The 57,168-nt window shown below is 62.9% G+C and carries 52 protein-coding genes (1 of these 52 only partly in view); 30 read left to right on the forward strand and 22 right to left on the reverse strand.

Features of this window, described 5'->3' with window-relative positions:
- Both ACSVIE_RS00770 and ACSVIE_RS00775 read right to left on the reverse strand, forming a co-directional pair.
- Window positions 1-199 carry the 5' end (the start) of a M50 family metallopeptidase gene (locus tag ACSVIE_RS00770; RefSeq protein ID WP_426002530.1) on the reverse strand. It extends 575 nt beyond the left edge of the window, so 199 of the gene's 774 nt are visible here — the first part of the coding sequence; its start codon is at window positions 197-199; its stop codon lies off the left edge, out of view.
- Window positions 200-228: 29 nt separating this feature from the next.
- Window positions 229-846, reverse strand: a complete 618-nt coding sequence (locus ACSVIE_RS00775) for a TetR/AcrR family transcriptional regulator C-terminal domain-containing protein (protein ID WP_426002529.1) — start codon at window positions 844-846, stop codon at window positions 229-231.
- A gap of 150 nt (window positions 847-996) precedes the next feature.
- Here ACSVIE_RS00775 and ACSVIE_RS00780 point away from each other — a divergent pair, with 150 nt between their 5' ends.
- Window positions 997-2,454 carry an APC family permease gene (locus ACSVIE_RS00780; RefSeq protein ID WP_442422716.1) on the forward strand — a complete coding sequence of 486 codons (1,458 nt, stop codon included), beginning with the start codon at window positions 997-999 and terminating at the stop codon, window positions 2,452-2,454.
- A complete protein-coding gene (locus ACSVIE_RS00785; RefSeq protein WP_442422717.1) occupies window positions 2,444-4,063 on the forward strand; it encodes an amidohydrolase in 1,620 nt (539 codons plus the stop codon). The genes ACSVIE_RS00780 and ACSVIE_RS00785 overlap by 11 nt, the downstream gene beginning before the upstream one ends.
- 4 nt (window positions 4,064-4,067) lie before the next feature.
- On the opposite strand, the gene hrpB is transcribed toward ACSVIE_RS00785, so the two are convergent.
- The 4 genes from hrpB to ACSVIE_RS00805 all read right to left on the reverse strand — a co-directional run bounded on the left by hrpB (window position 4,068) and on the right by ACSVIE_RS00805 (window position 9,602).
- Window positions 4,068-6,698: an ATP-dependent helicase HrpB gene (hrpB, locus tag ACSVIE_RS00790; protein WP_442422718.1), complete on the reverse strand. Its 2,631-nt coding sequence runs from the start codon at window positions 6,696-6,698 to the stop codon at window positions 4,068-4,070.
- A 35-nt stretch (window positions 6,699-6,733) separates the two neighbouring features.
- On the reverse strand, window positions 6,734-7,777 hold the full coding sequence (locus tag ACSVIE_RS00795; RefSeq protein ID WP_442422719.1) for an NAD(P)-dependent alcohol dehydrogenase: 1,044 nt from the start codon (window positions 7,775-7,777) through the stop codon (window positions 6,734-6,736).
- 191 nt (window positions 7,778-7,968) lie between these two features.
- Window positions 7,969-8,514 carry a Clp protease N-terminal domain-containing protein gene (locus ACSVIE_RS00800; RefSeq protein WP_426002522.1) on the reverse strand — a complete coding sequence of 182 codons (546 nt, stop codon included), beginning with the start codon at window positions 8,512-8,514 and terminating at the stop codon, window positions 7,969-7,971.
- A 152-nt stretch (window positions 8,515-8,666) separates the two neighbouring features.
- Window positions 8,667-9,602: a 5'-3' exonuclease gene (locus ACSVIE_RS00805; RefSeq protein ID WP_442422720.1), complete on the reverse strand. Its 936-nt coding sequence runs from the start codon at window positions 9,600-9,602 to the stop codon at window positions 8,667-8,669.
- 182 nt (window positions 9,603-9,784) lie between these two features.
- Here ACSVIE_RS00805 and ACSVIE_RS00810 point away from each other — a divergent pair, with 182 nt between their 5' ends.
- From ACSVIE_RS00810 to ACSVIE_RS00820, 3 genes are all read left to right on the forward strand, one after another.
- Window positions 9,785-11,713 (forward strand): FAD-binding monooxygenase, encoded by a 1,929-nt coding sequence (locus ACSVIE_RS00810; protein ID WP_442422721.1) that lies wholly within the window; start codon window positions 9,785-9,787, stop codon window positions 11,711-11,713.
- A gap of 99 nt (window positions 11,714-11,812) precedes the next feature.
- Entirely contained in the window at window positions 11,813-13,036 is a 1,224-nt protein-coding gene (locus tag ACSVIE_RS00815) for a glycoside hydrolase family 26 protein (RefSeq protein ID WP_442422722.1), read from the forward strand.
- A gap of 124 nt (window positions 13,037-13,160) precedes the next feature.
- On the forward strand, window positions 13,161-14,432 hold the full coding sequence (locus tag ACSVIE_RS00820; RefSeq protein WP_442422899.1) for an MFS transporter: 1,272 nt from the start codon (window positions 13,161-13,163) through the stop codon (window positions 14,430-14,432).
- Between the two features lie 10 nt (window positions 14,433-14,442).
- On the opposite strand, the gene ACSVIE_RS00825 is transcribed toward ACSVIE_RS00820, so the two are convergent.
- The 5 genes from ACSVIE_RS00825 to ACSVIE_RS00845 all read right to left on the reverse strand — a co-directional run bounded on the left by ACSVIE_RS00825 (window position 14,443) and on the right by ACSVIE_RS00845 (window position 17,918).
- A complete protein-coding gene (locus ACSVIE_RS00825) occupies window positions 14,443-14,796 on the reverse strand; it encodes a TraR/DksA family transcriptional regulator (RefSeq protein ID WP_442422723.1) in 354 nt (117 codons plus the stop codon).
- A gap of 50 nt (window positions 14,797-14,846) precedes the next feature.
- Entirely contained in the window at window positions 14,847-15,473 is a 627-nt protein-coding gene (locus ACSVIE_RS00830) for a dihydrofolate reductase family protein (protein WP_442422724.1), read from the reverse strand.
- Window positions 15,474-15,510: 37 nt separating this feature from the next.
- The gene (locus ACSVIE_RS00835) at window positions 15,511-15,960 is read right to left on the reverse strand and encodes a nuclear transport factor 2 family protein (protein ID WP_426002515.1); all 450 of its coding nucleotides are present in this window, start codon (window positions 15,958-15,960) and stop codon (window positions 15,511-15,513) included.
- A 99-nt stretch (window positions 15,961-16,059) separates the two neighbouring features.
- Window positions 16,060-17,529 carry an MFS transporter gene (locus ACSVIE_RS00840; RefSeq protein WP_442422725.1) on the reverse strand — a complete coding sequence of 490 codons (1,470 nt, stop codon included), beginning with the start codon at window positions 17,527-17,529 and terminating at the stop codon, window positions 16,060-16,062.
- A 53-nt stretch (window positions 17,530-17,582) separates the two neighbouring features.
- Entirely contained in the window at window positions 17,583-17,918 is a 336-nt protein-coding gene (locus ACSVIE_RS00845; protein ID WP_426002512.1) for a hypothetical protein, read from the reverse strand.
- A gap of 149 nt (window positions 17,919-18,067) precedes the next feature.
- Here ACSVIE_RS00845 and ACSVIE_RS00850 point away from each other — a divergent pair, with 149 nt between their 5' ends.
- Both ACSVIE_RS00850 and ACSVIE_RS00855 read left to right on the forward strand, forming a co-directional pair.
- A complete protein-coding gene (locus tag ACSVIE_RS00850) occupies window positions 18,068-18,844 on the forward strand; it encodes a histidine phosphatase family protein (protein ID WP_442422726.1) in 777 nt (258 codons plus the stop codon).
- Window positions 18,822-19,751, forward strand: coding sequence for an NAD(P)H-hydrate dehydratase (locus tag ACSVIE_RS00855; RefSeq protein WP_442422727.1), 930 nt, complete (start codon window positions 18,822-18,824; stop codon window positions 19,749-19,751). Before ACSVIE_RS00850 ends, ACSVIE_RS00855 begins: the two co-directional genes overlap by 23 nt.
- A gap of 27 nt (window positions 19,752-19,778) precedes the next feature.
- Here the strand turns inward: ACSVIE_RS00855 and ACSVIE_RS00860 are convergent, their stop codons facing one another.
- Window positions 19,779-20,921, reverse strand: a complete 1,143-nt coding sequence (locus ACSVIE_RS00860) for an App1 family protein (protein ID WP_426002507.1) — start codon at window positions 20,919-20,921, stop codon at window positions 19,779-19,781.
- 106 nt (window positions 20,922-21,027) lie between these two features.
- Here ACSVIE_RS00860 and ligD point away from each other — a divergent pair, with 106 nt between their 5' ends.
- The 3 genes from ligD (at window position 21,028) to ACSVIE_RS00875 (ending at window position 23,841) form a co-directional block, all read left to right on the forward strand.
- Window positions 21,028-22,263 carry a non-homologous end-joining DNA ligase gene (ligD, locus tag ACSVIE_RS00865; RefSeq protein WP_442422728.1) on the forward strand — a complete coding sequence of 412 codons (1,236 nt, stop codon included), beginning with the start codon at window positions 21,028-21,030 and terminating at the stop codon, window positions 22,261-22,263.
- 97 nt (window positions 22,264-22,360) lie between these two features.
- Window positions 22,361-22,828, forward strand: a complete 468-nt coding sequence (locus tag ACSVIE_RS00870; RefSeq protein ID WP_442422729.1) for a transporter substrate-binding domain-containing protein — start codon at window positions 22,361-22,363, stop codon at window positions 22,826-22,828.
- Entirely contained in the window at window positions 22,825-23,841 is a 1,017-nt protein-coding gene (locus ACSVIE_RS00875; RefSeq protein ID WP_442422730.1) for a cation transporter, read from the forward strand. Before ACSVIE_RS00870 ends, ACSVIE_RS00875 begins: the two co-directional genes overlap by 4 nt.
- Window positions 23,842-23,873: 32 nt before the next feature.
- Here ACSVIE_RS00875 and ACSVIE_RS00880 read toward each other — a convergent pair whose 3' ends face one another.
- Together ACSVIE_RS00880 and ACSVIE_RS00885 are read right to left on the reverse strand one after the other, a co-directional pair.
- Window positions 23,874-25,070 (reverse strand): NAD(P)/FAD-dependent oxidoreductase, encoded by a 1,197-nt coding sequence (locus ACSVIE_RS00880; protein WP_426002501.1) that lies wholly within the window; start codon window positions 25,068-25,070, stop codon window positions 23,874-23,876.
- Window positions 25,071-25,073: 3 nt separating this feature from the next.
- Entirely contained in the window at window positions 25,074-25,280 is a 207-nt protein-coding gene (locus ACSVIE_RS00885; RefSeq protein ID WP_442422731.1) for a DUF2945 domain-containing protein, read from the reverse strand.
- 133 nt (window positions 25,281-25,413) lie between these two features.
- Here ACSVIE_RS00885 and ACSVIE_RS00890 point away from each other — a divergent pair, with 133 nt between their 5' ends.
- The 8 genes from ACSVIE_RS00890 to ACSVIE_RS00925 all read left to right on the forward strand — a co-directional run bounded on the left by ACSVIE_RS00890 (window position 25,414) and on the right by ACSVIE_RS00925 (window position 33,415).
- Window positions 25,414-26,067, forward strand: coding sequence for a DedA family protein (locus ACSVIE_RS00890; RefSeq protein WP_426002497.1), 654 nt, complete (start codon window positions 25,414-25,416; stop codon window positions 26,065-26,067).
- Window positions 26,068-26,271: 204 nt separating this feature from the next.
- Window positions 26,272-27,756, forward strand: coding sequence for an NAD-dependent succinate-semialdehyde dehydrogenase (locus tag ACSVIE_RS00895; RefSeq protein ID WP_426002496.1), 1,485 nt, complete (start codon window positions 26,272-26,274; stop codon window positions 27,754-27,756).
- Window positions 27,757-28,023: 267 nt separating this feature from the next.
- A complete protein-coding gene (locus ACSVIE_RS00900; protein WP_442422732.1) occupies window positions 28,024-28,710 on the forward strand; it encodes a haloacid dehalogenase type II in 687 nt (228 codons plus the stop codon).
- 43 nt (window positions 28,711-28,753) lie between these two features.
- Window positions 28,754-29,242, forward strand: a complete 489-nt coding sequence (locus tag ACSVIE_RS00905; RefSeq protein ID WP_442422733.1) for a RidA family protein — start codon at window positions 28,754-28,756, stop codon at window positions 29,240-29,242.
- 110 nt (window positions 29,243-29,352) lie between these two features.
- Entirely contained in the window at window positions 29,353-30,456 is a 1,104-nt protein-coding gene (locus ACSVIE_RS00910; protein WP_426002492.1) for an alanine racemase, read from the forward strand.
- A gap of 61 nt (window positions 30,457-30,517) precedes the next feature.
- Window positions 30,518-31,252 (forward strand): SDR family NAD(P)-dependent oxidoreductase, encoded by a 735-nt coding sequence (locus tag ACSVIE_RS00915; RefSeq protein WP_426002490.1) that lies wholly within the window; start codon window positions 30,518-30,520, stop codon window positions 31,250-31,252.
- A gap of 29 nt (window positions 31,253-31,281) precedes the next feature.
- Complete coding sequence (locus tag ACSVIE_RS00920; RefSeq protein WP_442422734.1) at window positions 31,282-32,688, forward strand: NAD(P)/FAD-dependent oxidoreductase; 1,407 nt, start codon at window positions 31,282-31,284, stop codon at window positions 32,686-32,688.
- Window positions 32,689-32,749: 61 nt separating this feature from the next.
- Complete coding sequence (locus tag ACSVIE_RS00925) at window positions 32,750-33,415, forward strand: GntR family transcriptional regulator (protein ID WP_442422735.1); 666 nt, start codon at window positions 32,750-32,752, stop codon at window positions 33,413-33,415.
- A gap of 295 nt (window positions 33,416-33,710) precedes the next feature.
- Here ACSVIE_RS00925 and ACSVIE_RS00930 read toward each other — a convergent pair whose 3' ends face one another.
- Genes ACSVIE_RS00930 through ACSVIE_RS00955 form a run of 6 tightly spaced genes read right to left on the reverse strand, consistent with a single transcriptional unit; the run spans window position 33,711 to window position 40,926 of the window.
- A complete protein-coding gene (locus tag ACSVIE_RS00930; protein ID WP_442422736.1) occupies window positions 33,711-35,219 on the reverse strand; it encodes a CoA-acylating methylmalonate-semialdehyde dehydrogenase in 1,509 nt (502 codons plus the stop codon).
- 34 nt (window positions 35,220-35,253) lie between these two features.
- Window positions 35,254-36,234: a D-2-hydroxyacid dehydrogenase gene (locus ACSVIE_RS00935; RefSeq protein ID WP_426007457.1), complete on the reverse strand. Its 981-nt coding sequence runs from the start codon at window positions 36,232-36,234 to the stop codon at window positions 35,254-35,256.
- Entirely contained in the window at window positions 36,231-37,355 is a 1,125-nt protein-coding gene (locus ACSVIE_RS00940) for a tartrate dehydrogenase (protein ID WP_442422737.1), read from the reverse strand. Before ACSVIE_RS00940 ends, ACSVIE_RS00935 begins: the two co-directional genes overlap by 4 nt.
- A complete protein-coding gene (locus tag ACSVIE_RS00945) occupies window positions 37,352-38,899 on the reverse strand; it encodes an aldehyde dehydrogenase family protein (protein ID WP_426007455.1) in 1,548 nt (515 codons plus the stop codon). Before ACSVIE_RS00945 ends, ACSVIE_RS00940 begins: the two co-directional genes overlap by 4 nt.
- A 44-nt stretch (window positions 38,900-38,943) precedes the next feature.
- Window positions 38,944-40,221 carry an NAD(P)/FAD-dependent oxidoreductase gene (locus ACSVIE_RS00950; protein WP_442422738.1) on the reverse strand — a complete coding sequence of 426 codons (1,278 nt, stop codon included), beginning with the start codon at window positions 40,219-40,221 and terminating at the stop codon, window positions 38,944-38,946.
- Window positions 40,222-40,251: 30 nt separating this feature from the next.
- A complete protein-coding gene (locus ACSVIE_RS00955; RefSeq protein ID WP_426007453.1) occupies window positions 40,252-40,926 on the reverse strand; it encodes a haloacid dehalogenase type II in 675 nt (224 codons plus the stop codon).
- Between the two features lie 363 nt (window positions 40,927-41,289).
- Here ACSVIE_RS00955 and ACSVIE_RS00960 point away from each other — a divergent pair, with 363 nt between their 5' ends.
- From ACSVIE_RS00960 to ACSVIE_RS01000, 9 genes are all read left to right on the forward strand, one after another.
- Window positions 41,290-42,210, forward strand: a complete 921-nt coding sequence (locus tag ACSVIE_RS00960) for an ABC transporter substrate-binding protein (RefSeq protein ID WP_426007452.1) — start codon at window positions 41,290-41,292, stop codon at window positions 42,208-42,210.
- A 55-nt stretch (window positions 42,211-42,265) separates the two neighbouring features.
- Window positions 42,266-43,153 carry an amino acid ABC transporter permease gene (locus ACSVIE_RS00965; protein WP_426007451.1) on the forward strand — a complete coding sequence of 296 codons (888 nt, stop codon included), beginning with the start codon at window positions 42,266-42,268 and terminating at the stop codon, window positions 43,151-43,153.
- On the forward strand, window positions 43,150-43,917 hold the full coding sequence (locus ACSVIE_RS00970; protein WP_426007450.1) for an amino acid ABC transporter ATP-binding protein: 768 nt from the start codon (window positions 43,150-43,152) through the stop codon (window positions 43,915-43,917). The genes ACSVIE_RS00965 and ACSVIE_RS00970 overlap by 4 nt, the downstream gene beginning before the upstream one ends.
- Window positions 43,918-43,919: 2 nt before the next feature.
- Entirely contained in the window at window positions 43,920-45,056 is a 1,137-nt protein-coding gene (gene solA / locus ACSVIE_RS00975; RefSeq protein ID WP_426007449.1) for an N-methyl-L-tryptophan oxidase, read from the forward strand.
- A 79-nt stretch (window positions 45,057-45,135) separates the two neighbouring features.
- Window positions 45,136-46,389, forward strand: coding sequence for an aspartate aminotransferase family protein (locus ACSVIE_RS00980; protein ID WP_442422739.1), 1,254 nt, complete (start codon window positions 45,136-45,138; stop codon window positions 46,387-46,389).
- A 25-nt stretch (window positions 46,390-46,414) separates the two neighbouring features.
- Window positions 46,415-47,869 carry an NAD-dependent succinate-semialdehyde dehydrogenase gene (locus tag ACSVIE_RS00985; protein ID WP_442422740.1) on the forward strand — a complete coding sequence of 485 codons (1,455 nt, stop codon included), beginning with the start codon at window positions 46,415-46,417 and terminating at the stop codon, window positions 47,867-47,869.
- Window positions 47,870-47,907: 38 nt separating this feature from the next.
- The gene (locus ACSVIE_RS00990; RefSeq protein ID WP_442422741.1) at window positions 47,908-48,600 is read left to right on the forward strand and encodes a GntR family transcriptional regulator; all 693 of its coding nucleotides are present in this window, start codon (window positions 47,908-47,910) and stop codon (window positions 48,598-48,600) included.
- A gap of 332 nt (window positions 48,601-48,932) precedes the next feature.
- Window positions 48,933-49,859, forward strand: a complete 927-nt coding sequence (locus ACSVIE_RS00995) for an ABC transporter substrate-binding protein (RefSeq protein ID WP_426007444.1) — start codon at window positions 48,933-48,935, stop codon at window positions 49,857-49,859.
- 62 nt (window positions 49,860-49,921) lie between these two features.
- Window positions 49,922-50,596: a GntR family transcriptional regulator gene (locus ACSVIE_RS01000; RefSeq protein ID WP_426007443.1), complete on the forward strand. Its 675-nt coding sequence runs from the start codon at window positions 49,922-49,924 to the stop codon at window positions 50,594-50,596.
- 80 nt (window positions 50,597-50,676) lie between these two features.
- Here ACSVIE_RS01000 and ACSVIE_RS01005 read toward each other — a convergent pair whose 3' ends face one another.
- Window positions 50,677-51,351: a haloacid dehalogenase type II gene (locus ACSVIE_RS01005; protein ID WP_442422742.1), complete on the reverse strand. Its 675-nt coding sequence runs from the start codon at window positions 51,349-51,351 to the stop codon at window positions 50,677-50,679.
- Between the two features lie 245 nt (window positions 51,352-51,596).
- On the opposite strand from ACSVIE_RS01005, the gene ACSVIE_RS01010 reads away from it, so the two are divergent.
- A complete protein-coding gene (locus ACSVIE_RS01010; RefSeq protein WP_442422743.1) occupies window positions 51,597-52,655 on the forward strand; it encodes a phosphotransferase in 1,059 nt (352 codons plus the stop codon).
- Between the two features lie 32 nt (window positions 52,656-52,687).
- Entirely contained in the window at window positions 52,688-54,049 is a 1,362-nt protein-coding gene (locus ACSVIE_RS01015; protein ID WP_442422744.1) for an aspartate aminotransferase family protein, read from the forward strand.
- A gap of 97 nt (window positions 54,050-54,146) precedes the next feature.
- On the opposite strand, the gene ACSVIE_RS01020 is transcribed toward ACSVIE_RS01015, so the two are convergent.
- Window positions 54,147-54,500: a cupin domain-containing protein gene (locus ACSVIE_RS01020; RefSeq protein WP_426007439.1), complete on the reverse strand. Its 354-nt coding sequence runs from the start codon at window positions 54,498-54,500 to the stop codon at window positions 54,147-54,149.
- Between the two features lie 446 nt (window positions 54,501-54,946).
- Between ACSVIE_RS01020 and ACSVIE_RS01025 the strand changes: the two genes are divergently transcribed.
- Window positions 54,947-57,121 (forward strand): amylo-alpha-1,6-glucosidase, encoded by a 2,175-nt coding sequence (locus ACSVIE_RS01025; protein ID WP_442422745.1) that lies wholly within the window; start codon window positions 54,947-54,949, stop codon window positions 57,119-57,121.
- Window positions 57,122-57,168: the final 47 nt, after the last annotated feature.

Here is a 57,168-nt window from a genome sequence, read left to right on the forward strand (position 1 = left end):
AGGTCACATACAGCCCGAACCACCGCCAGGTGGCGCGTGGAACGCTGAGGGCAACGGCGCAGCCGATGATGCCAAGGAGGGCTGTAGCCGGCACCGCGGTGGTGTGCGTTTCGGTAAAGCTTCGGATGACCGCCTCCCACCAGGCTGCCGGGAGGCCGGTGGGATCGGTCAGGGTGCCGGGTGTTGCGGTGACTGTCACCGTGGCATCCTACGGAACAAGTCTGGGAGTCAGGAGACAGCGGAGCGCGGCCGGGCACGAAGCCCTGCCACCAGGATCTCGAGGCCGAAGTCGAAGGCGGCTTCCCCACGCGCATCCGGCGGGCCGGCATGGTTCAGGGCCGTGGTGAGGCTTGGGTAGCCCTGGGCAGGCGGCGCCCAAACGACATCCGGGGCGGCAAGATCCAGGGCGAAGCCCAGTGCGAAGCTGTCGATGGTGGAAATGGCCGAGACGACGTCCTGCCCTTGGAACCCCGCCCTTTCCAGGGCGACAGCGAGGTTCTCGTAGAGCGCCAGCACCTGGGGATCCTGGACTGTTTGGAGCACGAGCAGCGGCGCCAGCCGCGGGTGCCGGGCGAACGCGTCGCGATAGCTGCGGACGATGGCACGCAGCGCACTTTCCCAGTCGGGTGCCACGGAAAGGTCATAGGGGGTTTCGGAGATGATGCGGCCCCGCATCAGTTCGAGGATCTCTTCCCTGCCGCTGACGTGGTTGTAGATGGACGACTGGCTGACGCCGATCCGCTTGGCAAGCTTCGGCAGGCTGAAATCGCCGGCCTCGTCCACCAGTTCCAGCGCCGCAGTGACCAGGGCGTCGATGGAAATGAGCGGCACAGGGGGGCGGGGCATGGGTTCTCCAATCAGGGTGTTGTTACGACTCTAGCCATTTCTTCCGGCGGGGGTATTGTGCCCGGCATCACAAACCCCTACGATAAAACGAAAGGCTTTCGCTAAACGCTGCGGAACTTCACACATCTCCCCCCATCCCTTGAGGACATCATGTCTGACACTGAAACCCGTCCCCCGGCAGCCGACGCCGGCAACGGCTTGAAAAGAAATGCCATCGGCACAGGAGGCATCGCCTTCCTGGTGATCTCCGCCGCGGCCCCCCTGACCGTCATGGCCGGTGTGGCACCGGTAGCCATCGGCATCGGGGGCATTGGCGCCCCCATGGGCTACCTCACCGCAGGCGCCGTACTGTTGGTCTTCGCCATTGCCTTCATGGCCATGACCAAGCACGTCAAAGCAGCCGGCGGCTTCTACACCTACATCACCCTGGCCTTGGGCAAGACGGTCGGACTGGCTTCGGCGATCCTGGCCATTGTTTCCTACAACTGCCTGCAGATCGGCGTGTACGGCCTGTTCGCCGTCCAAACCCAGGCGATGCTGAAGACACTCTTCGGCCTGGACGTCCCGTGGCCGGCTGTAGCCCTTGGCGCCATCGCGCTGGTCTGGCTGCTGGGCTATCGCGGCATCGATGTCGGGGCGAAGGTCCTGGGGGTCCTGCTCGTGGCGGAGACCGCGATCCTCGCGGTCATGGGAGCGGCCATCCTCGCGCGCGGCGGGGCGTCGGGAATCAGTTTCTCTTCGTTCTCCCCCGACCACGCCTTCACCCCGGGCGTGCTGGCGATCCTCGCCATTTGCTTTGCTGCTTTCATGGGCTTTGAATCCACGGTCCTCTACCGCCGCGAAGCCCGCAACCCGGACAAGTCAGTGCCCCGGGCCACGTATGTCGCCGTCGGATTCATGTCAGTGTTCTACGCGTTCATCGTCTGGACCGCTATCCAGGCCTACGGCGACGGGGACGTCGTGGCCGCCGCGGGTGAACTCGCTGATGGCATGTTCTTCGCCACGATCAACCACTACGTTGGCCCGTGGGCCGAAACAGTGATGTACGTCCTGATCGTCACCAGTGTCTACGCCTCACAGCTGGCCTTCCACAATGCCATCAACCGCTACGTCTACATGCTCGCCAAGGACGGCGTCCTCCCGGCCTTCCTGGGAAAGACGCACCCCAAGTACCAGTCGCCGCACCGTGCCGGCCAGGTCCAGACCATCCTTGCCGCGGCAGTCATCAGCGTCTGCGCGATACTCGGCGCGGACCCCTACCAACAGTTGCTCATATGGGTGAACACCCCGGGCATTGTCGGCATCGTGGCGTTGCAAGGCCTGGTTTCCGTCGCCGCTTTCATCTACCTGCGCCGGAACCCTGCGGCGGTCACCCACCGGCTGATGATCCCGCTGAGCATCGCCTCCGCAGTCCTGCTGTTCGGAGTCGTGTCGCTGATCGCCATCAATATCGAACTGCTGACCTTTGCCGATGCCCTGACCAACTCGATCCTCCTGCTGATCACCCCCGTTGTTTTCCTCACAGGCCTGCTGGTCGCCCGCAGCCTTCGAAAAAACCGCCCCCACGTCTTCACCCGGATTGGAAGCTTTGAAACGCATGACTCCTGACCTGATCGTCCTCGCTGACACCGTCCACACGCTCGACCATGACGCCACGTCCCCGGTACAGGCCGTAGCTGTCAGTGCCGGTGTCATTACCGCAGTCGGTGACCGGGACGACGCCGCCGCATGGCGCAGCCACGGCACGAGGGTCCTTGACCTCGGCGGTGCCACGCTTTCCCCTGGCCTGGTCGACTGCCACATCCATCCTGTGTTCGGGTTGGACCTCACTGTGGGGTGCGACCTCAGCGCGGCGGACTCCCTGGAAGAAGTGCGCTCACTGCTCCGCGCGGAAGCGTCCACTGACAGTGGCTGGCTGCGCGCCTGGGGCCTGAACCCGAACGCGTTTGGCCCCACGCCCCTGCACCGGGATGCGCTGGATGATGTCTCCAACGGCAAACCCGCCTTGATACGGCTCTTTGACGGTCACTCCGCACTTGCCAACTCCAAGGCCCTGGAGATCGCCGGGGTCCACGGCAGACGGGAGTTCGACCAGACCGCGGAGGTGGTGTGCGATGCGCAGGGCACACCCACCGGAATGCTCCTTGAGGCCGCAGCCATGGAACTGGTCCAGCGCCACATACCGCAGGAGTCCTTTGACCAGCGGAAATCCCGGTTGGCCGCACTGCTCAACGGTTTCGCCCGCTCGGGGCTCACCGGCGGACACATCATGGACCACAGCAAGGAATCGGCAGAACTGTTTGCGGCGTTGGAAGCCGACGGCGACCTGCCGCTGAGGCTTCGTTCCGCCCCTTGGTGCATGCCTGGCACCGGGGAAGCCGACTGGGAGCTGCTGGCACGCACGGTCGGCACCGGGGGGCGGCGGTGGTCCGTGGAAGCGATCAAGCTGTTTGTTGACGGAACCGTGGACAATGGCACCGCCTGGCTCCATGAACCCGACCTGTACGGCGAATCCACTGCTCCGTTCTGGCCGCGCCCGGAAGAGTACACGGCGGCCGTGCACTTCTTCGCATCCCGGGGCATCCCGACTGCCACCCACGCCATTGGCGACGCCGGAGTGAAACACGTCCTGGACGCTTTCGGCTCCCTCCCCTCCGACACCTTGCGGCGAGCCGTGCACAGGATCGAGCACATCGAAACCGTTCCCGATGACCTGGTGGAGAGGTTCAGGACCGCGGGGGTGGTCGCCAGCATGCAGCCCACTCACTGCACCCACTATTCCCTGGCCGACCACAGCGACAACTGGTCCACGCGATTGGGGCCGGTCCGTGCCGACCGCGCCTGGCGATGCCGCGACCTCCGCGATGCCGGAGTCACGCTGGGCATCGGATCCGACTGGCCGATTGCGCCCTACGAGCCGCTTCCGATCATGGCTGATGCCCGGTTGCGGCGCCGCTCGGGCCACCCCGACCAGGCCCCCATCGCGCCGAAACAGGCACTGACTGCCCTCCAGGTGCTGGAAGGCTACACCTCGCATGCGGCCAGGGCGGCCGGACTGTGGGACGTGTCAGGCTCCATTTCCGTAGGCAAGCGGGCCGACTTTACCGCCTTCGAGCTGGATCCCCTCACGGCAGAGCCGGATGCACTCGGCGCCAGCAGCGTGGTGGCCACGATTGTGGACGGAGAAATCCAGGCCATCATGGACCGTCTGGGATAGGGCGCTACATCCTGTTCCTGGTCCGGGCGGTCGCCGGCGCGGTCCACGGGTCTTCGGGCCAGGGGTGCTTGGGGTAACGCCCACGCATCTCTGCCCGGACCTGTGCGTAGGGGCCGGACCAGAAGGAAGCAAGATCATCGGTGATGGCCAAAGGCCTTCCGGCGGGCGACAGAAGGTGGAAAAGGACGGGAACCCGTCCGTCGGCAAGACGGGGCGTCCTGTCCCAGCCGAAGCATTCCTGGAGCTTGACCGCAACAACGGGCCGGCCGGCGTCGTGGTTTCCTGCACCGGTACCCGAAACGGGAGGATAGTCGATCCGGATCCGGGAGCCGCTGGGAACTTCCAGGCGCTCTGGCGCCAGACTGTCCAACCGCGACGCCTCCGGCCACGGCAGCAGCCGACGAAGCGGATCCGCCAGGTCAATTCCCCGTGCAGGCTTCCCGGCGGCGAGTGCCTCAAGTTCCGGGCCAAGCCATTCGTCCACGCGGACCAGGAGCGCGTCCTCACTGACGTCCGGCCACGGCTCCCCTACTGTCCGGTGCAGCAACGCAAGCCGGCGACGCAAGGTCTCAGCAGCTTCCGACCAGCCGATCAGGGACAAGCCCGCCGAGGACAGCGACCGTGCCACGGCCTCCCGGGCCGACTCCGCGCTGGCCCGGACGGGCGTTGACGACAAGACGATGGCCCCGAGTCTGCGTTCCTGGCGTGCTGTGACCTTTCCGCCGGCAAAAGCAGCTGTGGTTTGTTCCACCAGCAACTCCGGTGCTGCCGCGATGGCGAGGTCGAGGGACAGCGGGGCAGCTGCCCTGATCACCGCACCGGTTCCTGCTGCGTCGCGGCCCTGCGCACGCGCTACCTCCGACACCGCCAGCCATTCCTGCCCCGCGAGGGGGCTCGCTGCCGACAGCCCTGCCCTGGTACCGGAGGTCAGCAGGTAGCTGGGGGAACCGGTTCCGGGCACACGGCGGGCAATCCTGTCGGGAAAGGCCAGGGCGACCACGAAGCCAAGGGCCTGCCGTGGAGTTACTGCCGGTTTCGGCCGGTGGTGCCCGACGGCGGCAGCATCCTGGCGTACCATCCCCGCCATGCGCTTGACATCGTCGCTGAAGCGCCGGGCCGCAGCGTCCTTGCCATCGCGAAGTGCCGCAAGCAGCCGGGTGAGATCGGAGTCAGGGGCCCGGTAGTCTCCAGCGACCAACGCCACAGTTTCTGCCGCGGCCTGATGGTCCACCATCGCTGAACCGTCAATCAGTGCCCGCGCCAAGCGCGGATCGGCCGGAATCCTGGCCAGGGTTTGTCCAAGCGGGGTGGCAGCGCCGGCGGAGTCAACAGCACCCAGCTCCCGCAGGACTTCCACCGCGTCCTCCATGGCGCCGCGCGGGGGCGCGTCGGGGAGGGCCAGCCCCTTGCCCTCCGGCGTGCCCCAGCAGGCCATGACCAAGGCGGCAGCGGCCAGGTCGCTCACGACGATCTCCGGTGTCTGGTGGTCCGGCGCGGCAGCAAATGCCTGCTGGTCATAGCAACGCACCACCTTGCCCGGTCCTTGTCGGGCAGCACGCCCGGCACGTTGGTCCGCTGACGCCTTGGAGCACGAGACTGTGACGAGCCCTGTCATGCCCCGCGAGGAATCCCTGCGCGGTTCACGGGACAGCCCGGAATCGATGACCAGCCGGACGCCCGGAACCGTCAGCGAGGATTCGGCCAGCGCAGTGGACACGATGATCCGGGGCAGGCCGCCGGGAAGACGCCCGGAAACTGCCTTGTCCTGCTCCCCGGGACGGACCTGGCCGTGCAACTCCAGGACATCGACCGAAGAGCCGAGAGTGTGGCGCAGGGCTGTTGCAACCCCTGATACCTCGCGGACACCGGGGACAAACACCAGGGCATCGGCAGCCGGCTCGTCAACCAGCAGCGCGCTGAGGGCCGAGGCGGCCACCCCGGCCACATGGTCAAGGAAAGCCCGGGTCACGCCGCGTTCGTCCAGCCGTGGCGCGCTGGCCGGGGCCCAGCTGACCTCGAGGTGGTGCAGTGCGGAGGGCGAGTCAACCACCGGAACCGGCGCGCCGCCGTCGTACCTTGACTGTCCCAGCAGCGCAGCGAACCGTGGCGCATCGAGCGTTGCGGACATGGCCACCACGGTGAGGTCGCCGCGAAGTTGGCTGACGTCGGCCACCATTCCCAGCAGGAGGTCGGTCTCAAGGCCGCGCTCGTGGACCTCGTCCAGCACCACGGCGTGGATGTCCTCCAGACCCGGATCGGCCAGCAGCCGGCGGAGCAGGATTCCCGGCGTCACGAACTCCACCACCGTATCCTTGCCCGCTTTGCTCTCACCGCGGACCGTGTAGCCAACACGTCCGCCGAGCCGGCTTCCGTCCAAGGCGGCGAGGCGCCGGGCGGCCGAACGCGCGGCCACCCGGCGGGGCTGGGTGACCACCACACGCGGGCCCCGCCCCGGCCTCATGCCCGCCGCCAGGTTGGCGACCAGGGGCGGGACGAGGGTGGTCTTCCCGCTGCCCGGAGGTGCTTGCACCACTGCCATGCCTCCGTCGCCCTGCTGCTGCAAAGCCTCACTCAAGGTATCCACAGCGGCGCCGAAGGCCAGGCCCTCTCCGATGGTGTCCAGTCCGAATATCACCCCACCATTGTCCCCGGCCTGCGCCGGGCGGGGGGTCAGCCGATGGTGGAGGTGTCGATGACAAACCTGTAGCGGACATCGGAGGCGAGGACGCGTTCGTAGGCGTCGTTGATCCTGCTTGCCGGAATGACCTCGATCTCGGCCCCGAAGCCGTGTTCGGCGCAGAAGTCGAGCATCTCCTGCGTCTCACGGATGCCACCGATCATGGAACCGGCGAACCGGCGGCGGCCACCGATGAGGGCAAACGCGTTCACCGGCAGCGGCTCCGCCGGGGCGCCGACGTTCACCAGCGTCCCGTCAAGGGTCAGCAGCTGGAGGTAGGCGCTGATGTCGAGGGAGGCACTCACAGTATTGATGATCAGGTCGAAGGTACCTGCAAGCTGTTCGAACGTGGCCGGATCGCTGGTGGCGTAGTAGTGGTCGGCGCCAAGTTTGAGGCCGTCTTCCATCTTCTTGAGCGACTGGGACAGGACGGTCACCTCGGCACCCATGGCGTGGGCGATCCTGACCCCCATGTGGCCCAGGCCGCCGAGGCCCACAATGGCCACCTTCTTTCCGGGGCCCGCTCCCCAATGGTTGAGCGGGGAGAACGTGGTGATGCCGGCGCAGAGCAGCGGGGCCGCCACGTCCAGGTCGAGGCCGTCCGGGATGGTGACGACGAAGTCCTCGTCCACCACAACGTGCGTGGAGTAGCCGCCCTGGGTGATGGTTCCGTCACGGTCGACAGCCCCATACGTCCCGATGTTGCCCTGCAGGCAGTACTGCTCTTCGCCTGCCACGCAGTTGGCGCACTCCTTGCAGGAGTTGACCATGCAGCCAACGCCAACACGGTCGCCGGCTTTGTGCCTGGTCACGGCCGATCCGACGTCAGTGACGATGCCGGCAATTTCGTGTCCGGGAACGAGGGGATACTGCTGCGGCCCCCAGTCACCGCGGACGGTATGGATATCCGAGTGGCAGATCCCGGCGAATTTGATGTCGATCCGGACATCGTGCGGGCCCGCTTCCCGGCGCTCAATGGTGGTGGGGATCAGGTCGCCTGTTGACGAAGGGGCAGCATACGCGTGGGCGGTAGGCATATTTCTCCTGCTGGAAGGTCAATGATGGATGGTTCCATTCTTGCCTCATCATTCCGGCGGTAGGGAGTCCCTGCTGTAACTGGTACTGGGAGGACCACCCACCAGGACTGTCGGGAAAGGATCCCCTGGATGCCATGCGCTCCGGGGGATCCTTCCTGCGGCGTACTCAGCCGCCTGGTGCAGCAGCCGTCCTAGCGGCCACCACCGCCGATGACCCCGGCCTCGACTGCCTTGGTCACTGCATCCGCTTCAGCCTGCGTGAGCTTGCCGTCCGTAACGGCCTGGTCCAGCCTGGTCTTGAGCGCCGCCGAACGCTCGGCCTTGGCCTCGGAACGGATCTCCTCCAACGCCGTGGTCACCTTCGATTCCTCCACGCCCAGTGCCTCGGCCAGTGACTTGGCCAAGGCCGCGTCCTGCGCCGTGCGGTCAGGCTTGGTACCCTCCGCGGGAGGCGTGGTCGGCTTGTTTGCCTCGCGGAACGCCTGGAGCGCCTCGGTGACCTTTGCTTCGTCCACACCCAGCTTGTCTGCGAGGTCGGCAGCAATCCGGCCACGGTCATGACCGTGACCTCCTCCGGGCCTGCCCTGGCCGTCGGTGGGGGCCGTGGCATCCGTGGACGACGAAGCCGTTGGCGTCGGGGTGGTGGTTGCCGAGGCAACACTGGTGACGCCCATTGCGGCCCCCAGGGCCAATGCGCCGGACGCGATGCCCAACGCGATTCTCTTGGTGGTTGACATGTATCTCTCCTTGATGGACGGTAGGGGCGATCCTGCGCCGCCCTGTACCTACCTTCCAGCGGCCAACCAAGGCACTGCTGTTTCCAGGCTGTCATTTTCCTGTGAAGGCCGGCCGGTCCCGTGAGAGCCGCTGTCCACCGGGAATGTGAGGATCACGTCCTGGCGTCGAGGGCTTCCAGGAGCCGTTTGACCGCGCCTCCCAGGTTCCAGTCCACGGCCAGCTCCGTGAGTTCCTCCCGGGCCCGGCCCGTGACCGGCCGCAATTGCGCTCCTGCTTCAGTAAGGGTGGGAACGTCAAGGTCACGCACTACACCCACGACGGCGGGTGCTGCTTTCAGATAATCGGCTGCGGCTTCGAGCTTGGCCCGCACGGCAGCGGACAAACCGCCGTCGGGATCGTTTGCCGCCTCGAGCAAGCCTGCAAGTGACCCGTGCCCGGCGAGCAAGGAAGCAGCGGTCTTCTCTCCGATGCCGGCCACTCCGGGCAGTCCGTCCGACGCATCTCCCCGCAAGGTGGCGAAGTCCGCGTACTGCTGAGGGAGCACACGGTACTTGCCGACCACCACGACATCAGTGACTACCTCAAGGTTCTTCATGCCGCGTGCTGTGTAGATGACGCGGACATCCCGTTCATCGTCCACCAACTGGAAGAGGTCGCGGTCACCTGTCACCACGTCCACGGGCATGTCCGCTTGGCTCGCGTAGGTCCCCACGACGTCGTCGGCTTCGTGGTCGTCCACGCCCACGGTGGCGATCCCCGCGAGGTCCAGGACGTGGCGGATCAGGGGAATCTGGGCTTCGAGGGGGTCGGGAACGGTTTCAAGGTCCGGTGCACCCGTGACAATCTCTGCCACGCGGTGGGCCTTATAGCTGGGTATCAGGTCCACCCGCCACTGGGGGCGCCAGTCGTTGTCCCAGCAGGCCACCAGATGGGTGGCTTCGTAGTCGGTGACGAGTCTGGCAATCATGTCCATCAGCCCGCGGACGGCATTAACGGACGTTCCGTCCTGCCGGCGGATGGAATCGGGCACGCCGTAGAAGGCGCGGAAGTACAACGAGGCAGTATCCAGAAGCATCAGGCGAGGCATAACTGATCCTGACACGTCCGGCCGGCATGCGGGGGTAGGCAGCGGGTGCCGCGTCGCAAGAAGAGGAGAAGACTTGAACGACGTTGTGACGGGCATTACGATTGTTTGAGCGATAATAGAACGGATCGTTCTATTATAGAACACATCCACAATAAGTGCCCACAAAGAAGTGAGGAAAGCCCGTGCAGTTCCACCACCACGGTTATGTATCCGGTGACCCGCGAGTTGAGCCGGCAGCCGGTGTCGGCGTTGACCGCCCTGCCGACCTTCCGGACGAGGTTGACGTCCTCATCGTGGGCACCGGCCCGGCGGGTATGCTGACCGCGGCCCAGTTGGCCCAGTTCCCTGACATCACCACCCGGATCATTGAACGCAGGCCCGGCCGTTTGGCAATCGGGCAGGCCGACGGTATCCAGGCGCGGAGCGTGGAGACGTTCCAGGCCTTTGGTTTTGCCGAGCGGATCATTGCGGAGGCGTACCGGATCACTGAGATGGCGTTCTGGAAGCCGGACCCGGCGGACCACTCCAAGATCGTGCGCAGCGCCCGGGCCGTGGATGATCCTGCGGGCATCAGCGAGTTCCCACACCTGATCGTCAATCAGGCCCGCGTGCTGGACTATTTCGCCGAGTTCGCGGCCAACTCCCCCGCCCGGATCAAGCCCGACTACGGGTACGAGTTCAAAGGCTTGCAGGTCACTGGCGAGGGCGAGTACCCGGTCACGGTGACGCTGCTCCACACTGCCGGGCCGAACGAGGGCCAGGAGCGCGTGGTCCGGGCCAAGTACGTCGTCGGTGCTGATGGTGCAAGGAGCAAAGTCCGTGAATCCATTGGCTGCCACCTCGCCGGCGACCAGGCCAACCATGCCTGGGGCGTCATGGACGTGCTCGCGGTCACGGATTTCCCGGACATCCGGACCAAGTGCGCCATCCAGTCAGGTTCCGGTGGCAGCATCCTGCTGATCCCCCGCGAGGGCGGGCACCTGTTCCGCATGTACGTGGACCTGGGGGAAGTCGCCGCCGACGATCACGGTGCGGTTCGTAAGACGACGATTGAGCAGATCATCGCCAAGGCCAATGACATCCTCCACCCCTACACCTTGGATGTCCGCAACGTGGCATGGCACAGCGTGTACGAAGTGGGCCACCGCCTGACGGACAGGTTCGACGACGTCCTGCCGGACGAGCGCGGCACGCGCACCCCGCGGGTGTTCATCACCGGCGATGCCTGCCACACCCACTCCGCCAAGGCCGGGCAGGGCATGAACGTGTCCATGCAGGACGGGTTCAACATCGGCTGGAAGCTCGGCCACGTCCTGGAGGGCCGGTCCCCGGAATCATTGCTGGATACCTACTCCGCTGAACGCCAGGTGGTGGCCAAGAACCTGATCGACTTCGATAAGGAATGGTCCTCCCTCATGGCCAAGAAGCCCGAGGAATTCAAGGACCCCACCGAACTGGAGACCTTCTACACCAGCACCGCGGAGTTCCCTGCCGGTTTCATGACCCAGTACGCACCCTCCATGCTGGTCGCCGAGGCCAAGTACCAGGATCTCGCCACCGGCTTCCCCGTAGGCAAGCGCTTCAAGTCCGCGCACGTGCAACGGGTCTGCGATACCAACCCGATGCACCTGGGCCACCACGCCAAAGCCGACGGCCGCTGGCGGATCTACGTCTTCGCCGACGCCAACCCCGCAGGTGCCCCCGGTGCCGTGGCGGACCTGGCCCAGTGGCTCGAAACCGCACCCGAGTCCCCGCTGGCGGCCACGCCGTCGAACCTTGACCGCGACGCCTGGTTCGACATCAAAGTGATCTACCAGCAGGACCACACCGGCGTGGACATCAACGCCGTCCCCGCGGTGTTCAAACCCACCGTCGGACCCTTCAAACTCACCTACCTGGAAAAGGTCTTCGGCACCGACCCCGCGAACGACATCTTCGAGGCCCGCGGCCTCAGCCGCGACGGCGCCATCGTCGTCGTCCGCCCCGACCAGTACGTCGCCAACGTCCTGCCCCTGACCGCGACGGCCGAGCTCGCCGAATTCTTCTCGGCACTCAGCCCGGCCCACAGGCCTGCCGCGGACATCTCCACGGACCAGCTGAGCCACGCTTAGGCGCAGGAAACGCAACGGGAACCCGGCCGGTCCCTTCACGGGGCCGGCCGGGCGGTTTGTGACAAGACCCCGGCACACCACATTGCTACATTGGGGGGCATGCGATCTGCCGGGGGAAGTTCAGGAAAAACGTACGGACGGGCTGTGCAAGGCGTGGCTCTTGCCCACACCCTGCTGCTGGCAGGGACAGTGCTCACCGGCTGCAGTTCACCCCAAAGCCCTGAGGCAGTCCCTACGGGTCCCCCGTGTGTTGTTGCAACGGATCTTGTCCCGGCGACGGGCGTGCTCTCCGGTGTGAACCTCGACTGGCAAAACGGCACCGTTGCCGAGTACGCCTCCAGGCTTGGACGACGCCCCGCCGTCGTGGTCTACTCAACAGCCTTCCCGCTGCCGGAGGACGGCAAACAGAACGTTGATGCCGCCGTCGGGCAGATCAAAGCCAACGGCGGCATCCTGCTGCTGACGCTCGAACCGCATGACGGCCTGGACGCCGTCACCCCCGGCAAGGCCGAAGAACTGGCGCGGCAACTGGCTGGTTACAACAACGCCGGGGTCCCCGTAGTGGTGCGGTTTGGCCAGGAAATGAACGGTGGCTGGTTTCCATGGGGCCAGCAACCCGCCGCCTACATTGCGGCCTTCCGGACTGTCGCCGATGCCGTGCACAGGATCGCACCCGGAAGCGACATGATGTGGGCACCCAACTATGGCGGCGGCTATCCGTTCGACGGCGGCCAGTACCGGGCCAAAGCCGGCACGGTCGACGCGGGTTCCCTCGATACCGACGGCGACGGCGCAGTGACCGCGGCGGACGATCCGTACCGGCCCTATTACCCGGGAGACGACGCCGTGGACTGGGTGGGCATGTCTCTTTACCACTGGGGAACCACGTACCTTTCCGGCACCAACGTCGTCCCTGAAGAGGGCAAATTCCTGCAGCAACTCACCGGCACCTACAACGGCGTCGGCGGCGACGAACGGAATGTTCCCGACTTCTACGCCGACTACGGCACGGCACGCAACATGCCGGTGGCCATTCCGGAAACCGCGGCACTCAGCATCCCATCGCGAGGTGGCGACGACGAACTCGCCATCAAGCAGGCGTGGTGGCGGCAACTCTTCGATCCCGCCATCCCCCGCGACTACCCTGCCCTGAAGATGGTCAACTGGTTCGAGTGGGAAAAACTCGAGGTCGACCTGGACGTCAAGGCCGAAGTCAACTGGACGGTAGCCAAGGAAGACACGGTACGCGACGCATATATCGCCGACCTTCCCGAATGGTTCACTTCCGCTGCGGAGCCACAGGCCTGCACGCCGGTCGGCTGAAGCCCACAGGCTGCCGGCTGCAGGGCCAACCGTAAGGGAATGGCTATGTGTCCCTATGGAAAAGGCGCGCCGCCAGCGCGAGAATGACTGGGTGGACCGTCCTTCCGCAGGTGCCGGTGACACCCTGAATGATGCCGCCAAAAAGATCCAGCGCGTGTACCTCACGTTGACTCTGGGGAACACCCTGGCGGCGTCCTTCATCTGGGGAATCAACACCCTGTTCCTTCTGGACGCGGGGCTGAGCAACCTTGAAGCATTCGCTGCGAACGCATTTTTCACGGCAGGCATGGTGCTGTTCGAAGTTCCCACCGGAGTTATCGCCGACGGCTGGGGACGGCGCACTTCGTTCCTCCTGGGCACCATTACCCTGGCCGTATCCACTTATCTCTATTACGTGCTCTGGCAGATATCGGCGCCATTTTGGATGTGGGCCGTTGTTTCCGTGCTGTTGGGATTGGGCTTCACGTTCTTCTCCGGAGCTGTCGAGGCCTGGCTGGTGGACGCCCTGCGGTATTCGGGCTATGAGGGAGGCCTGGAGGGCGTCCTCGGCCGCGGCCAAATGGTCCAGGGGGTGGCCATGCTGTTCGGTTCCGTGGCGGGCGGCGTGATCGCGCAGGCCACCGACTTGGGCCTGCCCTTCCTGGTGCGGGTTGCGGTTCTGGGCGCCATGTTCGCGGTCGCCTTTGCCTTAATGCACGACGTCGGGTTCTCGCCTGAGCGCTCCACGCATCCATTACGGGCCACACGGGCCGTCCTGTCGGCGTCGATCGACAACGGCTTGAGGAATCCGCCGGTACGGTACGTCATGCTCGCCGCTCCGTTCAGCGCCGGCGTCGGCTTCTATGTCTTCTACGCCCTGCAGCCGTACCTCCTGGACTTGTTTGGCGACCCAAAAGCGTATTCCGTCGCAGGACTCGCCGCCGCCATCGTGGCCGGTTCCCAGATTGTCGGGGGTTGGCTGGCGCCGCACGCGCGGAAGCTGTTCCACCGCCGAACCTCGGTACTGCTCGTGGCCGGAGGGCTCGGCGGCGCCATCCTGCTGGTCCTCGGTTTCACCCGTATCTTCTGGGTCGCCCTCGCCCTCCTGGCCGTATGGGCGATCGTGGGGGCCGCGGCCATGCCCGTCCGGCAGGCTTACGTGAACGACATGATTCCCTCAAAACAGCGCGCGACTGTTCTCAGCTTTGACTCGCTGATCGGATCCAGCGGCGGCGTTGTGGTCCAACCCGCACTGGGCCGGGGTGCGGATCTCTACGGATACCCGGCGTCGCTGGCCATGGCGGGAGTGATCGAAATGATGGCGTTGCCCTTCCTTGTTGCCAGCCGGCGCCAAGGAGCCGCCGCCGATCAGGCCAGCACGGAATCAGCGGCGTCGGGGGAAGAATCGCTGGCCTGACTGCGTTCCATCAGGGCATCCCGGATGCATGGTTCACGCAGTACGGAGTCCACGGCCTGGCCTCCAGCCGGCCTTCGGGTATCTCCGCCCCGCAGACCGCGCATACGCCGTAGGTTCCCGCCACGATGCGGTCCAGTGCGGCTTCGATCTGCGCCAATCCTGCACGGCTCTGTTCGCGGAGCGTCCGTGCCTGGGACAGCTCAAAGGCGATGGTGCTGCCTTCGGGGTCGTGTTCGTCGTCCACATTGGAGTCCTGCCGGGCAAGGTTCACCGAGGTGATGTCCTTGCCCAGCGCGCGGATCAAGGCTTCCTTGCGGTCCCGCTCCTCCGCCAGAAGGGAACGGAACTTCCCGATATCACGCATGCTCACGGCTCCTGGTCAGGCTTTCGGCGCCATCATATGGCCGGTTCTGCCTATCTTCCACTCCGCTGCATGTCTTCGGGACCGCGGATGACCCGCGGGACGTACTCCAGAAGCTGGGACCGACCATCAAAGGTCCGGCTTTCCACCAGGTCGAGGGCAACGTCCGGGTACCCGTCGAAAATCCGTTCGCTGCCGGTCCGGCCCGTAATCACAGGGAAGATCACCAGGCGATACCTGTCCACCAGCCCGGCGGTCAGAAGCGAGCGGCACAGTCTGAGGCTGCCCAGGGTGCCCAGTGTGCCCGTCCTTGTCTCCTTCAGCTTCCGCACCGCCTCCACGGCATCGCCCCTGACGAGTTTAGTGTTGGGCCAGGCCAACGGTTCCGTGAGCGTTGACGAGAAGACGATCTTGGGCATGTCCTCCAATCCTCCCAGGCTGGCGCCTTCTTCATCGGAGAACCCGGAGCCCTCCGCGGAGGCCTGCCGGGACAGGCTGGACATCACCCGGTAGGTGTTGGCGCCCATGAGGGTGGTGAGGTCCTTCTTGCCTTCCTCCTCCAGCCAGGCCAGGTACTCCGGACCTTCCAATCCCCACCATCCGGGCCATCCCTCACCGGATGCATAGCCATCCAGGGAAATAATCAAGTCGATCATCAACTGCGCGGGTGAGCCCATCATTCACTCCTTCTGTGACGCTGGATTGGCCTGCTTCCCGTCATGCCTTTTCCACCCAGGAAGCACGCCAGTCGGGAGCTTCGAAAGGTTCGCTCCAGTAGGCCGTTTCCCGGGCGATCCGGCCATCCCGGAACTCGAAAATAAACACCGTCTCGTACCGTGGGCCGCCGTAGTCCAGCGTCGCCTCGGCCACCACCAGGTCCCCGTCACCGAGCATTCGGCGTGGAGTGATGTCGGGCAGTTGGGGAAAGGCGCTGTAGATGGCCCGCCGGTTCGCAGCCCCGTGGACTGTTTCTCCGGACTGGGGCCAGTGCATCACGGCATCGTCATGGAACAGCTCGTCCATGACCTCGATGCGGCGTTCATTGATGCATTGGATCAGCCGGTTCACGACGTCCTGGTTCTCCGACACTTCAGCCATGGCCTGGACCTGTTCCGCAGAGGTGGATTGGTACCTGGCATTGTCCTCCACGGCACGCGAAACTTCCACGCCTGCCGGGCGGCATATTCCTGCCGCACCCGGTCCACACGGGAGCGCCACAACAGAGGGGCAAAGTACCGGCTTCACATGCCCGCTCCGGGGCGATACTCAGGCCTGGTTTTCCCCGCTTTTTTCGGCATAGGAGGCCGAGACCCGCCGGTAGACCGGCGTCAGGAACGCCAACAAGGCTGCGACGATCAGGATGACGCCGGCTATCAGGAAGACCAGGGCAATTCCCCGTGACGTCCCTTCGCCCAGCAGCGGTTCCAGTTGGGCGGCCCCTTCACTGGACCGCGCATAGGGAATGATCCAAACCTGGGCTACGGGGGCAATCAGGAAGGCGGTGATCGGAGCCGCCGCCGACTCGAAGGCCATGGCGAAGCCGAACACCCTTCCCTGCCTGTTCAGCGGAACCACCTGCTGGATGACCGTCTGTTCAGCGGCCTCCACTACAGGCACCAGGCACAGGTAGAGCCAGATCCCCAGGACGTAAAGCCACGCCCATTCCCGCAGTGTGAAGACCGCCCCCAGCAAGCCCATCAGGACCACAGCGATCAACATGGTCCTGAGCGGGTTGGAGCCGAGGCCGAACTTGCCAATAAGCGCCCCGCCCACAATGAACCCGGTAGCGCCCACGGCAAAGAAGGTTCCCCACAGTTCGACGGGGAACATTTCCAAACCGTAGGGGTCCATCAGTGCCATGTAGACACCGCCGACAAAGTTGTTGAACGTCGAAAACAGGATCAACGCGAACAGCCCGGAGATGGCCAGCACCGCAGCGAAGGACCCACGAAGGTCGAAAGCTCCATGGGCGTCGCCGGCAGCCGCACGGACTTCCTCCGGCATGCGGAGCGTGAGCAGGTGGAGGAAGGCGGCAGCGGTCAGCACGAGGGAAACAACAATCGTCCAGCCCATCCCCAGCAGCCCTACGGACAGTCCGGACAGCACCGAGGTCACCACGAACATCAGGCCCTGCACCATCCCGACCATGCCGTTGGCATTCGCTCGCCGCTCGGGTTCGATGAGGATCGTCACCGTGGTGGACAGTGCGATGTTCCGCATGTTTTCCACCACGGCACCCACCAGGATGATCACGGTGAACAGCCAGAACCACGGCTGGGTGAGGTCCAGGAGCGAAGCTACAGGAGTCACCAGGAACATCACGCCGGAAATGACGAACATGACCAGCGTGAAGCAGGCGGCGAACCGCATCACGGCGAGTTTCCGGTAGCGGTCAACAAAGGTGCCGAAGCTGATGCTGGACAGGGCGATCAGCAGCATATACGCGCCGCCCACTACACCCGTGGCAATCACGTTCCTGGTTTCCAGATACACCCAAAAAGTCAGTGCGAACCAGAGGAAGCTGGTGGTGATGTTGGCGGCCGCCGTGTTGACCAGAATGGCTGCGAACGTACGGGACCTTTGCTGCGGGGTACGTAGGGAAGTATCGACGGCGGCAGGATCGGCCAGGTGGACACCATCACCTTCCGGGGCAGTCGCTGATGCGACGCCTCCGTCCTCGTCGGACAGAGCATTATCCGTGGAGGCGCCGGAGTGGGCCGGTTCCTGCTGGGTCATGGGTCCCAGTGTAATGACAGGCCAGGGAACGGTCACTGCCCCACAGCAAAACGCTAGGCCGGGCAGGCATCCTTCAGGGCCTGGACCGATTCCGCCGGAACCTCGTCGCCGGCCTTGGCAATATTGTCCAAGGCCGTGGTGATGTCGCTGGGAACCCCCGCGGTCCGGGCGGCCTCCACAAGGCCTCCCAGGATCCTCTTGTCTTCCACACTTACCAAGCCATCCTGCACTACGGCACAGATCTGGCGGGTCACCTCATCCGCTGCCGCGGTGGCCACCTTCGAGGCGGCCTCACTGGCAGCGTTTCCGGCGGCTTCCTCCACGGCACCGCAACCGGTCATCAAGATCAACAGCGGGACGGCGGACAGGGCTGCAAGACGGCGCTTCATGGTTCAAAGCCTAGCAATCCCACGCCTCCGACGTTTATCCACGGGCCGCCATGGGTATGCAGTTGATAGTGTGCCCCCATCCGGTGCCCGCCGTGGGGCCCTGGCCGGGCCGCCACCGGACCCGGAAGCCACAGGACAGGAGGACTCTTTTGAACACCGACGGACTTAAAGCCGCTGCCCAGGAAGCCGGCGCCGTGGATCTTCTGCTGATCCGGCACGGCGAGAGTGAGGGCAACGTCGCCGCGACCCAGGCCCGGCTGGCCGGGGCGGAAGTCATTCAGGTACCCGCCCGCGACGCCGACGTGAACCTCTCCGGAACCGGCGAAGAACAGGCCCGGGCCCTGGGGTCGGCCCTTGCCCGGATCGCGGAAGAGTTCCGTCCGGACGCCGTAGTCTCCTCGCCCTACGCCCGGGCGAGGCAAACAGCGGAGATCGCCGTGGGCGAGGCAGGTTGGCCCGTGAAGGTCCGGACGGATGAGCGGCTGCGCGACCGCGAACTCGGCATCCTTGACCGGTTGACCCGGCTGGGCGTGGAAAAGCGCTACCCCGACGAAGCCGAACGGCGGCTGTGGCTCGGCAAACTCTACTACCGCCCGCCGGGCGGTGAATCGTGGGCGGACGTTGCCCTCAGGCTGCGCTCCGTCCTGGCCGAACTCAACAACCTGGGGTCGGGTCACCGCGTGATGGTGGTATGCCACGACGCTGTGATCCTCCTCTTCCGGTACATCCTCGAAGGCATGACCGAGAAGGAGGTCCTCGACCTCGCCGCCGGAACGTCGGTCCTGAACGCTTCCATCACCCGCTATGTCAGGCCCTCCGGAGCCGGCCCCTGGACCCTGGAAAGCTTCAACGTGGCCGATCACCTGGCCGAACAGGGCGTGGCCATCACCGAACACGCAGGAGATGCCAGTGTCCACCCCCAGTAGACGTCCCGACCCCACTCCCGTGACCCCATCGCTCCTGCGCGACTGGCCCCTGCCCGCGCCGGGCGAAGACAAGTACTCCCGCGGCGCCGTCCTGGTGATCGGCGGGGCACGCGCCACACCAGGTGCCGCCATCCTGGCCGGAACCGCCGCCCTCCGGGCCGGGGCAGGCAAGATCACCCTCGCTGTGGCCGACTCCGTTGCGCCGCACGTAGGCGTGGCCCTGCCCGAATGCGGCGCACCGGGGCTGCCCGAAAATGCCAACGGTTCGGTGACCGGGGAGGGCCTTGACCGGATTGCCTCCTACCTCGAACGTTCCGATGCGGTCCTGATCGGACCTGGACTCGACGATCCGGCGCTCGCCGTCACTCTGCTGCGCCGGCTGCTGGAACGGGAGGATGCGTCCGGGCGTGGTGGCCCCGAGGCGGGGCCCGCCGTCGTCATCGACGCCTACGCACTAGGCGCCCTGCTGGAGCTGGAAAACCTTCTTGAGCCCTGGCGTGGGCGCATGATCCTCACGCCCAATCCGGCGGAAGCAGGGATCCTGCTGGGCCGTGACGTGCAGGAACTGGAAAGGGACGTCGCCGACATTGCCAGGCGCTTCGACGCCGTGGTCAGTTGCCAGGGCGTCATGGCCCGGCCTTCAGGCCAAGGTGGCGAAGAAGCCGGACTGTGGAAAATCACCACGGGCTACGGCGGCTTGGGAACATCAGGCAGCGGTGATGTGCTGGCAGGAGCCATCGCCGGCCTCCGGGCCCGCGGCACAACCGCTGCGCAGGCGGTCTGCTGGGGGACGCATCTGCATGCCGCGGCCGCGGACAGGCTGGCAAGCACCATGGGCCCCCTGGGCTTCCTGGCCCGTGAAATCGCGGACCAACTGCCCGCGCTCATGGTCGAACTCAACACCTGAACCACCCGGATCACCCGGAGTTGGTGATCAGTTGGGCTCCTCCGGTGCCTCAGCCACTCGCTGGTCATTGTGGATGATGCCCAACTGTTCCAGGCGGGCTGACATGCCTGCGCCGTCCGGAGCATAGATCCACGGGATGCCGGGCAGGGGCTGGCCCTCGGACTTGGAGCGGCCACCGGCCAGGACGGCCTCCCCCACCGACAATTGGCGGATGGCGATCGCCCGCACTTTGTCCGGATGGTGCTGGGCGAACTCGGAATAGATGGCCTCGTCGTGCTGGCCGTCGTCTCCCACCAGCAACCATTTGATCCCCGGGAAGTCCTCAGCCAGGCGTTCCAAGGACGAACGCTTGTGCTCCCGGCCGCTGCGGAACCAGCGATCCGGGGTCGGCCCCCAATCAGTCAGCAGTTTGGGGCCCGCCGGATACAGGTTGCGGGACAGGAAACGTGCCAGCGTCGGCGCTACATTCCAGGCGCCTGTGGACAGGTACAGCACCGGCGCGGACGGCACAGTGCGCACGATCCGCTCGTACAGGACTGCCATGCCAGGTGTCGGGGTACGGGCATGCTCATTCAGGACGAACGTGTTCCACGCCGCCAGGAACGGCCGGGGCAATGCCGTGACCATCACCGTGTCATCAATGTCGGACACGACCCCGAAATCCGTATCATCGGCCACGATCTGGACCGGTGCCTCCACCACGGAATCGCCCGAACCCAGGGTGATCATGTGCCAACCCGGTTCCAGCGCCGCAGGAATCCGGGCGTCCACCACTCCGCCACGGTCGGCGCGGACCTCAAAATCCGTGCCCGCAACCGTAACCCGCACCGAAGCGTGGGGAACCGGCGCATTGGTGAAATTCCGCCACCCACGCATGCCCTCATGAAGCGGCTTCAACGGCCCCTCGTTGGTGGGGCCGGACGTTTCAGCGACATCGCGGGGGTCACCCAGCACGATCCGCGCCAACACCCGCACCCAGGACGTACTGCCGTAGCCGGTGTACGGGATCACCGTCTGCACCCGGCCACGCCTCAACGCAAGCCTGGTCTGGAGACCCAGCCACGCGTCGTCGAGCCTTAACGCCAGATGCCGGCGCTTGGCGGCAGACGCCTCGCGCTGGCCGGTGGGGTCGCTGCCGGATTGGTCACGGGGGTTCAGTTCGGGACACATGCGTCCAGTCTGGCACGCCAGGGCCGGCTCAGCGTGTTCATCCTCCAGCCCGGGCGAGGCAGTGGCCGGTCTGGAAGCGACGGGGGTTCATTGCTAGCGTGTGCGCATGAGCCCGTCGAAGACTCCCCCAGAGATCCTTGACATCGAGGGAACCGAAGTCAGCATCTCGAGCCCGGACAAAATCGTGTTTCCCGACGCCGGCATCACCAAACTCGACCTCGTCAGGTACTACCTCGCCATATCCGACGGTGCCCTCCGCGGCGCAGGGGGCCGCCCCATGGTCCTGAAACGCTTCCCCAAGGGAATCGACGCCGAACCCTTTTTCCAGAAACGCGTGCCCGAAAACCATCCCCCGTACATTGAAACAGCCACGCTGCGGTACGCCTCCGGAACCTCCGCCGAAGAAGCCGTGATCCGCGACGCGGCCGGCCTGGCCTGGGTGGTCAACCTGGGGTGCCTCGACCTCAACCCGCATCCTGTCCGCGCAGAAGACCTCGACCATCCCGACGAACTGCGCATCGACCTCGACCCCATGCCCGGCGTGGACTGGGCCCAGATCATCGATGTCGCCTACGTGGCGCGCGAAGTGCTGGACGACATGGGGCTGGTGGGCTGGCCGAAGACCAGCGGGTCCCGCGGACTCCACATCCTGGTGCGGATCGCCCCCCGGTGGAGTTACCGCGAGCTCAGGCTGGCAGCGGAGACCTTGGCGCGGGAAGTGGAAAACCGGGCACCCGGCCTGGCAACGGCCAAGTGGTGGAAGGAAGAGCGCGGCGAAAGCGTGTTCGTGGACTTCAACCAAAACGCCAAGGACCGGACCGTGGCCTCCGCCTACTCCGTACGCCCCCGGCCTGATGCCCGCGTATCCACTCCCCTGGCCTGGAGCGAAGTCGCCACCGCCCGTCCCGAACAGTTCACTGTCGCCACCGTACCCCTGCGCTTCGCAGAACAGGGCGATCCCCACCAGGCCATTGACGACCACCCCGGCTCACTCGACAACCTCCTCGCCCTGGCAGCCGATATGGGACCGGCAGAGAAGGCGCCGCGTGCCGGTGACGGTTCCGGCCGCCGTCGATCCGTCATGCCCCTCATAGAAGTGGCACGGACCAAAACCAAACCCGAAGCGCTCGCAGCCCTTGAGGAATGGAAGGACATGCACTCCGGTGTGGTTTCCCACCTTCACCCGGCGGACGTCCTGGTGGACGGCATGCGCGGGTCGAGTTCCCTCTGGTACCGGGTGCGAGTGAACCTGCAGCACGTCCCGGAAGATGTGCGCCCGCCGCAGGAAGAACTGCTGGCCACCTACGATCCATGGGCCGGCAAGGAGTGGCCCGGCCGTTGACCTGAGAGTTCCCAGCCACCCCGCCACAAATGATAAGCAACCTGTCTATAGTGGGGACAGGAGCATCACGTGGAGGAAGGCGGAGACTATGCGTCGTATGGGAGCAGCATCGGCAGCGCTGGCTGCCCTTGTACTGTCGGGATGCGCCGGGACGATTCCGGCTGACCCTGACGGCACGCTGGACCGGGTGGAGAACGGCATCCTGCGGGTAGGCGCGAGCCCCAACGGGGAATGGGTCACGCTGTCCCCCTCCGGCCAGCCCCAAGGACGGGATGTGCAGCTGATCAGTGACTTCGCCGCACGCCTTGGCGCCCGCGTGGAGTGGAGCACAGGGACTGAACATATCCTGGCCGAACGGGTCGAAGAGGGAGAGTTGGATGTCATGATCGGCGGTCTCCGCAAGGACACCCCTTGGGAAAAGAACACAGGGTTGACCCGACCTTACGCCGAGTCCCTGGACACTCAAGGCAAGAAGCACCAGCACGTCATGCTGGTTCCCAAGGGCGAAAACGCGTTCCTGCTGAAACTGGACACGTTCCTGAAGGACGCAGGTGGTGCCCGGTGAAGGCCACCGACATCCGCGCCCGGCAGGCGTCACTGCGTTTCGGACACACCGAACTGCCTGCCGAGCAGCAGGCTGCGCTCCGCAGGGCCGTCCGGTACGAGTGGATCACCATAGCCTTCCTTGCCGTGTCCACCGGGATGATCTACCTGCTCCTGGGAAATTCACAGGCCATGAAGGCGGCATGGGTGGAAGACGTGCTCTCCTTCCTGCCTCCCTTGGCTTTCCTGGTGGCCGTGCGCGTGATCCGCAGACGTCCAAGCGCCGAACATCCTTACGGATACCACCGCGCCGTCGGCGTTGCCCACCTCGTGGCAGCCGTGGCGCTGGCTGTCATGGGCACCTTCCTGGTGGTGGACTCGGGCATCAGCCTGCTGACCGCCGAGCATCCGACCATCGGCGGGTTCGACTTCTTCGGGCAGACCATCTGGCTGGGCTGGGTCATGATCGTTGCCATGCTCCTCACTGCCGGACCACCGGTGTATCTGGGGCACGTGAAGATGAAACTGGCCAAAGCCCTCCACGACAAGGTCCTCTACGCCGATGCCGACATGAACAAGGCAGACTGGCAGACTGCCGTTGCCGCAGCAGCCGGCGTTGCCGGCATCGGCATCGGCTGGTGGTGGGCGGACGCAGTGGCCGCCTTGATCATCTCAGCCAGCATCCTGCGGGACGGCGTCCGCAACACGAAAGCCGCCATCACGGCCCTGATGGACAAAAGGGCGCGGACCTACGACGACACAGAACCGCACCCGCTGGGCGCCCTGGTGGACGGATACCTTGCGGGCCTGGACTGGGTGGAAGAGGCCAGGTCGCGCGTGCGGGACCAGGGGCATGTCTTCCATGTGGAGGCTTTTGTGGTCCCGGCCCACCGCATGCCCACCCTGGACATGCTGGAGGCTGCCCGGAAGGAGTGTTCCAGCCTCGACTGGAAGCTGAAGGACCTGGTGATCATCCCGGTACCTGACCTTCCCGCAGAATTGTTACCCGGTGTTCGCAGCGAAAGAACGGCCTGATACATGGGCCTGGAGCGTGGCCCAGCCGGCGCTTACAAACGCCCCTTGAGGATCATCTTCCAATAGAGCCGTGGAAACAGGTCACGGTCTATCCACCAGGAAAGCCGGCTCTCCTTCCAGGTGGGCACCTTCGGAATTGTGGGCATGGGCCGCAAACGGTCGTCGAACTCGGCGAAAACCACAGTATTGCGCGACACCGTGAAAGGGCAGACAGAGTATCCGTTGTACTTCCGGCCGGGCTCACGACCCTTCAGCACGGCCGACAGATTCCTTGCCAGCACGCTGGTTTGTTTCCGCAACGCGCCGCCGGCCTTGGAGTTGGTGGTGGCTGCCGCGTCCCCGAGTGCCCAGACGTCGGGATACCGCTGGTGGCGGAGCGTCCGCGTGTCCACCTCCACGAAGCCGCCGGCATCCCCGACCGCGGACAAGCCGGTTCCCCTGAGCCACCCGGGCGCCGATTGCGGAGGGACGGCATTGAGGACGTCATAGCCGAGGTCCTCTGTGGCGCCGGTGACAGTGTCCCGGATCGTCGCAGTCCGTCCAGCGGAATCGACCGCTACGAGTTCACTGTTGGTGCGAAGCTCGATGCCGTACTCCGCAATCTTCCGCTCCAGCTCCCGGTCCACCGCGGGTACCCCAAACACTGTGGGGTAGGGCTGTACCATCACCACCCTTATTTCACTGAGCACCCCTTGTTGCTTCCAGTAGTCGCAGGCCAGGTACATAGGTTTCTGGCTCGCGCCGGCGCACTTGACCGGCCCTGCGGGCATCGTGAACACGGCGGTCCCGGACCTCAGCGCGCTCAGGAGCGTCCAGGCTTTGGGTGCCAGCTCGAAGTCATAGTGGGAGGAGCCGTGGGGTGAGTGCACGGCCTCAGCAAGGCCAGGTACGGCGTCCCAACGGTATTCCAACCCAGGACAGACCACCAGGTGCCCATAGTCAACGGCGGACCCGGAACCGAGCGCCACGGAGCGCGATTCCGGATCAACGCCCGAAGCCCGGTCCCTGATCCACGTCACTCCCCGGGGGATCACGGACTGCTGGCTGCGGATGGCTTCCTGCGCCCGGGCGCGACCTCCGGCTATGTGGGAAAACAGAGGCTGGTAGAGATGGTGGTCCTTGGGCTCAATGAGGGCGATGTCCTTGACCCCGTACCGAGCCAGCCTGGCCGCCAGCGACACTCCGGCGTTGCCGCCGCCGATGATGACCACCTCATGACGGCGCGCCATGCGCTATTTCTTCTCCGTGAGCGCAGAGGCCTTGTGAGCCGCCCTGGCGCCCGTCTTCTCCGACTCCACTACGTACTGCGGCTCGTCCTCGCTGGCCCGGTGCGTGTTGCCGTCCAATTCAAAGTCGGTGGTCTTCTTCTCCACAATTTTTCCGTGGGTCTTGCCCTGAGAGGTGTTCCATTCGACTTTGGTGCCCTTGCTGAGTGCCATGACTGTCCTTCGTGTGGTGTCCGCTCACGTGCCACTCAATACTAAGCATGGTGATGAATTGGCGGTAGGCTCGTGGAACGCGGAGAGGTGGCTGCGGCACCCTCCCACAGCCGCACACGGAAGCAGGAAGCATTTGACCGCCATCGTCAGTACTGCCAGTCCAGCCGACGACCTCACGGGGCTGCTCGGCATTGCAGCCCAGGTGATCGAGGCCATGGGCGAATGGGGCGTGGGTTTCCTGACCTTCCTGGAAACGGTGTTTCCGCCGGTTCCAAGCGAGGCGATCCTTCCGTTGGCAGGCTTCCTGGCAAGCCAGGGAAGCCTGACCATGATTCTTGTCTTTGTCACCAGCACCCTGGGCGCCTACGCAGGTGCCTTGCTGCTGTACTGGCTTGGGTTCAAAGCAGGACTGGAGCGATCCATCCGACTGCTCTCCAAGCTGCCACTGGTCGACCGCGAAGACTTCGAGAAGGCCGCGGACTGGTTCGAACGCCACGGCAAGTCAGCGATCTTCTTTGGGCGGCTTCTGCCTGGCGTCCGTAGCCTCATCTCCTTGCCTGCGGGCGCAGAGCGAATGAACCTGATGACATTCAGCCTGTTTACCCTGGCCGGAACCAGCATTTGGAACGGCCTGTTAATCGGGCTGGGAGCACTGCTTGGCAAGCAGTACCACCTTGTTGACCAGTACTCGCGCTTCCTCAACTACGCAATCTACGCAGGCCTTGCCGGGTTCGTCGTGTGGCTGTTCGTACGGAGCCGCCGGAAGCGGAAGGAGCGCGCCGGGTAACGCAGAGCGGCCCGGCGGGACGCGTCCCGTTTGCGAAAGAAGAAGCACGACGGCGGGTTCCCGCAGCGACGGACAACCCCTGACATTGACATGTTCCCAAGGCGCGCGTATTGTCAACAATCGTCAATCCCAATCGTCGACAATCGACGTGGTTTCCTTCCCTTTACGTCAGCGTCGACGCTATTGAGCACGAAGGAGATTCAGATGAGCACCACCCACGTGGCAGCCACTCTCATTGCCCCGGACCCCCGGAGCACGCGACAGGCAGACGCAGTTATCCAGTCCATCAGCCTGCCCGGCACCGGCTTGCCTGTCCTGGACCCCGCCACAGCCGAGACTATTGCCTACGTCGAAGACTGTGGCGTCCAGAATGCACTTCACGCTGTTGGAGTTGCCGACACCGCGGGGGCAAGCTGGGCCAGGAGCAGCCTTCGCCAGCGGGCAGACATACTGCACGCCTGGTACGAGATCCTTGTCTCGCGCACCGAGGATCTCGCGCACCTTATTTCACGCGAAATGGGCAAGCCGCTGGCCGAGGCTCGGGGCGAGGTCAGGTACGGCACCGACTTCGTCCGCTGGTACGCAGAAGAAGCGGTACGGCCGGCCGGGAACTTTCGGGACACCCCCGACGGCGGGGCAAGCCTGCTGACGCGGCGCTCTCCCGTTGGACTGGCGGTACTGATCACGCCATGGAATTTCCCCCTGGCCATGGCCACCCGGAAAATCGCGCCGGCATTGGCGGCAGGATGCCCTGTCGTCATCAAGCCTGCAGCCCTCACTCCCCTGACGACGCACTTTGCCGTCCAACTCGCCATTGAAGCAGGTGTGCCCGAAGGCTTGATCCAAGTCATCACGACATCCAATTCCAGGGCCTTCAGCGAAGCCGTCCTGCTCGATCCCAGAGTCCGGAAGGTTTCCTTTACAGGATCAACGCCCGTCGGCCGTCAACTCCTGCAGCTTGCTGCCCGGAACGTACTCCGCAGTTCCATGGAACTCGGCGGCAACGCACCCCTCATCGTTTTCAACGACGCAGACCTTGACCGCGCCCTGGAAGGCACTTTCGCCGCTAAGTTGCGCAACGGTGGACAGTCCTGCATAGGGGCAAACCGCATCTATGTCCAGGACGCCATAGCCGATGACTTTGCGGAAGCCCTGACCGAACGCTTTGCACAAGTCGCCGTAGGAAGCGGGCTTGGACAACAGACCGGCCTCGGCGCACTGATCGACAACCGGGCGGTAGCCCAGATGCAAGCCTACTCCGACAATGCGGTGAATCTGGGCGCCAGCCTGCTGACCGGCGGGCACGGCTACGACTCCCCTGGAAATTTCTTCGCCCCGACAGTCCTGGACCACGTGACCGAAGACTCCGAGGTTGCCCGGTCAGAAATTTTTGGTCCCATCGCCGCAATTCAGCGCTTCAGCACGGAGGACGAAGTGGTGACCCGTGCCAACGCTACGGAATTTGGCTTGGCCGGTTATGTCTTCACAGAGAACCTCGACCGGGCGTTAAACGTCGCGGACCGCCTTGAGACCGGAATTGTGGGAATCAACCAAGGGGTCCCGTCCGACGCCGGCGCCCCCTTCGGCGGCATCAAGCAGTCCGGCCTTGGCCGCGAAGGAAGTGCTGAAGGCCTCGAAGAGTATGAAAACATCCGCTTCTATAACGTAGCGCGGCGCGCCACATCCTAGCGTCTCTGACGCAATGAGACCGGCGCCCTTGGTGGCGCCGGTCTCCACTGTGCCCCGCCAGGGGCAGCGAATCCGCTGGACTCCACTGCAGGTACCAGGACAGCAACCCGACGTGAAGAGCGAACGCCGCTGCAGGATGTCGAAGAATCGTTGACAATCTACGACTTGGCGCGTATTGTCGACAATCGACGGGGCGCGCTGAACAGAAACCCTGGCCCACAAGAAAATTCTCGTCGACAATCGACTAGATCTACAATTGGAGGAATCGTGGTATTCGAAAACAAGCCAAAATTCGTTACGTTCGACATGAACGGAACGCTCATAAAATTTGCGATCAACGATGCTACGCGCGACGTCTTGGGCGATCGACTGCCCGCAGAGGCATCGGACGAGTACTTGCGGCTTTGCAAGGCGTACCGGATCGATGAGTGCACCGGCGAGTACAAGCCATTCCACCAGATAGTCGCCGACTCCATGGCGCGCGCATCACGCAAGGTGGGCATTGAGTTCCGCGTCGAGGACGCCCACGAGGTCTACGACCGGATTCCCACGTGGGGTCCTTACCCCGGCGTCACCGAAGCGCTGAACCGCTTGGCAGAAGCTGTGCCCCTGGTCATCATCACCAACAGCGACACGGCGGTGGCCGAGCGCCTCGCCGCCAACCTCGAGGCCCCGTTCGAGGTCATCATTACCGCCGAGCAAATGGGCATGTACAAACCGCGGCTCGGTGCCTTCGAGTACATGTTCGACAAGCTTGGGGTCACCCCCGATGAGATCGTGCATGTCTCGGCCAGCCCCATGTACGACCACCGATCGGCAGCAATCTTGGGCATCGGGAAGAAGGTGTACGTCGACCGTGGCTTCGAGCACGACGAGCACTGGCTCGGCTATGAGCGGATCACCGATATCGCCGACCTTCCCGCCCTCTTTGGTCTACTACGTTCCGTTTCCTGAGCGACGGAAGCGAACAGGTGACTTACGGCAGGGCGGCGGGATCATGAGCCTTCCATTGCCTCAAACAGTCCGGGGCGGGACTGCTTCGGAAAGGTTGGCGAACCTGGGATTGGAGCTCCCAGTGCTGGCTGCCAATGCCTACTACGTAGACCACAACCAGGTGGGGGAAAGCATTCACATTTCGGGTCAGCTGCCATTTCGGGATGGTGAGCTGCTGTGCCAAGGCGTCGTCGGCCGGGATGTTGACCTGGAGACAGCCAAGGAGCTGGCCCGTCACGCCGCGTTGAATTGCCTCGCCGCTGCTGTCCAGGCCGTCGGCGACCTTGACAGGGTCCGCGTGGTGCAGATGCTGGTGTTCGTAGCCAGTCCGCCGGACTTTGGTTTGCAGTCCAAGGTTGCCGAAGGGGCGAGTGAATTGCTCATCGAGGTTCTCGGCGAAAAGGGACGCCACTCCCGCACCGCCATCGGAGTCGCCGGCCTGCCACTGAATACTCCTGTTGAGATCCAGATGGTCTGCACCGCCGCCTCTTAGGCGGGACCGGTTGTTCGGGACCCGCCGTCGCGGGCCCCGAACAACATCATTTCGAAGACCACAGAACGATCGGCTTCGAACCTTCACCAAAAGAATCATGAGGAGTAAGCGTGAACCGGCTTCAACGGGCACTGGCCGCACTGGCTGCCAGGATTGACACCCCCGCGCCCATCATTTTGGTCGACGTGATGCAGGACAATATTGACCGCATGCAGGCTTTCGCCAACAAGCGCAACCTCGAAGTGCGTCCGCACGTCAAGACACATAAGTGCGTCGAGATCGGCCGGCGCCAGGTCAAGGCAGGCGCCGTTGGCATTACCGCCGGCAATGTGGGCGAGGCAGAAGTCTTCGCAGCGGCAGGGTTTGAAGACATCTTCATTGCCTACCCGATCTGGCCTTCAGGGACCAAGGGAGCACGGCTCCGGAAGCTTGCCGTCACTACGCGGCTACGGGTCGGGGTCGACAACTTTTCGGCAATCAATGCCATCGCTGAGGCTATGGGTTCTGATGCCGGACGGCTGGAGGTCGTGGTTGAGGTTGATTGCGGTGCCCAACGTTCCGGTGCGCCCCCGGAGTCCGCCGGCGACCTCGCCGTCGCCGCCCGCGAGAGAGGCTTGGTACCAGTGGGCGTCTTCACCTACCCCGGCCATGGAAGCTCCGGCCCTGACGCCCGCAAGCGCGCCGCAATGGACCAGGAAGCAGCGCTGACCGCCGCCGTGCGCAGCTTCAGAGCCGTAGGCATCACTGCCACTGTGGTCAGCGCAGGCTCCACACCCACCATCGAATATGCCACTAGCAGCATCATTACCGAAATCCGGCCCGGTGAGTACGTTTTCAACGATTTGAACAACACCAGGCTTGGCGCCTGCGCCGAGGACCAAATAGCACTGTTCGTCGCCGGCACGGTCGTCAGTGATTGGGTTCCCGATCAAGTCATCCTCGATGTGGGCACCAAGGCATTGAGCCGGGAAGGCAACGCAGAAATCGGCTTCGGTGCAGTGCCCGGCACTCAGGCGATCCTGTCCAAACTCAACGAATATCACGGCTTCCTGCCGTTGCCCTCGGGTTTCCAACCCCCGATAGGCACAGTGCTGCCGGTCATCCCTAACCACGTTTGCCCCGTTGTGGTCAACTTCGAGGAATACATCATCACCGACAGTACGGGTTCCACCTGCGAACGCTGGGCCGTCGACGCCCGCGGCTTCCTCAACTAGGCACGGCGGACAGGAACGACTCGACGGCCTGTCCACAAATTCCCAACCAGGAGAATCAGACATGAGACTAAGCAAAGTTACGGCCCTGGTCACCGGCGCCAACAGCGGAATCGGGCAAGCGGTATGCTCACACTTCCGTCGCGAAGGAGCCCGCCTCATATTGACCGGCCGCAAGGCCCGGATTGACAGCGCACAACCAGACGACCTGTATGTCCCGGGAGACCTTAACGACGAAGACTTCGTCAAATGTCTCGCCCGCGAGGCTGCTGAAACGTACGGCACCGTCGACGTCGTCGTACTGAACCACGGCCTGCAGGTCAGCGGACCCCTGACAGGGATGTCCTACGAAGACGCCAGGAATGTGCTGCACAGCAACCTGTTGAGTTCATTCCTGGTGATGAAGCACTTTGCGCCGTTGATGCCGGCCACCGGAGGATCATTTGTCCTGGTCAGTTCGCGGCTCGGGATGGTGGGCAAGCCGGACGAAGTTCTGTACTCCGCAGCCAAGGGCGGCCTGATCATGCTCGCAAAGGGCGCAGCCATCGAGTGGGCTGAGCGAAACATCCGGGTGAACGTCGTCGCCCCCGGCCTCACGGCTACTCCCGTCATCGAAGCGTCATTCCAGCGAAGGGAGGATCCCGAGGCCTATCGACGCCACCGTGAAGGGCAGATTCCCCTCCAACGTCTGGCTGCTCCCAAGGAAGTGGCCGATGCGGTCCTCTTCCTCGCCTCTGCGGAATCCTCCTACGTTACCGGTGCCACGTTGCCCGTCGATGGCGGATATACCGCGTTCTAATGATCTTCCCCACACAACAAGGACCAAAAATGACAACCGTCGCGGCAAAACCCCGCAATGGGGACCTCGGCTTCTGGATGGCCGGACTCGAAAAGAACAGGCGCCCCTACCCCCGGTTTGCTGGGGAACAGTCTGTTGATCTGGCAATCGTGGGTGCCGGTTACACGGGGTTGTGGGCGGCATACTTCGCCAAGAAGCTCGACCCCTCCCTCTCGGTTGCGGTTTTCGAAGCAGAGCAAATCGGATATGGAGCCTCCGGCCGGAACGGCGGGTGGCTGTCAGCGATGCCCGCAGGAAACAGGGCCCGGTTTGCCCGCGCGTCAAAGGGCGGTATCGAGGCGAGCCGGGCATTGCAACGGGAGTTCGTTTCCGGCGTCGACGCCGTCCTGGAGATCCTGCGGGCGGAAGGCATCGACGCCGATCAACGCAAGAGCGGCGCGCTGGTTGCTGCCCACACGAAAGCCGGGCTTGGCAGGCTCGTGGCCAGACGGGACGCCGACTGGAAATACGGACTGACCGACGACGATGTCTACCTGATCGACCGTGAAGAGTTCCAGGAACAAATCAACATCTCCACTGTCTACGGGGGCCTCGTCTACAAGCACTGTGCCCGGCTTAACCCGGCAAAGCTGGTCCACGGATTAGCAGAAACCCTCACGTCCATGGGGGTCAGGATCTTCGAGGGCAGCCGGGTCGGCAGCATCAACGGAAATACACTGACACTGGACAACGGACGGGTGACCGCTGAAAAGACCTTTATCTGCACTGAAGGATACTCCGGACCACTCCTCGGCAGCAGGAGCCTGATACCCATCAACTCCTCGATGATTGTGACCAAGCCCCTCCCGGACGAAGCATGGCGGCACATCGGCTGGAATGGACCGCAGTGCCTCAGCGACTCCGCGCACACGTTCATCTACTCCCAGAGAACAGCCGATGGCCGCATTGCCATCGGAGGCCGAGGCAAACCCTACCGGTATAACTCCGGGACAGGCGGTGCAGGTTCAACGGCCGGGTCCACCGTTGACCTGCTGTCCACCAAGCTTCGTACCTTCTTCCCCGGCATCGACTTCCAAGTCGACCACGCGTGGTCCGGGGTTCTCGGCGTAACCCGTGACTGGAACGGGGGCGTTCAATGGGACCAAGCATCAGGGATCGGTTCGTCAACCGGTTACGCCGGGCACGGCTTCACCGCGGCATACCTCGGCGGCAGGACACTGGTGGAGCTGGCATTCGAACAGAAAACGGAGCGAACATCACTTCCCTGGGTGGGATATCGCGCACCCAAATGGGAGCCCGAGCCCATTCGCTGGTTGGGAGTTCACGGTATGTACAGCCTCTTCGGTTTTGCCGACAAGTGGGAAGAACATCGGGGTTCAACCACAACGTCGCTCCTGGCAAAGTTCGGCAGCAGGCTGGCGGGCCTCCACGAATAACCGCGCCCAGGTATGAGGAACGTTGGACGATATAATCGACAATCGACAGAGAGGTGGCCTGATGGACAACAAATTCGCGTGGCACGAACAGCGCACCACCACGCCTGACGGCGTCTACCGTGTCCTGCGCACTGCCATCCTGGACGGGACGGTGCCTCCGGGGGAACAGTTGCGTGAGACCCACATCGCCGCCGACCTGGGTATCAGCCGCTCTCCGCTCCGTGAGGCATTGACACGCCTTGAAGAGGAGGGGCTGGTGGTGAAGGTTCCGTTCAAGGGATCGTTCGTTGTGGAGGTGAGCGCCCGTGACATCGCCGAAATCGCGTCGATTCGAATGCTCGTGGAGCCTTACGCCGCCGAACTCTCCGCCACAGAACTACGCGGGCCTGGGCGACTGAGGCTAAAGCAGACTATCGAGGAGCTTTATCGCGCCACCGATACCAACGATATTCCTGCGAGCATTGACGCCCACCTCCGTTTCCACAGGCTGTTTTATGAGTTCTCAGGGAACAAGACATTGCAAGCCATGTGGAACGGCTGGGAGAACAAGCTGCGGCTCTATTTCGCCGCCGACCATCCAACTTACAACGACCTCCATGAACTCGCCGTTGAGCACGAAAGGCTCGCTGAGCATGCCCTCGAAGGAGACGTGGCAGCCTTTCGCCGGGAGATGGAGAAACAGTTCCATAACGCACTCCAAGGCGAAGAAAATACGGACCGCACCTGAGTGGCTGCGGCCCGGGCCCTCCATGCGTATCAGCTAAGCGGCTCGGATTGAACGTAGGCCTTGGCATGTGAAGGCATGCGGTTTCCTCTCAATCAGAGGGTCGTCGTGGCGCCTTCCATGCCGGCTTTTCGCCAGCATGCGTGGTCCAAGCCGCTGACAGCCCTCCCCCGCCGACCGTCAGGAGCAACAGCCCGCCCACCAGGTTGAACGCACCGTTCGCGAAGACGCAAGTAGCGATACCTGTCATGGCAAGAAATACCATCACGGTCGTGAAGGCACGCACGTCACGCCAGCCTTAGTTGGAGGGGAAGTTGTAGGAGGCGCCGGAGGCGTGGTGGGTTTCGGGCCAGCGGGAGGTGATGACTTTGCCGCGGGTGTAGAAGGAGACGCCTTCGGGGCCGTAGATGTGTTTGTCGCCGAAGAGGGAGGCTTTCCAGCCGCCGAAGGAGTGGTAGGCCACCGGGACGGGCAGGGGCACGTTGATGCCGATCATGCCCACGGTGACTGAGCGCTGGAACTTCCGTGCCGCGGCCCCTGAAGAGGTGAAGATCGCGGTGCCGTTGCCGTAGGGGTTGGAGTTGATCAGCTTGATGCCCTCTTCGAGGGTGTCGACGCGGACGACGACCAGGACGGGGCCGAAGATCTCCTCGGTGTAGGCGGTCATTTCGGTTTTGACGTGGTCGATCACGGTAGGGCCGACCCAGAAGCCTTCTTCGTGGCCCGGGACCACCAGGTGGCGGCCGTCCACCACCATGGCAGCACCGGCTTGCTCGGCTTCGGTGACGATCTTCACGATGCGTTCCTTGGAGGCCGGGGTGATCACCGGGCCCATTTCGGCGCCGGGTTCGGTGCCGTTGTTGACCTTCACGGCCAGGGCACGCTCTTGAACCTTCTTCACCAACAGATCGGCAGCGTCCCCGACCGCGACGGCGACGGAGATCGCCATGCACCGCTCCCCTGCCGAGCCGAACGCGGCAGCGGCGAGGTGGTCCGCGGCGTTGTCCAGGTCAGCGTCCGGCAGCACGATCGCGTGGTTCTTCGCCCCACCCAACGCCTGGACACGCTTGCCGTGCTTGGTGGCGGTTTCGTGGACGTACTGCGCGATCGGGGTGGACCCGACAAAGCTGATGCCGTCCACATCCGGGTGGGTCAAGAGGCCGTCGACGGTTTCCTTGCCGCCGTGCAGGACCTGGAACACACCATCGGGCAGACCGGCTTCCTGCCAGAGCCTGGCCAGCAGCAGCGACGGGGACGGGTCCCGCTCGGAGGGCTTGAGGATGAACGCGTTACCGGTGGCGATCGCCATCGGGGCCATCCACAACGGCACCATGACGGGGAAGTTGAACGGGGTAATACCGGCCACCACACCGAGCGGTTCGCGGAAGGAGAACACGTCGATGCCGGTGGAAACCTGGTCCGAGTAATCACCCTTCAACAAAGAAGGAATGCCGCAGGCGAATTCGATGACTTCCAGGCCGCGGCCGATCTCGCCCTTGGCATCGGAGAGGACCTTGCCGTGCTCGGCCGTGATCAGCTCGGCGAGTTCGTCCACGTGCGCTGCGACCAGTTCGCGGAACTTGAACAACACCGCGGTGCGCTTGGCCAGGGAAATGTCGCCCCAGGAATCAGCGGCTTTGCGGGCAGCGGCAACAACCGTGTTCAGGTCGGCCTCGTTCGCCAGGCGCAGCTCGGCGGTGACCTGCCCGGTCGCAGGGTTATACACCGGCTGGGTCCGGTCACCCTCACCGGAGGACTCAGCACCGTTGATGAAATGGTTGATAGTGGTCAAAGTGGTCGTCGACATCGACAGTCTTTCGTGATGGCAGGCAGGGTGGGCGTCAGGCCGGCACAAAGCCGAGTTCCTTGTCCACTTGGTTAAGTAGCGGCTTACCGAGGCTGAACCGCTTGAGGTTCTCAACGAAGAGCTTTCCCAGGTCGTCCAGGTAGTTCTCCGTGTCACCGCTCATGTGTGGCGTGATGATGACGTTCTCAAAACTCCAGAGCGGGTGCCCGCCGGGAAGCGGTTCCGGGTGGACGACGTCCAGGGCGGCACCGGCAATGTCTCCGGCGGCCAGGGCACGGACCAGGGCATCTGTGTCCACCAACTCTCCGCGCCCTACGTTAATCAGGTGCGCACTTGGTTTCATGGCCGACAGCACCTCGGCAGAAATCAAGTGTTTGGTAGCCATAGTCAGCGGCGCGGCAAGAACCACGTAATCGAATGCGGGGACCACATCAGCCAGGTCAGCAGAGGAAAAGACGACGTCGAAGGCATCGTCTCCAGCGCGGTTGGTACGGGCTGCGCCGCTGACTTCCATGCCAACAGCACGCAAGAGTCTACCGATCTCCCGTCCGATGGACCCCGTTCCTACAACGAGCACGGACTGGCCCTCGATTTTCCTGGACGTCCGGTGCCGCCACCGCTCCCCCTGCTGGAGCCGGTAGGACCCGTGGGAGTCCTTGGCCAGATCCAGGACGAAACCCAGTGCAAACTCAGCGATGGCCCGGCTGAGGACGCCCCGGGAGTTTGTATAGACGACGTCGCTGGTCACCAGTTCGTCGAACATCAGTTGGCTCACCCCGGCAGCGGATACATGGACCCACTTAAGCGAGGACGCTGCGTGCCAGTTCTCCCGCAGCGCCGGCGAGAACGAATGCCACTGGTAAAGGACATCCGCCCCAACCATCGCTTCGGCCAGTCCCTCAGCGGTGGTGGGGCGCACGTCAGCCAGCTCGCGGACTTCATCCAGGCGGGGTGGCATTGCTTCCCGGTACAGAACAGCAACAACCGGTCGCTTGGGTGCCGGATCCCTGCTCATGATGATGACGACGCCGGTACTGCCGCGGGCGTGCTGGCGATTGCAGCGTCGAAGGACGGAACGGCATCAATGACGTCGATGGCTGCCAGGACCGCAGCCGTGAACTCGGAGGTGGAAGAGGTACCACCAACATCCCGGGTTCCCAGCCCTTCACGGAGGACCGACTCGAACGCCGCCTGCAGGTGCCCGGCTGCTTCCGGGTGGCCGAGGTGTTCCAGCATCATCGCTCCGGACCACATCTGGCCGACAGGATTCGCAAGTCCCATGCCCGCAATGTCCGGCGCTGAACCATGAACCGGCTCAAAGAGCGACGGGAAGTCGCCTTCCGGATTGAGGTTGGCGCTCGGAGCTACGCCTATGGACCCTGTCACGGCGCTGCCCAGGTCCGACAGGATGTCCCCGAGGAGGTTGGATGCCACGATTACGTCGTAGGTCCACGGCTTCAACACCAAGTGGGCGGCCAATGCGTCCACCAGTTCGCTGGTGAGGGTTACTTCCGGAAAGAGCCGTGCCGTCTCTTCAACAATCTCGTCCCAGAACGGCATGGTGTGGATGATGCCGTTGCTCTTGGTGGCGGAAGTCAGTCGTCGGCCCCGCGCGGAAGCCTGGGATGCCGCGTAGCGTGCTGCCCGGGAGACTCCCAGGCGGGTGAAAATCGTCTCCTGTACGGCGCTTTCGTGCGGCTGCCCGCGGTAGATGCGTCCGCCGATTTCCGAGTACTCCCCCTCATTGTTCTCACGCACAATGAGGATATCGATCGGTTCCTTCGACGCCAGCGGCGACTTCACGCCGTCGAGCGTTTTCACCGGACGCACGTTGATGTACTGCTGGAATTCACGGCGTATGGGGATCAACAGCCCCCACAGCGATTCCGCGTCGGAGACCTGCGGTGAGCCGACTGCGCCCAGGAAAATGGCCTCATGCTGTGCAAGCTGCTCAAGGCCATCCTCAGGCATCATCCGGCCGTGGCGCAGGTAGTAGTCCGAACCCCAGTCGAAGTGCGTGAATTGCAGGTCCAGGGAATGAAGCCGGGCGATTCGTTCCAGGCACTCCAGCGCGGCGGGAACAACTTCCTTGCCAATCCCGTCACCGGCAATAACGGCAATTTTGTGGGTGGTCATACTGCTCCGATCGTGGTTGCAGCGAACTGCTGCCAGCCTGACGATGATTCAGGCAATTGGATGATGGTGTTCTTTGGTTCGGTCATTTCACGAACCGTATGCTTGACGCCTTCCCTTCCTACGCCGCTGCGCTTGAAGCCGCCGAAGGGCATCGAGTCGATCCGCACATCACTGGTCTCGTTAATAACCACTGATCCCACGTGGAGCTTTTCCGCTATCGCCAGGGCTTCGCTGAACGATTCTGTGAAAACCCCGGCTTGAAGCCCGAACTCGGTGTCGTTGGCCGCACGAACAGCATCCTGGACCTCGATGAATGGGAGAACGCTGACCACCGGGCCGAAGACTTCTTCCCGGATCACACGGCACGCGGACGGTACGTCCGTGAGGACAGTTGGCGCATAGTGCGCACCATGCCGGCGTCCGCCGACGTGGACGGTGGCACCAGCGGCCTTCGCCTCCTCCACCCAATCCTCGACGCGCCGCGCTTCTGCTTCGCTGATGAGGGGTCCGATATCTGTTGTGCGTTCCAGCTTCGGGCCGGACCGCAGCGCTTTGGTTCCGCGCACAACGTCATCAAGGACCCGGTCGAAGAGCGAAATGTGCACGTACACCCGCTGGACGGACAGGCAGTTCTGGCCAGCCACGCCGAAAGCCCCCGCCACGATCGCCTGCGCAGCTTCTCCTGCGTTCGCATCCGCGCAGACGATCGTGGCATTGTTGCCGCCAAGTTCCGAGAGGATTTTCTTGGCGCCGGCGGATGAAGCAATCCTGTCCGCCGTTTTTGGCCCCCCGGTGAAAGAGATCAAGTCCACCTGGGGGTCAGTCACAAGGGCCTCGGAAACGCCCGGGCCCGAAACGATTGCAGCCACCCGCCCGGCGGGTACTCCAGCGTCCAATAACAACTGAATGAAGGCCAGCCCTGTCAGGGGCGTCCGTCCGGAAGGTTTAAGCACGACGCCGTTGCCTCCGATGAGCGCCGGCCCCAGCTTATGCGCCACCAGGTTCAGCGGATCGTTGAACGGCGTGATGGCTGCAACGATTCCCACAGGCTTGCGGTTGTACCAACCAAGCTTTCCCGTGCCTGCCAAGCTGTCTTCGAAAGCCAGGGTCTCGCCCTGGAGCTCTACGGATGCAGCAGCGGAAAGCCGGAGCGTCTCGATGCAACGGAGGACCTCGCGTTCGGCTTCGTTGATGGTCTTGCTGCTTTCTGCAGCAATGATGGTGGCGAAGCGCACCGCCTGTCCGCGAAGCAATTCAGCCGCCTTTTCCAAAGACTCACGTCGCTGGCGCAGGGGCCAATCAACCTCCAGTAAGTGCCGGTGGATGTGGGCAACGGCACGCCGCACGTCCTCCGGGGTGGACGAACATACGGTTCCCAGCAGGAGCCCGTCTTCAGGGTCCCGGACTTCGACGGTCATGTCCGTCGTTTGCCAGGTTCCTTCATGGAAGGCGCCTCCCTGCAGGTCTGCGACCTGTGTCCGCTGATAGGCGGTCTCTCCTGCGGATTTTGGCCGCAGCCCACCCACGGTTGTCTTTGTCGTCATCCGAAGCCTTACTGGTTGATACTTGCTGTGTTGCCTGAAGGGGGTTACTTCACGCGGTCGATGATCTTGGCTGCCGCGCCGATGAAGGGCAGGAACCACGGCGGGCCGAAGTGGCCCGGCACCGGGGGGTTCTTCAGGTCGCCCCAGACGTTCGCGGATTTGTCCCCTCCCATGTAATGGGCCATGCGCTTGCCCATGTGGGCCGCCATTTGGACACCGTGCCCGCTGTAGTTGAGCGAGTAGAACAGTCCATCGTGCTCCCCGGCGTGGACCATCTGGTCCATGGAAAGGTCCACCAGGCCGCCCCAGATGTAATCCACCTTTGCGTTGGACAGGTACGGGAAGAGTTCGAGCATGGCCTTGCGGAGAATTGCGGCACTCTTGACATCCGAGTCCGGGCTGGAAAGCGCGAACCTGGCACGGCCCCCGAAAAGAAGCCTGTTGTCCGGGGTGATCCGGAAGTAGTAGGTCAGCATCTTGCTGTCGGAAGCCATCCGGCGGTTCGGCAGGATCCGGTTGACCACGTCTTCGGGCAGCGGTTCGGTACAGATGATGAAGCTGCCAACAGGAATCACCCGGCGCTGCAGCCACGGGGTGACGTAGCCCGTGTAACCGCTGGTAGCAACGAGGACCTGCTTCGCCCGTGCGATGCCGCGCGTCGTATGCACGTCATGGACCGTGCCGTTGACCCGCTTGAGTTCGGTCACGCCCGCGTTCTCGCAGATCTGTGCGCCGGCGTTGGCTGCCGCGCCGGCCAGGCCGTGGGCGAACTTGCCCACGTGGAGTCCGGCTCCCAGGGGGTCCATCATGGCGCCCTGGTAGAAGTCGGTTCCGATCTCGCTGTGGATATCCGACTTCGGAATCAGCGTGACATGGTGGTCCACGAGCTTGGCCAGCAACTCTTGGGACTTCTTGAAGCCGTCGTTGTGCGACTCGTGGTAGGCCAGAGAGAGCTTGCCGAAGCGGTTGAAGTCGCAATCGATCGCGTAGTCATGGACCAACTTCTCGATGCTGTCGATCGCGTCGTTGTACTCGCGGAAGTACTCCGCGGCACGGGCCTCGCCGTACCGCTTGACCGCGGAGCTGAAACCGATGGCGAGCCCGGTCGTGGCCATTCCACCGTTGCGACCGGATGCCCCCCAGCCCACGGTGTGGCGTTCGAAGACCGCGACGCTCGCGCCCTGCCGGGCGAACTCAAGCGCAGCGGACAAGCCTGTAAAGCCGGCACCGATAACCGCGACGTCGACGTTATCCGGCACGGGCGTGCTGCGGTAGTCACCGGAAGGCTCGGCTGTGTCCAGCCAGTAAGGGATGAGTTTCACGGGATGGCCTTTCGCCTCAGGGAATCAGGGTCAGAGACCGAGGTGCTTGTTGATCTCGTCGAGGGACTTCACGCTGAACATGTCGTAGCCCGTAGTGACAGGGTCATAGCCACGGTCGAGCAACACAAGGTTCCGGAAGCCCAGGTCGTGCATCGGATGCACGTCATAGCGGGTGTGCGAAGAAATGTGGAGGAAGTCCTCAGGCTTGGCGTTCAAGGTGTCCAGCATGTACTCGAAGGCCTGGTAGCGCGGCTTGTAGGCCTGTGCCTGCTCCGCGGTCAGCACTGCGTGGAATTCGGCGCCGAGCTTGGGGATGCTGATGTCCAGGAAGCTGTCATCCGCGTTGGAGAGAGCCACCAGCTTGTAGTTGTCGCCCATCAGCTTCAGCGGTGCCGGCACGTCATCGTGAGCAACCCAACCGCGCACGGCATCTGCAAACGCCGCCCCTGCACCTTCAGTGGGTCCGATTCCCCAACGCTTGCACACCCTGTCGAAGGAGTCCTGCAGGATCTGCTCGTACGGCTTGTAGTCACCAAGGACCTCGTCAAACCGGTAGCCACGGAACTGCCTCTTGAACTCCGGCCACTGCTCCTCGGAAATGCGACCATCCAGCAGTCGACGTGTAGTTGGATCGATGTCGAAGTTGATGAGCGTGCCGTAGACATCGAAGGAGATGTACTTCGGGCGGAAGTTGGTCTCTGCCATGGGAATTTCCGTTCATTCGGGAGGCGGGGCGGGTCTGCCCTGGATATGGACATGTTCAACGGGAGCGAACCAGACCGGGCTGGAGCGGCCACGGGGTTGCTGCCGGATATCTCGACTGTAGAAGCCCGAATTGTAAATTGTCAACAGTTTTAGGTGTTCCCCGCGGATAGGGATCCCTTTGGGAGAATCGAAGAAAATCTCAGTGTGAATTGTTGACAATCTACCGTTTTGGAGGTTGCATTGCTCTTAGACGCAGGAGAGATCCGCATCACATTCACGCTCCGCCGAACATCGACGGGACCACATAATCCTCCTGGTGACTGTCAAATCCTCCCCCAGCTGAAACCCTCGAAGGGAAGCATCATGAAGACCATATTCAAAGCGCAGACTACGGCTGCAGGCATTGCCCTGCTGCTTGCTTTGAGCGCATGCGGAGGTGCCGCGAGCAGCGACTCGGCGGACACCAGCCAGACCAACAACACCAGTGACATCTCCGAGGGTGTCCAGCCTGACCAAGCCGCGGTGGCATTGTTGCCGCAGTCATACAGGGACAAGGGTGAGCTGACTGTCGCCATGGACCTTCACTACCCACCCACGACGTTCCTGGCCGAGGACAACAGCACGCCGATCGGCTTGAACCCGGACATCGCCAGGCTCATCGCCAAGAAGCTGGACTTGAAACTGAAGTTCGTGGACACGAAGTTCGACACGATTGTTCCCGGCCTGGACGGCGGACGTTTCGACTTCACCGCCACCACGATGTCCAAGACGGAAGAACGACTGAAGGTCCTGGACATGATCGACTACTTCAAGGCCGGCACGTCCGTTGTGGCAGCTTCGGGGAACCCGCTCAACCTCACCGTTGAGACGCTTTGCGGAAAGAACGTTGCAGTGACGCAGGGCTCCACCGGACAGCTCAAGCGCCTTCCGGCACTGAGCGAGCAGACCTGCACTTCCAAGGGTCAGCCGGCAATCAACGCCGTGACGCTTCCCAACGTCCAGGAAGCGCTCACACAGCTGCACTCCAAGCGCATCGACGGCATTCTCTACGACACAACCGCCCTCGGCTGGGCAGCCAAGCAGCAACCGGACGCCTTCACCATGATTGGTCGAGTCAACGTGGGCTCCAGCGACCTCACCGCCGTAGGCCTGAAAAAGGATTCCCCACTGACGCCCGCCCTTCAGGCAGCGATCCAGTCCGTCCTTGAAACCCAGGAATACAAGGAAGCTCTTGCAAACTGGGGCCTGGAATCAGGCGCCATCACCGACGCCAAACTGAACTAGCAGGTTCATCATGAAGCAAGCAACCCTTGACCGAAGCAAACAGACAATGAACGGAATGGATTCCGCCCTGAAACCGCGACTGAAGCGGCGCAGCACGTTCGAGTACGTGGCCTGGGCAGTTTCGATCCTCGTGGGCGCCGGCATGCTCTACTCCGTAGCCACCAACCCGAACTTCAAATGGGGAACGGTAGCGAAGTATTTCACGGCGGAATCCATCCTGCGCGGACTGATGCTTACGATCTTCCTTACGGTGGCCAGCATGGCCCTCGGTACCCTGCTGGGACTGCTCCTTGCCATCATGAGGGCATCAAGCATCAAACCCATCGCCATCGCCGCGGGCGCCTACATCACACTGTTCCGTGGAACGCCTGTGCTGGTGCAGCTCATCTTCTGGTTCAACATCTCTGCCCTTTACCCGAATCTGTCAATCGGTATCCCCTTTACCGACATCGGCACCGCCATTGATACGAACGCCTTGATGGGTCCGATCACCGCAGCGCTGGTGGGTCTGACCCTGAATGAAGCCGCCTACATGGCAGAAATCATCCGTGGCGGATTCTCCGCCGTGGGCAAGGGACAGATCGAAGCCGCAGACTCCTTGGGGATGAGCGGTGCCATGAAGATGCGCAAGGTCATCATCCCCCAGGCAATGCCCTCCATCATCCCCGCCACCGGCAACCAGGTGATCGGCATGTTCAAGGAAACCTCCCTGGTCTCCGTCCTGGGCGTGGCCGAACTGCTCCAGAGCGCCCAGCTGATCTACGCCCGCACCTACGAGACCATTCCGCTGCTGATTGTGGCCAGCCTCTGGTACCTCGTCATGACCCTGGTGTTGAGCTACCCGCAGTCCAAGCTCGAACAGAAGTACTCACACACCTCCGTCCGGATCCCCCGCAAATCCAAAAAAGTCACTTTGACCGCACCGGAAGGAATCGCACGATGAGCACCGCCGGTACCATCCAAGCCAGCCGCATCCGAAAGTCATTCGGACCCAAAACGGTTCTCAAAGACGTGGACCTCGAGGTCGCCAGCGGTGAGATCTGCTGCATTATCGGCCCTTCGGGCTCGGGCAAGTCCACTCTCCTGCGCTGCATCAACGGCCTTGAAACTGTCGATTCCGGCGTCCTGAAGGTCAATGGTGAAGACTTCGGGTACTACGAAACCGATCACGCCTACCACGCACTGCCACCAAAGAAGCTGGCACAGCAGCGCACGCGAGTAGGCATGGTCTTCCAACAGTTCAACCTCTTCCCCAACATGACCGCCGCTGAAAATGTCATGTCCGGGCCTGTGCTGGTCAAGCGGGCGGACAAGAAGGAATCGGCCAAACGCGCACAGGAACTGCTCACCAGCGTTGGACTCGGTCAGTTCGGGGACCGCTACCCGGCAGAGCTTTCCGGTGGCCAGCAGCAACGCGTCGCCATCGCACGGTCACTTGCAATGGACCCCGACATCATCCTGTTCGATGAACCCACCTCGGCGCTGGACCCTGAAAAGGTAGGGGAAGTCCTCAGCGTCATGCAGGATCTGGCCAAGAAGGGCATGACCATGGTGGTGGTCACCCACGAGATGGGCTTCGCCCGCGAAGTCTCCGATTCCCTCATCTTCATGGACGACGGCATCGTGGTTGAACGAGGCGACGCCCGCGAGATCCTCAGCAACCCCAAAGAAGCCCGCACCCAAGCTTTCCTGAAGCAGGTCCTCTAACCATGACAGATGGAAAACTCGCCGTCATCGGTCTCGGCAGCATCGGGAGTATGGCCCTCTGGCAGGCCTCCCGCCTCACGGACTCCGTTACCGGATTCGAAGCGCAACATCCCGCCCATGGACGCAGCGCCGTGGGTGGTGATACGCGCCTGTTCCGCATGATCTACAAGGGGCATCCGGGCTACTACCCCATCATGCAGCGCTCCAAGGAACTCTGGGCTGAACTCGAGGCTGAAACCGGCCAGGACATCCTCATCCGCTGCGGAGGGCTCTCCATCGGAGCGGCCAACGGGGGCTACCTCGCCAGCGTCCTCGAAACCACCGGGATTACGGGAGCAGAGCATCATCTGCTGTCCCACCGGGAATTGGCCGAACGCTACCCCCAGCACAACCTGCGGCCCGACGACGTCGCGGTCTTCGACCCGAATTCCGGCGCCCTGCGAACCGATCGGGCCGTCACCGCAGCCATTGCCGCGGCCCAGGCCAATGGCGCAACGGTCCGCACCAATACGGCAATTGACAGCATCACCGAAACAGAGAACGGCGTCGCCATCACCGCCGGTGAAGAGTCGTGGACATTTGAGCAGGTTATTGTCGCCTCGGGGGGTTGGTCCCGGCAGCTGCTGCCGGCGTACGCAAAGGAACACGTCGAACCACGACGGGTCTTCCTTTCGTGGTTCGTTGCCCGGGAGCCCAAGGAGTTCGCGCCCGAACGCTTCCCTGTTTTCAGCCGCATCTATGAAGACCGCTCCATGTATGGGGCGCCGGCCGTGGATGGGGCCACCGTCAAGGCCACCCTTGACGGGCGCGGCAGGCCGGCCCTGGATCCCGCCGCCATAAACCGCGAACTGTCCGTGGAAGAAATCGCCGAAACCATGGAAACCGTGGCCGAGTTCTTCCCCGGCCTGGTACCCACAGTCGTTCGCTCGGATGCCTTCCCGGAACTGTTCACCAGTGACCGGAATCCGCTTCTGGGATACGTGGGAGACACCGGCAGGGTCTATGCCGCTACAGGCTTCTCCGGGGCAGGATTCAAAATGGCCTCCGGCTACGGCGAAATAGCTGCGACCGAGGCACTCGGCAAGCAGATCTTCAACGGGTTGGAGTTCCTCCGGCCCCAGCGCTTCAACCCCCGCTGAACAAACCCCGCGAAGCAATAGGCTGTGACATGCATCGCCTATTGTTGACAATCTACAGTTACTAAGAAAGTATGACGACATGGCAACTCTCAGCCCCATCCTGAAGCAGGCGACACCCGTAGTGGTCGACCATGCGGCGGGCAGCTGGATCCACGCTACTGATGGCAAGAAGTACCTCGATTTCACCACCGGAATTGGTGTCACCAGCACCGGTCACTGCCACCCCGATGTGGTCGCCGCAGCCCGCGAACAGGTCGGTAAAATTGTGCACGCCCAGTACACCACCGTGATGCACAAGCCCCTGCTGGAGCTCACGGAACTCCTTGGCGACGTCCTGCCCCAAGGACTGGACAGCGTCTTCTACGCCACCTCCGGTTCCGAAGCCGTGGAAGCCTCCATCCGCCTGGCGCGCATGGGTACGGGCCGACCGAACATCATTTCCTTCCAGGGTGGCTTCCACGGCCGGACTGTTGCTGCGGCGTCACTGACCACGGCAGGAACCAAGTTCCGCTCCGGATTCTCTCCCCTTATGAGTGGCGTCCACATAGCACCATTCCCCCACTGGTACCGCTACGGCTGGGACGAGGCCACCGCCGTCGACTTCGCGCTGAAGGAACTGGACCACCTGCTGATGACCATCAGCAACCCCAGCGACACCGCAGGCTTCATCATTGAACCGGTACTTGGCGACGGCGGTTACATCCCCACACCGCCGGCCTTCCTGCAGGGCCTCCGGGAAAGGGCAGACCGTCACGGCATCGTGCTGATCATTGACGAGGTCCAGGCCGGCGTCGGGCGCACAGGCAAGTTCTGGGGACACGACTGGGCCGACATTCGCCCCGACGTCGTCATTACGGCCAAGGGCCTGGCAAGCGGCTTCCCTATTTCGGCCATTGCCGCGACATCCGAACTCATGGGCAAGGCCTGGCCTGGATCCCAGGGTGGCACCTACGGAGGAAATGCAGTCGCAGCTGCAGCCGGGGTGGCAACCCTGGGCGTCATCCGGCGCGAGAACCTCGTGGAGAACGCCCTGCTCCGAGGCAACGAGCTGCGGACAGGGCTGGACAAGCTGCAGACCGAGTTCGCCGTCATCGGCAACGTCCGAGGGCGCGGCCTGATGCAGGGCATCGAGTTCACAGCACCTGACAATACTCCCGATGCAGTAACCGCACTTGCCGTGCAGCAGGCGGCCATCACCGAGGAACTCCTGCTTCTCACCTGCGGTCCCCACGGCAATGTCATCCGGGTGATTCCGGCGCTCAACGTCACCGCCGACGAAATCCAGACCGGCCTCGCCAGGTTCACCCAGGCACTCAAAACGGCCACTTCCTGACCACCTGCTCACCGAAAGAAACGGCATGAATCCTTCCTTTGATCCCAGCAACTTGCGGACAGACTTGTTCATTGACGGGGCCTGGCACAAGGCCACGTCCGGGGCCACGTTTGCGGTGGAGAACCCTGCCACCAACGAGGTCATTGCGCACGTCGCCGACGGAGGCCCTGAAGACGCCGTCCGTGCTATTGAAGCGGCCGGTCGCGCGCAGGAAGGTTGGGCCAAGTCCACGCCGCGCGAGCGGGCTGACATCCTGCGCCGGGCCTTCGAGCTGGTCACCGCAAACACCGACAAGCTCGCGGCGATCATGACCGCTGAAATGGGCAAACCCCTGGCCGAAGCCCGCGGCGAGGTGGCCTACGGCGCCGACATGCTGCGGTGGTTCTCCGAGGAAGCAGTACGCGTCGGCGGCGACGCTACCGGTTCGGTGGACGGCAACACCCGGATCCTGGTCACGAAAGAACCCGTTGGCCCTTCGGTCCTGGTCACGCCCTGGAACTTCCCGCTGGCGATGGGGGCCCGCAAGATCGCCCCGGCGGTCGCGGCCGGCTGCACCATGGTCTTCAAACCGGCAGAACTGACGCCCCTGACTTCCCTGGCCCTGGTGGAACTCTTCAAGGAGGCCGGATTGCCCGACGGCGTACTCAACGTGGTCACCACATCGTCCGCTTCCGCCGTGGTCAGGACCTGGACGGACAGCGGAATTGCCCGGAAGATCAGCTTCACCGGCTCCACGGAAGTGGGTAAGGTCCTGCTGCGCCAGGCAGCAGACAACGTGATGCGCTCCTCCATGGAACTGGGTGGAAACGCACCCTTCATTGTCCTGGCCGATGCTGACATCGAGAAGGCTGTGGACGGGGCCATGAAAGCCAAGATGCGGAACATGGGCGAGGCGTGCACCGCCGCGAACCGGTTCTTCGTCCACCGCTCCGTCCTGACCGAGTTCAGTGAAAAGTTTGCCAAGAAGATCTCTGAACTTCGCGTCGGAAACGGGGCACAGCAAGGCACAGACGTGGGACCGCTCATCGAACAGAAGGGGTTGGACAAAGTCCAAAGCCTCGTCGATGACGCAGTATCCAAGGGCGCACGCGTACTTACCGGCGGCGGCCGCCCGGAGGGACCAGGCTACTTCTACTCCCCCACGGTTTTGGTGGACGTACCTGCCAACGCTGAGTTGATGAGCACCGAAATCTTCGGCCCCGTTGCTGCGATCTCCGCTTTCGACAGCGAAGAGGAAGTCCTACAGAAGGCCAACGACACCGAATGGGGCCTGGTGGGCTACGTCTTCACCGAAAGCATGGACAAAGCCTTGAAGTTCTCCACCGGTCTGGAAGTGGGCATGGTGGGAATCAACACCGGCCTTGTTTCCAACCCTGCAGCACCCTTCGGCGGAGTCAAGCAGTCCGGCCTCGGACGCGAAGGCGGAAAGGTGGGCATCGATGAATTCCTGGAGTACAAGTACACGGCCATAGCGGTCTAGTAAATTCAGTGTGTCAACGTAAGAGATAAGGGGATGTCATGGCGGCACCGGAGACGATGTTCGTATTGGAGGGCCGGCCTACTGCACAGTTGATCGCCGATCAATTAAGGGAGCTCATAGTCCAGGGAGCGTTCAGCCCGGGACAACAGGTCAATGAATCTGCGCTGGCCAGCCAGCTCAGCACCTCCCGGGGCCCTCTTCGGGAGGCTTTGCAGCGGTTGTGCCAGGAAGGAATTCTGGTCAGCAAACGGAACCGCGGGGTGTTCGTTGCCGAACTTTCCGAAGACGACATCCGCGAAATCTATGCGGTGAGGGAAGCTGTTGAGCTGGCTGCCGCCACTACGCTCCTGGACTCGGGACAAGACAAAATTTCCGACACCTGCCGTGTGCTTAAAGGAATCATCAAGAACATGGCAAAGCAGGTTGCCGCTTCCGACTGGCAGGCGCTGGCCCGGCTGGACATGGAATTCCACACTGCCTTTGTCTCCGGCACGGGGAACACGCGGCTCATCAGGATCTATCAGACCCTGGCAGCGGAGACGCGAATGTGCATCCTCAGCCTTGAGGTTGCCTACCCCCGGATAGACGTGCTCGTCCAGGAGCACCAGCTGATACTTGACCATTTGGAGGCCGCGGATCGCCAGGGCCTGCAAAAGGCCATCAAACGGCACATGCAGAAAGCTGTAGAGGACCTCACCGCAAAGCCCGAGATCACGGAAATTACCGCTTAACAACTCCCACCGCGGAACACTGAGGCGTCGGCACCCAAACTGAGCCTTGAAAAGGGCCTCTGCCTGGTATTGACCGGGCAGGGGCCCTTTCTCGTCAGGTCCTTGGCGTTCAACTCTAGAACTGTAGAACTGTTGACAATAATGAGCCTCCACGCTTGAATTGATCAGGACGAGAGCTGCATCACAATCAGCCGTCCAAAGCGGGCTTCACCTCCCATGCCCCGACGACGCGGCTTGGGGCGCACTTGAGAAACCCACCTCACGCAGCACGGGAAGCACCTTGAGAAACCACCTCGGGCGGCACCGCCCCTGGTCCCACGAAGGGAAGCAATATGAAGGTCATCACTGGATTCCAAACGGCGGCTGCCGGACTGGCTGTCCTGCTCGCATTGACCGCTTGTGGCGGCACGGCTACCGGCTCCCAGGCCGCAGACATCCCCAAAACACAGAACACCCGCGACATCTCAGAAGGCGTCCAGCCCGATGAAGCTGCCGTGGCGCTACTACCCCAGTCGATGAAGGACAAAGGTGAACTCACTGTCGCCATGGATTTGAGTTCCCCGCCGATGACATTCCTTGCCGAAGACAACAGCACCCCGATCGGCGTGAACCCCGACCTGGCCCGTTTGGTAGCCAAGAAGCTGGGGCTGAAACTGAGGTTCGAAAACACAGCCTTCGACACCATCATCCCCGGCATTGATGGTGGTCGGTACGACTTCACGGCAACCACAATGTCCGCCACCGAGGAACGCCTCAAAGTCCTGGACATGATCAACTACCTCAAAGGCGGGTCGGCCATTGCTGTACCCAAAGGCAACCCGCAGAACCTGAGCAACGGCGCCCTCTGCGGCAAGAGCATCGGCGTAACCAAGGGCTCCACGCAGCAGCTCAAGCACCTCCCCAACGTCTCCAAGTGGACTTGCGAGGAGAAGGGCAAACCTGCCATCAACCCAGTCACACTGCCCAATGTCCAGGAAGCCTTGACCCAGCTCGACTCCAAGCGCATTGACGGTGTTTTCTATGACGCCAGCGGGCTGGCTTGGGCACAGGTCCAGCAACCCGAGCACTTTGTCGTTCTTGAGCCCAGGATGGACACACGCACAGACACGAACGTCGCCATGGGGTTGAAGAAGGGCTCACCGTTGACGCCGGCCTTCCAGAGGGCCATACAGTCCATGTTGGAGTCGCCTCAATACAAGGAATCCCTTGAGTATTGGGGGCTCGGCGACTCTGCCATCACTGAGGCAGCAATTCGCTGATCCGACCAAACCTCTCGAATGGTCTACAGTCCTACAGTTGACAACCACTGTACGATGTAGCAATGATCGAGCAGATAAAAATTGTCCACTCATCCACGGTGCAACAGGTCGCAGACGGCCTCACCGCGATGATTCTCAGCGGAGGGCTTAAGCCCGGTGAACGCTTGAGGGAGAGTCTGCTGGCCGAGAAACTGGGCCTTTCCAGAAATACTGTCCGCGAGGCCGTCCGCATTGTCCAAGCGGGCGGCCTCATTCGGCATCGCGCCAACCTGGGTTCAATCGTGTGGGATCCCACTGACGCCGAGATCATGGACGTCTACAACGCGAGGTACCACCTCGAGACCACTGCAGCCCGGAGTATTACCGAAGCCACATCGATGGATGAGGTACATGCGGCCATGGAAGAATTCCGCGGGGCGTTGAAAACGGAAGACCCTTTCAAGATCGTTGAGAAGGATCTTGCGGTCCACAGCGCGATCGTGGGACTTCTCGGCAGCCAAAAGTTGAACATCTTCTATCAGCAACTGGTGACCGAGCTGAGGTACTTCATGTTCGTGCTCTCGGTTGAAAACCACGAATACGAGGATCCCGATTCCCTGGAAGCCGAACACCAGAACATCGTTGACGCCCTGGACTCCCGCAACCCCATTCTGGCAGAGAAGGTTCTCTCGGACACGATCATCCAGTACCGGGAATCCATACGTCAGGTGGTTGCCCAACGGCACTCCACCAGTTAGACAGCACAATGCCCGGACGGGGAACACCCCCGTCCGGGCATTTTTGGGTTCGCAGGGTACGGATTACCTGGCCGACACCATCAGAGTCCGAGGTGCTTGTTGACCTCATCCAGGGACTTGACGGTGTTGTAGTCGTAACCTCCGGTAATGGGATCGTAGCCACGGTCCAGCACCCAAAGATTGCGGAAGCCCATGTCATGCATGGGGTGCATGTCATAGCGCGTGTGTGATGCGATGTGGAGGAAGTCCTCCGGCTTGGCATTCAGGGTGTCGAGCATGTACTCGAAGGCCTGGTAGCGCGGCTTGTAGGCCTGTGCCTGCTCCGCGGTCAGCACTGCGTGGAATTCGGCGCCGAGCTTGGGGATGCTGATGTCCAGGAAGCTGTCATCTGCGTTGGAGAGAGCCACCAGCTTGTAGTTGTCGCCCATCAGCTTCAGCGGTGCCGGCACGTCATCGTGGGCACCAAAGCCGCGAACCGCATCGGCCAACTCTGCACCGGCACCGGGGGTGGGCCCGATGCCGAAAAACCTGCAAACCCTGTCGAAGGAATCCTGCAGGATCTGCTCGTAAGGCTTGTAGTCACCAAGGACTTCATCAAACCGGTAGCCACGGAACACCTTCTTGAACGCAGGCCACTGCCCCTCGGGCAGGCGGCCGGCCAGAAGGCGGCGTGTGGTGCTGTCCGTGTCCCAGTTGATGAGTGTGCCGTAGATATCGAAAGAGATGTACTTAGGCCGGGAATTGCTGTCTGCCATGAGACTTCCGTTCTTGATAGGGAGGGGGCTACTGACTCGCAGGGCCTCTCGAGGAAACTGCAGGCGTTAGGGCTACGTGGTTCGTGTTCCCCCACGCCGTTGATTTGATACTAGGGATCAGAACTGCAAATTGTCAACAGTTCTACAGTTGACCTATCGGCAGAAATTGGCCTAATCTTTGTAAAACTGTTGAACAGCAGGACACTTTTTCTTGCTCAGTCCTCCAAGTCTCAGGAGCCAAGTACATGGAAACACGCGCAGACTCCGCCTTCTTTGATGCCGTGGCATACGAGAGCGGACTCTTGACAGCGATGCCCCAACTCGCAGAGCCGATCGTCCTGGACTTGCTCCACAGGCACTACGGGCTGAAGGGCAGTCTGATACGCATTCCCACCGAGAAGGATGAAACTTTTCGCTTTCAGGATGACGACGACACCTACTTGATCAAGGTGTCATCGGCGGACGAAAACCCGGACATAGTCCAGTTCCAGACCGCCTGCATGGCGCACTTGGAAAAGGTCGCCCCGCAACTTCCGGTTCAGCGCATCGTGCCCGACTGCAACGGGGGCCTGCAAGTGCTCCTCGAGACCACCGATGGCTCCTTTGATCGCGTACTGAGGGTAATGCGATTCATGCCCGGAGACCTGCTGGCGAACCACGCCGCTACTGTTGGCCAATTGCACTTGCTAGGTTCGCGGCTTGCCGATCTGGGCTTCGCACTCCAGGACTTTGACCACCCCCGTGCTGACCGGCTGCTCCTCTGGGACCTCAAGCATTTCCATAGGATGCGCCCCCTGCTTGAGTACGTCGAGGACGAACCGAAACGCGCCCTTGCCGAGCGAATTTTCAATCAATTCGACACAAGGGTCGTACCATTCCTGGACAGCTTCGCCACGCAGGTTATCCACGGAGATTTCAGCCCCTTCAATGTTCTCGTCGACCCGCTGCATCCCGGATACGTGACGGGCATCATCGACTTCGGGGACGCTGTGCGCACCCCTGTGATCTTTGATGTCAGCGTCACCATGGCAAATCTTCTTGGGACGGATGCTGACAGTCCGTGGGATCAGGCGCTGCATCTCTTGAACGGATTCCTCAGGGTCCGCCCGCTTTCGACGCGGGAATTGGACGCCCTTCTTGTCGCCGCCCAAGCACGACTCCTTCTGCGTGCCCTGATCACCCAGTGGCGGGCGAACCAGCTACCCCAACGACGCGAGTACCTTCTCTCCCATTCAAAATCGGACTGGGACCGCCTCTTTTCCACTGCCGCTGCCCCAGCGCCCACACTCAGCACCAAGCCCTGAACCCCAACACCACGTTCATTCAAGGAGACACCATGAGCACCGCCGCAAAAGCCATTCGTCAACCATCGCAATCCATGGTCAATGGCTTCGATCCCGCCCGGCTCAATGAACTTCCCGAACCGTTGCAGAAGAACATTCGACGCCGCGACCGCAGCCTGGGTCCCGGCTACCGGCTCTTCTACGACGAACCACTGGAGATCGTGCGCGGAAAAGGCGTGACTTTGTTCGACAGGGACGGCAATGAGTACCTCGACGTTTACAACAACGTCCCGTCCGTCGGCCACTCCCACCCCCGTGTCATCGAAGCCGTGCACCAGCAGATGCAGACCTTGAACACCAATACCCGCTACATCCAGGAGCCCATCCTCGAGTACTCCGAACAGCTCCTCTCTACGTTCCCTGCCGAACTTGGCCATGTCATGTTCACCTGCACGGGATCCGAAGCCAACGATTTGGCCATGCGGGTGGCAAAATATGTGACCGGCAACCAGGGCATCATCGTCACCGCCGGCGCGTACCACGGGCTCACCGCGGAGGTGTCGTCATTTTCACCATCGTTGGGTGTCGGCGTTCCCCTGGGCCCAAACGTCCGGGTCATTGATGCGCCGGACGCCCTGCGATACTCCTCCGACACAGTCTCCCTGGAGGATCACCTGCGCGAGCAGGTCCGCAGTGCCATTGCGGACCTCCACCGGCATGGCATTGGTGTAGCAGCTTTCATCGCAGACAGCATCTTCTCTTCGGACGGCGTTTACGCCGGCCCGACCGGCTTCCTCCGTCCGATAGTGGAGGAAATCCACGCGGCGGGCGGGTTGTACATCGCCGACGAAGTGCAGCCGGGTTTTGGCCGCACCGGTGAGGAATGGTGGGGCTTCCAACGCCACGGAATCATCCCGGACATCGTCACCATCGGCAAGCCGATGGGTAACGGCATCCCGGTAGCGGCTGCGATCTTCAAGCCCGAACTCCTCGTGGACTTTGGCAAGAACATCCGCTACTTCAATACTTTCGGTGGAAACTCAGTAGCCATCGCCGCGGCTCAGGCAGTCCTGGACGTCATTCGCGAGGAATCACTCCTCCCGAACGCCCTTGAGGTCGGCAACAAGATCGTCTCTGAACTAAAGGCATTCTCCCAGGACGTGGAACAAGTCGCGGAAGTCCGCGGAAGCGGCCTCTTCATCGGAGTTGATCTGGTCACTGATCGGTCAACGCTCTCCCCCAACGGGAGTGCAGCAACGGAAATTGTGAATTCCCTGCGACGGGATCGGATCCTCATCTCCGCGTGCGGCGCCCAGGGGAACGTCCTGAAACTCCGCCCGCCGATGCCGTTCTCCAGCAATGACGCCGATCGGCTCCTGGAAGGTATGGAGAAGGCTTTCACGACTTTGAGGTAGGCCTCCGCCACTGATGATCCCCTCCAGCGCCAGAACCCACGGATACAGACACAACGGCCCGGCTCCTTTGCGGAGCCGGGCCGTGTGTTTGGCGCAGTCAGGCGGGAAGATCCGCCACAACCCACATCTTGCGAAGAGTCTCGTGGATGGTCCAAGTACCGGTCCATCCAGCCGGCGTCACAAACAGCGACCCCGGACCCACGTCGAAACTCGTGCCGTCTTCCTCGGTGATGGTGGCCGTGCCACTCAGAATCTGGCAAATCTCGTCATAGCCAGGCCGGGTGCTGGTTGATACACCTGGAGTGGCCTCCCAGATTCCTGTTTTGAGGCCTTCGCGAGCCCAAAGCCGCAGCGAGACTTCGGTCTGTCCGGGCGTAATCGAGGTGGGCTTGGGAGTGTGTTCTCCCGGGTTGACGGTGTTTGCGTTGCTCATGACGGTGGCCTTGACCATGCCGCTCCTTCCGGGCGCTTTGCCCTGATAAACCGTGCCCGCCGTCGTTGGAAAGGCACTATCCCATCCTAGCAATTGTCAACAATTGACGATAGCCTTGAGCATGGCTTTTTTCGATTCTCCCAGCGCCCGAAGCCGGCGAACCGCGCTTTGGACCTCGCTGGAACCGGGCGATAACGTACTGCTCCGCATGCACGGCTTTGTTCATCTTCGAGGCACTGTGGATGACCGCACCGAGGACGGATCCACTATTTGGGTTGTGGACCGGCTTGGGGATCGGCGCTTGTTCCACATTGATGATGATTTTGAGCTTGACCTGGCCCCCGCGCCAGGTCCCTTCCGGCCCTAGCGGAGGGATCCGCGCAGGAGTAGCGTCTGGATGAGATACCGCACCCCACCGCGGACATCTCCCTGATGTTTGCGGCACTCCCCGGGAGGTAAGACCAATGGCGGGATGGAACGCTGACACTGCAGCGGGACCGCTTGGGCCGGGAACCGTCACCTTGGTGGAAGGTACGTCTTTCTGCATCTCCTTGCCTAATGGCGACATCCAGGCTGATCATCCGCACGGCCTCTTCTTTCAGGACACCCGCGTGCTCTCCGAATGGCGTCTCACCGTCAATGGGCAGCGACTTGAGCCGCTCACAGCGCAGGTCCCGGAGCCTCACCGGGCGGTGTTCGCTGCCCGGGTTACCCGCGCAGAAGGATACGCCGACAGTCCCCTCGTGGTAGAGCGCATCCGCGAGCTCGGTTTTGGCATCGCGGAGCACATCACGGTGCACAACCACTCGACCGAGCCTGTGGAATGCCGGGTGATGGTGGAGGCCTCCGCCGACTTCGCTGATGTCTTTGAAGTCAAAGAAGCGCGCGTTCAGAGGCAGTGGTCCGGGAGCCGGCATGTTCATGCCACAGGACTCAGCATCAGCGCCGAGTGGCAGCAAGTCCGGAAGTCCGTCGTCGTGAGCTCAGACGCCGCCACGGCGGCGCCCGAAGGCTTGCACGCCACCGTGACTATTCCGCCAAGAGGGTGTTGGAGCGCCACCTTGGAGGTAAGGCCGGAGGACAGCAACAGGCCCGGGGAACCTCGCCCGGACCAGGGCGGTCTGTCCCCCAGCGACCGGCGCAGGCAGGAATGGGTAGCGAGAATCCCCATCCTTCGCATGGGAAACCACGGCATCGAGCGGACGCTTCGGCGCAGCTATGACGATTTGGGTGCCCTGCGCATTGAAGACCCGGCCCACCCGGAACGGGTGGTGGTGGCCGCAGGCGCGCCGTGGTTCATGACCCTCTTCGGCAGGGACTCATTGTGGGCTTCGGAGATGGCGATGCCGGTTGACCCCTCCCTGGCACTGGGCACGCTCAAGACATTGGCGGGCCGCCAAGGAACCCGGGTCGATCCCGTGACGGAGGAAGAACCCGGGAAGATTCTCCATGAAGTCAGACTGGATGTTTCCAGCAACCTCGCGCTTGGCGGAAAGTCCACGTATTACGGGAGCGTCGATGCAACTCCATTGTTCGTCGTGGTGCTGGGATCTGTCAGCCGTTGGGGATTCGCCAAGGAGACCATTGCCGAGCTCCTGCCGCACGCCGACCGGGCCCTCGAATGGATCCGTGATTACGGAGACAGGGACGGAGACGGTTTTGTGGAGTACCAGCGCCTGAATCCGGAGGGGTTGATCAACCAGGGATGGAAGGATTCATGGGACGGGATCAACTTCGCGGACGGAACCCCGGCCGAACCGCCCATCGCGCTTTGTGAAGTTCAGGCTTATGTCTACGACGCGTATATGGCGCGGGCCTGGATGGCGTACGACGCCGGCGACGCACCTTTGGCTTCGGACCTCGCCCGGCGCGCCGCTGACCTGAAAGCCAGGTTCAACGAGCAGTTCTGGATGCCCGACCGCGGCTATTACGCCATTGCACTGGATGGCAAGAAGCGTCAGGTGGATGCATGTGCATCCAACATGGGCCACTGCCTTTGGGTGGGTTTGGTGGACGACGACAAGGCACCAAAAGTCGTCGAACGGCTGATGTCGCCCGAGATGTTCAGCGGCTGGGGCGTTCGGACCCTGGCGACGGACATGGGTGCCTACAATCCCGCCAGCTACCACAACGGCTCGGTATGGCCCCACGACAACGCCGTCATCGCTGCAGGGTTAATGCGATATGGCTTCATCGACGAGGCACAGCGCATCGCTACTTCCCTGTTTGAGGCAGCCGACTATTCAGGCGGACGCCTACCTGAACTTTTCTGCGGCTTCAGCCGGGACAAGTACGGCGAACCGGTTCCCTACCCGACCGCCTGCTCGCCGCAGGCCTGGGCTGCAACCACCCCCATCCAACTGATCACCAGTCTCATGCGCTACGACGCGCATGTCTCGCGCGGCGGATTCTGGATGGATCCGCACCTCCCACCTTCCTTCGGCGATCTGCACATCACCAACGCCCCTCTGGCCGGGGGACGAATGACGATCGACATCACCGAGTCCGTTCCCGAAGTACGGGGGCTGCCCGAAGGCATGATGTTCCACCAAGGACACCGCCCGTGGCTGGCTGAGCTGGTGGAGCAGGCAGGTCGCATGAACAACGGGACGGCCGGAATCCTTAGAGCGCGGAAATGACGGCACCAGCAGTGCCTCCACTGGGCGCACCGGAGCGAAGAATCCAC

The organism is Paenarthrobacter sp. NCHU4564 (assembly GCF_052156435.1).
Lineage (GTDB): Bacteria > Actinomycetota > Actinomycetes > Actinomycetales > Micrococcaceae > Arthrobacter.

Coding starts and splice junctions, on each gene's coding strand:
- ACSVIE_RS00855 (WP_442422727.1), top strand. CDS start 18,822: ATGCCAGTGTCCACCCCCAGTAGACGTCCCGACCCCACTCCCGTGACC.
- ACSVIE_RS00860 (WP_426002507.1), bottom strand. CDS start 20,921: ATGTGTCCCGAACTGAACCCCCGTGACCAATCCGGCAGCGACCCCACC.
- ACSVIE_RS00825 (WP_442422723.1), bottom strand. CDS start 14,796: ATGCGTGATATCGGGAAGTTCCGTTCCCTTCTGGCGGAGGAGCGGGAC.
- ACSVIE_RS00805 (WP_442422720.1), bottom strand. CDS start 9,602: ATGCCTCGCCTGATGCTTCTGGATACTGCCTCGTTGTACTTCCGCGCC.
- ACSVIE_RS00905 (WP_442422733.1), top strand. CDS start 28,754: ATGAGCCTTCCATTGCCTCAAACAGTCCGGGGCGGGACTGCTTCGGAA.
- ACSVIE_RS00895 (WP_426002496.1), top strand. CDS start 26,272: ATGAGCACCACCCACGTGGCAGCCACTCTCATTGCCCCGGACCCCCGG.
- ACSVIE_RS01000 (WP_426007443.1), top strand. CDS start 49,922: ATGATCGAGCAGATAAAAATTGTCCACTCATCCACGGTGCAACAGGTC.
- ACSVIE_RS00990 (WP_442422741.1), top strand. CDS start 47,908: ATGGCGGCACCGGAGACGATGTTCGTATTGGAGGGCCGGCCTACTGCA.
- ACSVIE_RS00870 (WP_442422729.1), top strand. CDS start 22,361: ATGGGAGCAGCATCGGCAGCGCTGGCTGCCCTTGTACTGTCGGGATGC.
- ACSVIE_RS01020 (WP_426007439.1), bottom strand. CDS start 54,500: ATGGTCAAGGCCACCGTCATGAGCAACGCAAACACCGTCAACCCGGGA.
- ACSVIE_RS00980 (WP_442422739.1), top strand. CDS start 45,136: ATGGCAACTCTCAGCCCCATCCTGAAGCAGGCGACACCCGTAGTGGTC.
- ACSVIE_RS00930 (WP_442422736.1), bottom strand. CDS start 35,219: ATGTCGACGACCACTTTGACCACTATCAACCATTTCATCAACGGTGCT.
- ACSVIE_RS00915 (WP_426002490.1), top strand. CDS start 30,518: ATGAGACTAAGCAAAGTTACGGCCCTGGTCACCGGCGCCAACAGCGGA.
- ACSVIE_RS00965 (WP_426007451.1), top strand. CDS start 42,266: ATGGATTCCGCCCTGAAACCGCGACTGAAGCGGCGCAGCACGTTCGAG.
- ACSVIE_RS00970 (WP_426007450.1), top strand. CDS start 43,150: ATGAGCACCGCCGGTACCATCCAAGCCAGCCGCATCCGAAAGTCATTC.
- ACSVIE_RS00845 (WP_426002512.1), bottom strand. CDS start 17,918: ATGAAGCGCCGTCTTGCAGCCCTGTCCGCCGTCCCGCTGTTGATCTTG.
- ACSVIE_RS01025 (WP_442422745.1), top strand. CDS start 54,947: ATGGCGGGATGGAACGCTGACACTGCAGCGGGACCGCTTGGGCCGGGA.
- ACSVIE_RS00815 (WP_442422722.1), top strand. CDS start 11,813: ATGCGATCTGCCGGGGGAAGTTCAGGAAAAACGTACGGACGGGCTGTG.
- ACSVIE_RS00780 (WP_442422716.1), top strand. CDS start 997: ATGTCTGACACTGAAACCCGTCCCCCGGCAGCCGACGCCGGCAACGGC.
- ACSVIE_RS00935 (WP_426007457.1), bottom strand. CDS start 36,234: ATGAGCAGGGATCCGGCACCCAAGCGACCGGTTGTTGCTGTTCTGTAC.
- ACSVIE_RS00795 (WP_442422719.1), bottom strand. CDS start 7,777: ATGCCTACCGCCCACGCGTATGCTGCCCCTTCGTCAACAGGCGACCTG.
- ACSVIE_RS00920 (WP_442422734.1), top strand. CDS start 31,282: ATGACAACCGTCGCGGCAAAACCCCGCAATGGGGACCTCGGCTTCTGG.
- ACSVIE_RS00885 (WP_442422731.1), bottom strand. CDS start 25,280: ATGGCACTCAGCAAGGGCACCAAAGTCGAATGGAACACCTCTCAGGGC.
- ACSVIE_RS00960 (WP_426007452.1), top strand. CDS start 41,290: ATGAAGACCATATTCAAAGCGCAGACTACGGCTGCAGGCATTGCCCTG.
- ACSVIE_RS00995 (WP_426007444.1), top strand. CDS start 48,933: ATGAAGGTCATCACTGGATTCCAAACGGCGGCTGCCGGACTGGCTGTC.
- ACSVIE_RS00955 (WP_426007453.1), bottom strand. CDS start 40,926: ATGGCAGAGACCAACTTCCGCCCGAAGTACATCTCCTTCGATGTCTAC.
- solA (WP_426007449.1), top strand. CDS start 43,920: ATGACAGATGGAAAACTCGCCGTCATCGGTCTCGGCAGCATCGGGAGT.
- ACSVIE_RS01015 (WP_442422744.1), top strand. CDS start 52,688: ATGAGCACCGCCGCAAAAGCCATTCGTCAACCATCGCAATCCATGGTC.
- ACSVIE_RS00985 (WP_442422740.1), top strand. CDS start 46,415: ATGAATCCTTCCTTTGATCCCAGCAACTTGCGGACAGACTTGTTCATT.
- ACSVIE_RS01005 (WP_442422742.1), bottom strand. CDS start 51,351: ATGGCAGACAGCAATTCCCGGCCTAAGTACATCTCTTTCGATATCTAC.
- ACSVIE_RS01010 (WP_442422743.1), top strand. CDS start 51,597: ATGGAAACACGCGCAGACTCCGCCTTCTTTGATGCCGTGGCATACGAG.
- ligD (WP_442422728.1), top strand. CDS start 21,028: ATGAGCCCGTCGAAGACTCCCCCAGAGATCCTTGACATCGAGGGAACC.
- ACSVIE_RS00880 (WP_426002501.1), bottom strand. CDS start 25,070: ATGGCGCGCCGTCATGAGGTGGTCATCATCGGCGGCGGCAACGCCGGA.
- ACSVIE_RS00830 (WP_442422724.1), bottom strand. CDS start 15,473: ATGATGGGCTCACCCGCGCAGTTGATGATCGACTTGATTATTTCCCTG.
- ACSVIE_RS00940 (WP_442422737.1), bottom strand. CDS start 37,355: ATGACCACCCACAAAATTGCCGTTATTGCCGGTGACGGGATTGGCAAG.
- ACSVIE_RS00840 (WP_442422725.1), bottom strand. CDS start 17,529: ATGACCCAGCAGGAACCGGCCCACTCCGGCGCCTCCACGGATAATGCT.
- ACSVIE_RS00775 (WP_426002529.1), bottom strand. CDS start 846: ATGCCCCGCCCCCCTGTGCCGCTCATTTCCATCGACGCCCTGGTCACT.
- ACSVIE_RS00800 (WP_426002522.1), bottom strand. CDS start 8,514: ATGTCAACCACCAAGAGAATCGCGTTGGGCATCGCGTCCGGCGCATTG.
- ACSVIE_RS00785 (WP_442422717.1), top strand. CDS start 2,444: ATGACTCCTGACCTGATCGTCCTCGCTGACACCGTCCACACGCTCGAC.
- ACSVIE_RS00925 (WP_442422735.1), top strand. CDS start 32,750: ATGGACAACAAATTCGCGTGGCACGAACAGCGCACCACCACGCCTGAC.
- ACSVIE_RS00945 (WP_426007455.1), bottom strand. CDS start 38,899: ATGACGACAAAGACAACCGTGGGTGGGCTGCGGCCAAAATCCGCAGGA.